Here is a 51,912-nt window from a genome sequence, read left to right on the forward strand (position 1 = left end):
ACCGCATTTTGAGGGCAGGTAATATTCCGTCTCTGGCAAGTATTATTCGCGATCGCTCTTCTGTTAGTTCCTTTGGTTGGTCTTGGCAATTATAATCATTGCCTACCCCATCATATTGAGTGGATACCAGGAAAAGAACTCTGGAAAATGCTACTGCCAAGGTTAATATGCCGTTTGATTCGACTAATGCTCCAGAGATTAGCGATCGCCTAAGTTTTAAAAGATACGATCGGGGGTTCTATACAGTCCATTGAATAGCGCCTTCAAACAAATTCTGTTATTTATACACAGCAAGTTTTCTTTGTTCTCCGACCCCTGACTCTTGCTCAACGTTTCTAGATTTTTTTTGGAGATGTTTATTTTACCCATTCACTGCCGATGGTTGATCGTCAATAGGAATTCTAGGAAAGCTAGGTAAATCTATTGCTCCTAGTGACAGGTGCTGTTTTTGTGGTACTTCTGATACCACATCTTCTTCAAGAACTTCAGGTTCAAATACAAGTGGTTCCCAAGTTGGTAGATGTAACTTACTACTTGGTGGGGGTGTCTGTTCTTGATATTGCTCCACATCCTCTGATACTTCAAAAAAGCCTTCTGCATCTATGTCTTTTTCTGGCTCTTCTTGATACTCACTAACATTCCACTTTCCTGTAGCTATATTCCATGATATGCGTTCGCTTTTAACTGTTGTTATTGCTTCATATTCAGAAGTATCACCTTCTAGATATTCCTCTACTATTATGTTATTTTCTGCCAATTTTTCTACTTCCTGAGATGAATTTCTATATTCATCTAAATAGTTTTCCTCCATAACTACATATTCTTCTGACTCGATATCTTCTAATGCCATTGCTGGTGATTTTTCATCTATCAATTCATAATTTGGGTCTTCACCTATTCTACTAAACGAGGGTAAACTAGGATTTAATTGACTTGTACTGACCTCTTGAGATAACTCGTTTTGATAAATATTTTTGTCTGATAATGCTACCTGTTCAGGTTCTGCTAAAGCTTGTGGTAAATCTATTTTCTTGCCCAGGCTAATTTTGGCAATATTTTTTTCTTTATTGCTAAAAAGAGCTTCTTGTTGCTGTTGATTTTTTGGCTGTGGCGACCAAGGTTTAACTGGTTCGGAATTTAATGAGGGTGGTTTTTTAGTGTTAGAGTTGACAAAGAGATGTTCTTGTTTTTGAGGTTCAGATAAAGAATGCACCTGAGATGCTATTACCGGAGATTCTTCTGTAGATATTTCTGTTGGTATATCTACTGTATCTATATTTATTCTCCCTGGCATTTCTAAGCATCTTTCTAATGCTGCTTTAAACTGTAGAGTTTGCTGCTGCTGGCGGTATAGTCTTGCCCGCAATTCTTTGCAACTATTTTCTAATTCTTTGAGATGATAAACTTGTTGGCTATAAGATTGTTTAGTTAAGGCACATTCTCGTTCCATTTGCGCCTGTTGTTGCTGACTCACATCCCACTTATCTGTTAGAGACTCTACTAAAACTTCCTGACGTTGAATAATTTGATTACATAGTTCCAACTTGTAGAATAGGCGAGTTACCTGTTGTTGAGTTGCTGCTAATTCTTTAGTTCTTTCTTCTAGCAACTTTTCTTGATTTTCTAGAGTTTCTTGACATTCTTCTAAGGCTGTTTCTAGGTCTGTAACTCGATTTACCAGTTCGCGGTTACAATCATGTAGAGCTTCCATAAGATTTGTAGATTCTAGCTCTTCAATGGAGTCTTTTGTTGGGCCTACTTTAATTTCTGAAGTTTCCTGGGACTTTTTTGGAGGTTGATTTTGATTGGTTGGTACTAAATTTTCTGCTTCTGCTGAAGCTGTTCCTACTACTGGAATTGAATCTACACTAATGACACCAGGAAAATTAACTGTTTCCCACTCATCATCCTCTGGGACAGATGTGTGTATTTCTGATTCAAGAGCTGGTTTGATCTGGTCTACATTATCATTATTATAGCCCAGTTTTTGATTACTTACTGGATTATTTGTTTCTGGTAAGTGTTGGTTTCCAGGAAGTTCCGCTTCTGGCATTGCTTTCACCTAGGATTTAGAGATTGCCTTCTGATTATTATATTAATGTTATCATCTCTCACCGTCAACCATCTTATTATGTTTATATATATTAGTAATACGGCGAGTAATACAGTTAGAGAAAAAATATATTTTATTTAAGGGTAGATAATTATTAGCTTAAGTATCTATAATAAAATTCATTTAACATTTTATTTTATTAGTTTAGTATAGACAAAAATTAAACTTCCTGTCTTACGGCAGTTTTTTGAATTTATTAAGAAATAATTCAATTCTCAATTCTCTAGGACTAGCGGATGTAGCTTTTATAGCAGAAGGAAGAAGGAAGAAAGCTTTAGTTATCTAGGGGATTCATTATCTAGGGGATTCATTATCTACAACAGAAGGAAGAAGGAAAAATCTGGCGTTGTCTGAGTTTTAAGCTTTTGGTGTGTTAGCGCCCTTTCCTTGGACTACATCATTACCGGAGTATAAATTGTTTTGAGAATCCCACTAAACATTAAAATATTAGAGTTGTGAGGAAATAAAAACTAAAACTGCTCAAAAGCTTACTGTATAAGCCTTTCAATTTAGGTAAATAAACAAAGACTAAAACCTTTAACATATAAGAGTTTTAGCTACTCTTTGAGCTTATTTTGCAACAAGTTTATTAATTAGTGGTAGGTCAGCTCATCTATATAACTACGCAAATAGGGCGCGGACATCTATGAAAATGCAAAATGCTCAAAGTTAGTGAGGGATTATTTGTGACTTCTGACTTCTGATTTAAGGCCATCTTTGTGATTGATCGCTAGTTGTGAAATATAATGAAAATCTATAGAAATAATTAAAAAGCGTTTCGGTCCAGAATGCTCCGCAAACAGTCGATTGGCCTTTAGTAGTCAGCTTTGCGCTAAGGGGGTTTAAACCTAAACTTTTAGCCCACTACAAAGCTGAGTGCTGTTTGCATAGCATTCCGGTACGGAAAATGCTGATAGCTAGTTAACGATTGATTTAGCCTAATTTCCAGAGGACTTTTTCCATGGCTTTGAATTTTAGATTTGCTATTGCTAGTGATTTACATATTGCAGTTCCTAATACTATTGCGGAACAAGCGCATCGTTTTCATTTGGTAGAAGTTAGTATTCCTGCTTTTGAAGTAGTATTAGAAAATTTAAGTAAGCTAGATATTGATTTTTTACTATTACCTGGAGATTTAACTCAAGATGGTGAGCTTGAAAATCATACCTGGTTAAGTAAAAAATTAGCTACACTTCCTTATCCAGTTTATGTAGTGCCCGGTAATCACGATGTACCGACAAAATTTACCAATGATTATTCTATTGGTTTGGCAGATTTTCCTAGTTATTATCACCATTGTGGATTTGATTACGAGGAACGATTATATTACACTAAACAAATTTTTCCTGGAGTGCGAATAATTGGGCTTAATTCTAATCAGTTTGATGGCTCGGGTAAACAAGAATATACAGGTGGTTTAGAAGCAGAACAATTAGATTGGTTGAAACAGGTTTTAACTACTACAAAAGAGGAATTAGTGATGGTGATGTTACATCATAATGTGATTGAACATTTACCAGATCAATCTCATAATTCTCTTGGTCGTCGTTATATGTTAGAAAATAGGTTTGCATTGTTAGATATTCTTCAATCTGCTGGGGTTAAGCTGATATTTACTGGTCATCTTCATGTTCAGGATATTGCTGAATATCAAGGAATTTATGAAATTACAACTGGTTCTTTAGTTACTTATCCTCATCCTTATCGTATCATTAATTTTACTACCGACTCTAGTGGTCAGCAGTCTTTAAAAATTGAAAGTCATCGAGTTAATTCTTTGCCTAATTTTCCCACTCTTAGTGATGTTTCTAGGAACTGGCTTGGCGATCGATCCTTTCGTTTTATGTTTAAACTTTTGACTAATCCTCCTGTAAATTTATCACCAGAAATAGCAGAAAAACTTGCTCCTAGTCTACGTTATTTTTGGGCAGATATTGCGGGTGGTGATGCTGTGTTTAACTTCCCTGAATTTCCGCCTCATGCTAGACAATATTTTGAAAGTTTTAGCGCCACTAATAGTATTGATAATAATGCTACGTTACTGTTGCAATAATCAGCTCTCCTGAAAAAAAATCATAACTTTTATCTTTTAAATAATTAAAAGTAGTCAAGTCAAAAGTTACTATTTTTTACTTTTGACTAATTATCTTTTTCTTTTGGTTTAATACCAACTTGAAAAAAGAATGGTATATTTAAGTAACACTTTAATCATTAAATAATTAACATAGATTGAATATTTTTTTTGACAGTTATTAGTCATTTATTGTTAATTATTCTTATGTTTACTTCGGGCTTGCTGATTAAATATCAAAGCATTGACTGATATTGATTGTAGCATTATTTTTGTCTAAAAAAGTGTCAGCTTTTCGGTGGATACGAGCTGCATAAAGCTAGTATTTTGGGACGATTATGGCAGAAAAATCACTCTTACAATTTTTCCGACTACCTCCTCTATAATTCCCATTCCTCCTGACTCCCCCTCCTGGGAGGAGCGCGGGGGTGAGTTGACTCCTGAGGACTGACTCCTACCTCTACCAAAAGACTTTCCATACGCAAACCCTACTTCGACGTAGGAATGCTGCATGCAACGTCCCTACCCACTCCCCTACTGCCACACAATGCGAAAATGTAGCAAATATTTATCAAATTGGTATAATACCCCGCCGTCTACAGGGTGTTGACAATTGGTTGAGGTTTGAGTCCCCATCCACTTCCTTCTTCCTTCTTCAAAAAGGTTGACGACAAATACCAAATACAGATGTATAACCATGTAAAAATGTACTACCACCCACCGGACCAATTTCACCATTACAGAAAAAGCCACTGATAGGGATATTCAAATAACTACTAAATAATCTAGAATCAAAGTTAGGTTTACCATATAGTCCTTCTCCTCGTCCCAAACAAGAAAACATTAAAGCCGTAGCATTATTTGTAGATTTAGTCTCAAAAGAAACTTCTCTTTGATAGCGCTCTAGTAAAATTTCTAAATCTTCTGCTGAGGTATTAGCATCTCGTAAATGAAATTGAATTCGTTGGCCCGCCCTTACCTTATCACCAATGGCGATCGCTCCTGCTTTAGGGTCAACTCCAATTAAATTACGAATTAGAAAATCTCCCTGTTTTAAGTTTTGCTGAAATTCGTCTCTTACTATACCGACAAAGAGAGAATTTTCTGCTAGCTTCCTGTCTTGTTCGTTGAGATTTTGTACTAAGCCTTGTAATGCTTCTAGTGGAGATTGTTTAATACCACCTACCATTTGGTCAGAACTAACGACTTCTTCAAGTTCTAGAACTATATTACGTTCTCCTTCTGTAACACGATATGGTTTACCAATAGGCCGACAGCCTTGTGCTACTATTGTTTCTAAAATAATCTTGCCAGATAGAGAGACTCCTACAGCTCCTTCTTCACAAAGGCGGTCTTCACAAAAAAGTCCTGCACTGTTGCCAGTAGGGCCACTACTAGCTAATCCTCCTACTTTAGCTGAATTAGGATAAGCATAATCTAGCCCTTGAAGCAGGTCATTTATTTTGGCAGAAAATGGGTCAGCGAGTATAATAAATTGAGGATTGTCTGTAGTAGGTACTCCGATGAGATTACACCAGTCATCGGGAGAACTGTCTAAGTCTGGTAGTTGTTCTGCACAGATGTGAAAAGCTGTTACTGTGACTTCTGGCAAATGTGCCAAACTGAGACTAATGGCTGGTTGGTGTTCTAATTCTTGTGGTTTTCCATCATCATTCATACCAACTATACCACCACCTCCACAACCGACGAGTACTGTTTCTGGTAAATATTCTTTTAGTAGAGGCATGAGTCGTGAATATTCACTGGTAAAGGCTGAGGAGATAAATACCAGTCCTAAATCTGCTGTAGTTCCTAATGATTCTAAACTTTTTTGTGCTACTTCTTTAACTGCTGCTTCTAATGAGGGACGGGTTGATAGAGAGTTTGACCACTGCATCTATATGGAGGCTCCTTGTGAATATATTTTTAATATTAATATTTCAGTATAGTTGGGATTATCGGTCATCAGGTATTAGTTATCAGTTAACTGTTAAGATTTTTAACAGGTTCATAATTGACCTCCACTATTCTGTTACTAGTTAGCCTCTTTCGGAATAACTGCGTTAATAGTCATCAATTAACTCTTTCTAATTCTAGTTGATGGCAAAAATTGAACCGGGACTCAATTAATATCATGTTTGGTTGAAAAGTTTAAAGAATTGGCGTTGCTGAATAATATCAAATCCGGTTAAACAGTTATAGATTGGTCGTCTTTAGGAGTCAGGAGTCAGAAGGAGAGGAAATCACAAAGACTTAGTAATTATGATGATTGGATATTTTTTTTATACCAAATTCATATAAAGTTGCATAGAACAATATTTTAATCAGGCGTTGCCTGTGCATTAAAGAAAGACTTGTTAATAAATTTCATAATTATGTGCCACCGCGCCACCTACCACCTAACAAATAATTCTATGCAGCCTCACATAAAATTGGTATTATGTCCAATTCCCCCAGATTTGATATAACAGTATGATTTTTAGTAGTTTGGAGTCAGTAAGGGATATAGATACAAACTTCTGCTTGCTTTATATAAGAATAGACTAGACAGATAATACGATGCAAAGGGCACGGACAACTCAACAGCTTAAAACTTAGACAAAGTAAGATTTTTCCTTCTTCCTTTGAATAATTTAATAGTTATAAAAGGTCTGGTGAAAGTCTAAAGATTAATTTTAACTCTTGGTTAGTGCCAATTGTTGATTTTAATTACCTGTGTTTCTGTGGAAAAGACAGTAATTAATATGATTTTTGTAGTCGCATAACTTGATAATAATCAATTATTTTTGGTACATTTAATATCATTATTTGTTAGAGACGAATTTTGATTAAGTTTATTTAACTTTGCCAGATAATTATTAGGAAGTTTTATATAAAACTGCTAAATCTTTGCTTAAAATAGACTATTGGTAATATTAAAACCTTTGTAAAAGTAAAAATCCAGTATTTGTATTATCCTTTATTTTCCCTATTTCTAACAATCAAATTTTTGTACAATTACTCACTCTAATTGGTATAGCGCTACTTAAATTATTATCATAATATTTTTAATTTAATTTCATAAATGTTACTTATAAAACAGGTTATCGTTATCTGTTATGTTAATATATTAAGTATTGTTTAGCAAGCTGGACATTTAGTACAGTTTGAAAGTTTGATTTTTTTGTCAATGAATATTAAAATATCAAGATCATTTGGTAGGGAATCTCTCGTAGCATATATAAATGATAAAGAGGTTAAATTTTAATTTGTCTCTTTACCTGACCTATTTTTCAATTTCTAACCCTTAATTTTATATTTAGGAATTGTGTACCAAAAATCGTAGGTAGTAAGTTAAGTTAAGTTAAGTTAAGAATAAAAAAACTATGACTAATAACAACATTCAGGAAAAAATTGAACAAGAGCGCGAAGAAGCTCGTGCTATTTGTGATGCTTCTGGTGCTAATTCCAAGGAATGTGCAGTAGCTTGGGATTCGGTAGAAGAGCTTCAAGCTGAGTCTGCTCATCAAAAGCAAAACAAGTCTCAAAGTTCCTTGGAAAATTATTGCGATGATAATCCTGAGGCTGTTGAGTGTCGAGTATATGACAACTAGAGCCAATTTATTGATTTAATAAGCTATTCAGCCGTAGTTTATTAAATTAAACATATTAATTTAATGCTTGCCTGGTAAGCAACTGAAATATTGTTGAACTTATTAATTCAGTTGCTTATCATTAGAAAAAAATATACCAGAAATAACTTTTTAAAGTTAATTACGATTATAGTTAAATTTTTATAAGTTACTATTTTTATAAGTTACTAATTATGTTAAATTTTTTACCCATAGCCATCACATCTGGATTGGAGATTTGGGTCTGGATGGACTATAGGCTAGCGGTATTATTTACTGTGGTACTACCCCTGTTTATTTTAATTTGGGCTTTTGTCAAAAAATCTGAATCTATTCAACGTTTGTTGATTACTTATTGGCGAGTTTCTAGTTTATTGGCAATCACAGTTTACTTAATGATTGCAGCAGTACCTATCAGTTTTTTAACATCATTAATAGCTAGAATTTTAATTCCTATATCTTTGTGGTTTTGGGTAGATTTGAATGAGGAAATTAGAGAATTACGAAATTCTCCTCTGAAGGCTAGTTTAACTTCTTGGCGTTGGGCTACTACATTTTATAATTTAATCGGAGCATTATTCCAAATTCCTCTTTTGGGGTGTGCTTTTAAATCCCGAAATGATTTACTCGAAGATTCATTTTGTAATGTTTGGCTAGACCCCCCATGGTTATTTAAACAAATTTTCCATCCAGACTGGCCTCAAGAATTTATTGGTTTCTTGGGTTTTACCGGATTAATAATCTATACAATTTTTCTCTGTTATTTTGTTTTGGTTAAGTTACAGAAGCAAGGGCGATCGGCAACAGGCAATTAATATAATTAATAATTAATAATTAATAATTAATAATTACCTCTCCTTGAAAATCCTTTGAGTAAAAATGAATTTGCTATAAGGAGAATAAAGCAAATTTTATCGAATAATTAAGGTTGAAAGGCTTTTATTTAAAGAATAAATAAAGAAAAAAATACTGGCTAATCCTATGCTTTTTAAGGAGAGTAAATAATTAATAATTAATTGTTTAACTATCTACTGAAAGTTATTCAGTGATCTTATATAGAGTGCTTTATCAATCAATAAAGAAATGAATAGCATTTCTCATCGTTTGGAACAATACACAATTAAAAAACCGAATCAAGTATTAATAGTTAAAGTTGAAATTGATGGAGAACCAGATGAAATAGCTATTTTTAAAGGTTTTTCTAGTTCCCTAATCAAACCTACAGCTTTCGACCCAGATATACCTGTATTACCAGAAACAGCTAAAATTATTAGTATCGATTTGGTTGCTAGTCCCTACAATCCAGAATCACCTACTTATCTTAAACAGGGACTGACTAGGGAACAAATGCAGTCCCTGCTACTAGAAGTAGGAGTTTAGTTTAGTTAGCCCCACCAGAAGCTTGCAGACGCGCTCTAGCTCGCTTTAAAGCTTGTTTGGCCTTTATTTTTGCTTGAAGGTCGCCGTTTTCAGCTTTTTCCAGACTAGATTCAGCCTCATTGTAAGCTATACGAGCTGCTTGTTTGTCAATAGTGTCTCCTTTTTCCGCACCATTAACAAGTATCGTCACTTCATCTGCTTCTACTTGAGCAAAACCACCCATCAGGGCGATCGCTACCCAATCTTTTTGAGGACGAACTCGCATTACTCCTGCATCAAGGGCAGTTAACATCGGAGCGTGTCCACTTAAAATTCCTAATTGACCTGTTGTACTTGGTAGGATTACTTCTTGAGCTTCCGAGTCCCAAACTGTCTTGTCGGGAGATATTACACGCACAGTTAATGTCATTTGTCAATCATTTTTTGTTTATTTTTATTTGCGTTAGTTACTGAGTTGTCAGTTGACTAGTAGATCTCAGCATCGATAACCAACAAGCCAACTGTCAACATTTTTTCGCTAACTAACGATCAACATAGCTACTAAGACTATGCTTCTGCCTTCATTTTTTCAGCTTTGGCAATGACTTGGTCAATACCTCCCACCATGTAGAAAGCTTGTTCTGGTAACTCATCAAGTTCACCAGATAAAATCATTTTGAAGCCTTTCATTGTATCATCGAGCTTCACATATTGACCAGGAGAACCTGTAAATACTTCAGCTACAAAGAAAGGTTGTGATAGGAAACGCTCTATTTTACGAGCGCGAGCTACTGTTAGACGGTCATCTTCAGATAATTCGTCCAAACCTAAGATAGCGATAATATCCTGAAGTTCTTTGTACCTTTGTAGAGTAGATTGTACTGAACGAGCTACAGCATAATGCTCGTCACCTACTACACTTGGTTGCAACATAGTAGATGTAGAGTTTAAGGGGTCAACTGCTGGGTAAATACCTTTAGAAGCAAGTCCCCTTGACAATACTGTAGTTGCGTCTAGGTGAGCGAAGGTAGTAGCAGGTGCAGGGTCTGTCAAGTCATCCGCAGGTACATATACTGCTTGAATAGAAGTAATAGAACCTTCTTTTGTGGATGTAATTCTTTCTTGCAATTCACCCATCTCTGTACCCAGGGTAGGTTGATATCCTACCGCAGATGGCATTCTTCCCAGAAGTGCAGATACTTCAGAACCTGCTTGTACAAACCGGAAAATGTTGTCAATGAAAAGTAGCACGTCTTGCTTACTAACATCCCGGAAATATTCTGCCATTGTTAGAGCAGATAGACCCACACGCATTCTTGCTCCTGGTGGTTCGTTCATCTGACCGTAAACCAAGGCCACTTTAGAGTCGGGGAGGTTGTCTGGGTTAATTACTCCAGACTCAATCATTTCATTGTAAAGGTCATTACCTTCACGAGTCCGCTCTCCCACGCCACCAAACACGGATACTCCACCGTGAGCTTTAGCGATGTTATTAATTAATTCCATAATGATAACGGTTTTACCTACACCCGCACCACCAAATAATCCAATTTTTCCACCACGACGATAGGGAGCTAGTAGGTCTACAACTTTAATACCTGTTTCAAAAACGGAAGGCTTAGTTTCTAGCTCTACAAATTTAGGAGATTCACGGTGAATAGCAGATTTCTCCTCAGTTCCCACTGGGCCAAGTTCGTCTACTGGTTCGCCGATCACGTTAAATATTCTACCTAGAGTAGCAGTGCCTACAGGTACACTAATTGCAGCCCCAGTGTCTACTACTTCCATACCACGTACAAGGCCATCCGTGCCACTCATAGCCACAGCTCTAACTTGGTTGTCGCCTAGAAGTTGTTGCACTTCACAGGTGACAGAAACATCTTGTCCAGCTTCGTTTTGACCTGTAATTGTTAGGGCATTGTAGATTTCTGGAAGACTTCCACTAGGGAATTTAGCATCTACAACTGGACCGATAATTTGAGTAATTTGTCCTACGTTTGTTTTTTCTGCGGTGCTTACCATTCTATCTATTCTATATGCTTATTTAGCTATCCAAATTAATATACCCGACACTGACACTGCTATGGCATGAAAGCTTGCTGTTGCTTTTAGTGTGGGCTTCTTGTTCGATTAATCTTCCTCTATATCTGCAATTTTCAGAATATAGGTCTGACCAAATATCTGAAGGTTTTGCTTAAGTGTGAAAAATAATATATCGCACTTACTTCCAGTAGTAGTCGCTGATTGACATACTCCACTCACTTCAGGAAGTGGATTTTCCCAGACTGACGTCAGTGGGATTACTGGTTCTTCCAGACTGCTTAACTAGCTACGCTCTGGCAACAGTTAGTATTATGTGGGGCTGTCCCCAGTTGTTCAGGTAATTGGCCTTAGTTTTTGGATGCCCGACCATACTATCGATGGACTATTTATTTTTTAGTAACTGACCCTCTGCTACTCAGATATATCTCTTCGATAAAAAGGATAATTCTGTTGTAGTTTCATGGGTAAAGTTTGAGAAGGGATTGGTGACCATTCTCATGTGTTTCTCCATTTGTATCTAGGGAAGGCATTTTAACCCACAGAGATTCTTGAATATATTAGGTTGGCCTCAACCCCATGCTCTACATCAATCATCCGGGCTTTTTACTTTGGCCTTTCGACTGAACAAATTGCACTGTCATTTTTTAGAGTATCACTGAAGGGTTCATCAAAGGAGATATTAATTATTTTGCTGAGGACTTTTTTATCTGATTACTGTCAATATCATTTTGTGTGATTATTGTCAAGTTTGAAAAACGAATGATATGTGTTTTAATCGGAAAATATTTGTCAAATTGATTTAAGAAATTAGCGATCGCTCGAAATTTTTGCCAAAAACCTGGGTCTAAAGCTTCCCCCTTCTGGTGCTCGATCTATAATATTTGGGCATCTCATAGTTTTATCTGCAAAAATATGTCATCAAATCATACTAGAGCATTGACTTAATCAACGAATAACGATATAATACGTAAAAAAGCATACCATTAGACAGGATGCGCTCAATCTCCATGAAATCCATGACTAACCAAACTCAAATTAAATAATAAACAAAAAACTCTGATGGCACAACACGCGGGCTACTCTCGATGGTGCTACAACTGGGGTTTAAGTTTATGGAATACTGCTTACACAGATGGTTACAAGCCCAACCCTCGTAAACTCAGAGAGGTTTTTACCTTACACACCAAACCCCTCTACCCCTGGATGAAAAACTTGTCGTCTAAAGTTTATCAGTATGCTTTTCCTACGGAATGCTGCGCAAACATCAACTTGGGTGAAGCATTTAAGAGGTTCTTTCAAGGGTTGGGTAAACGCCCAAGGTTTAAGAAAAAAGGTAAACATGATTCTTTCACAATTGATAGTTGTGGAAAGCCAATAGAATTAAACGGATGGAGTCACAAATTACCTTTTATTGGTATTGTTAAAACTTATGAACCGATTGAAGCAACAACTCAAAAAATAACTATCAGCAGACAAGCTGGTGATTGGTATCTTAGCTGTAGTTATGAATTTACTCCGACTGCAACTTCAAAAACTACTGAAGTTGTAGGTGTAGATTTAGGCATTAAAACATTAGCAACATTAAGTAATGGTGAAGTCTTCAAGAGTGTTTTGCCTTACCGTCAAGCCCAAAACAAACTAGCTAAGTTACAACGACAACTGAGTAGGAAAGTTAAGCATTCAAGCAATTGGTACAAAGCTGTAGTCAGGCTAGCCAAACAAGATAGGCGAGTAGCTAACATCCGCAAAGATGCGCTTCATAAACTGACAACATATCTAGCCAAGAACCACGGCATTGTTGTGATAGAAGACCTAAATGTATCTGGAATGTTAGCTAATCATAAACTAGCTAAATCAGTTAGCAGATAGTGGTTTTATGAATTCCGTAGGCAGTTAAAATATAAAACTCAGTGGTATGGCTCTGAACTAGCTATAGTTGACAGATTTTTTCCGTCTTCAAAAACTTGTTATAACTGCGGTCATGTTCAAGATATGCCATTGCATCTGAGGACTTTTGATTGCTCTGAGTGTGGCATATCTATAGACAGAGATTTGAATGCAAGTATAAATTTGAAAAATGCGGTCGGCTTGACCGTCAATGCTTGTGGATGAGTTACCGCCGACGGCCTCAGTGGAAGCAAGAAGTAAACATTAAAATATCACTAATTATGACGTTTTATATCGGTTTTATGAAGCAGAAATCAAAGAAATAGTAATCTTAGTAACTAGACAGTGCGAAGTTCTTGGAATAACTATTAATAGCTAAGGCTTTCAGCGATCTAAAGGTTAAAAACTCTTTATTGAGAGTTGTAGGTACTGTCTCAATCAAATAATTACCACAAAGCAATAATTAGACTAGAAAAATGTCATTTGAAGGTAACTAGACAGCTTAAAGACTGGGCTATTATAGCAGTTTTCCTGCACGGTAGACCACAGTAGAGACGTTCCATGAAACCTCCTTACAGGGCGCGTGATTATGACAATGTGGTTCATCAATTGTTTCGGTAAATCCTAATTTCACTTCTACTGATTGTTCTAATTGTGGGCATAGAGTTAAAAAGTATTTATCAACTCGTACTCATATTTGTCCTCATATTGTCATATAGAAATATGCCGTGATACTAATGCAGCACACAATATATTGAATCGTGGATTAGAAATAGTAGGTATCTTGACATCCTCCCGACCCTGCTCTATGAGACAGCGCGGGATTCCCTAGCATCACTGTTAGAGACTTTCTGTTTCTTAGCACCCGCCTTCCGGGATTTATTCCCCTCGGGTCTAAAAGCGCGCTCCACAGACAAGCCAGCGCCGCCAAAGGGGGTCTCCCCCATGAGCGACTGGCGCTGACACTGCTCCTCCCGCAGCCTTCGAGGGTGGGCGTTCCCTCTCTTGGTCAGCATTCCCTCTCTTGGTCGGCGTTCCCTTGCGACTAGCGTCGTCGCGGGTTCCGACCGCTTGCGCCTGTCGGCGGCGCGGGGTCTGACCGCTTGCGGTCAGACGCCGACGCGGGTTCCCATCCGCAAAATGTTTATACTGGCGTTGATGTCCCTGTCATGGTGAGCTGCACACTCTGGACAATCCTACTCTCTAATGTTTAGAGGTAATTTCTCCACTACATGACCACAATTAGAGCAACGCTTAGAACTAGGAAAGTATCGGTCAATCTTGATTAATTCCCGTCCATACCATTCAGCTTTGTACTCTAATTGCCTGACTAACTCGGACCAGTTGGCATCACTTATCGCCCTAGTGCCGCTACGCGGAAGTCAGAACTCAGAACTCAGAAGTCAGAAGTATTGATTGGTAAGGCTTTTAGGATTTTGTAACTGGTCAGTTATTTCCGCCGTTCTGCACTAGCTAATTTATGGTCTCTTGGTGCGCGTTCCGCAAGCGAGCTGGGGTCGTCGCGGGGTCGCACCGCTTTTTAACCATGTTTTTTACCGCTAAATCTTCCACTACAATCAATTGGTTTTCTTTGATTAGCTGAGTGGTTAGCTTATGGGTATAGTCTAGTCTTGAATCTTTAATTTTTGCGTGTATCCTAGCTACTTTCAGCCTAGCTTTTTGATAGTTATTTGACCCAAAGGTTTTCCTAGTAGAAATTGAATCAGGGAGATCATCAAAAAAGAGGAAAAGAAAAAGCAGCTCCCTTTTGTCTTTGACCATAGGATAGAGAAGCCAGTGCGCCCTTGCGGGTCTCCCAACAGTCATGCAACTGGCGTGGTGTTGTAGTGCCTCCTTTCCTAGGTCATGCTGCGCAAACGGAGGAGCTACGCTAACACGAGCGTCAGGGTAACACCTGCGATCCGAAGGATATGTCATATTTGACTATATCTTTATGAACTATTGAGTGGAATAACAGTAACGTAGGGCATACAGGAACTGCCGATTTAGCCTCCTACAGAGGAGTTTTCCTGTCGGAATGCTGCGCAAACGCTAAGGGAAACCCTTGGGGAAATAACAATCTCTACTGATGATGGGCAACCTGATTCAGGAAGTTACGTCCTTGTTGGCATAGTCTTGCGGAAGGCAAACCAAGAATCACCACTGGGTAAGAATCCCCGTGCGTTTACACCGGGGAGTATGTCAACCCATGAGAATAATTTTATGTTTTAAAAGTAATTACAATCAGAAAAAATGTCAAATATCTTTGGAAATATCATCGGCATCTTTAGAAAAAATGGTCGATTCGGAGTAGATAATTTATATTTTTTTAAGCAATTTTTTCAGTAATATTAATTATAGATTAAAGGATTAATTAATACTTTAGGGCAGTCATAATGTGTTATATCATTTTGATAAATATTTGGTATAAATAGTTAAGTTATTGCTAGTAGTTCAGAAAGTTTAATTTTTAGTCAAAAGGACATTATTGGTAAAGTCTAGAAATCACTCAAATTATGCGCAACATTCTTTTTTCACCCATGGTATTAGACCCATGATATCATGTCCGTTTATATCGTTTGTGTAAACCCAAGGGTGAATATCTGCAGGAAATAATGGTTTTTTTCTTGCGAGGGTAGCCTTTCTTCCTCTTCTCTCTTCCCTCTTCCTTCTTCCCTCTTCCTTCTTCCTTACCTTTGCTATACAAGACCGATGCTGCCGGACATGATATGATTTTTCTATAACAAAATTATTTGTATATTTACTGTAATGAGAAAACAATGACCCAGTTCATTAATGGATAATGGATAATTACCTCTCCCTTTTAGGGAAAGGATTGACCGATTAGGAAAAAATTTATTCTCTTGGTCGATTGGATATGGCTCCGAAACCTCGCCATCCCATCCTAACGGACTGCTCCGCAAACGACCGCTTTTTTCCCCTTTAAAGGGGGGGCTTTAAGGCGTGAATTATTTAATTATTTAATTATTTAATTATTAATTATTCGGTAATTAGTGATTTCATTGATTCACTAAAACTTAAGTCTCAAAAGTCAGTTGAAAAATCTGAAAATTAAGCTTAAGAGGAAAATAGTTTATCTGCTAGCTGTTTTCCTATAACCGTTAAATCACAGATGATAACGGGAGTCCCCAACAGCTATTTTCAGATGGGGTCTATTTTATTTTGCCTGTTTCCTACTTCAAGCAAATATTGAATTAATTTTTTACAGATACTTAACTGAGATTATTTAACTATTGTGAATATCTGACCTGGCTTTAATACGTCTAATAGGCAAATTTGCCACTAATGCTGTAGCTCTTTGATTATTTTCTAACAAAAATTCTGAATCGTTGTCATCTATTTCAACATAGCGAGATACTACTTCCATAATTTCTTTTCTCATAGCCTCTATTATTTCGGGATTGATATCGGCACGGTCATGAGCGATAACCAGCTTCAAACGACGCTTAACTTCATTACGACTACTAGGAGTATTTCTAGAAAAAAGTTTTTCTATAATTTCATTTAACATTAGCTTATTGTTAATTCAATAGTTGATTTATTCAGTAAATTGTAATTTTTTCCATCTTAAACAATTTTAGATGATAATAATTTACGCAACCAAGTAAAGAAATTTTCTTGTGGGGGGTTTAGGTCAATAAAATCTACTTTTTCTCCATCTAAACGACGAGCAATATTAACAAATTCTGAGCCTGCGAGAGAAATATTTTCTGCTAATACTAAAGGTTCGCCTCGGTTAGTAGATACAATTACTTTCTCATCATCTGGAATAATTCCCATCAGTGGGATAGCAAGAATTTCTTCTACGTCTTGTACTGACATCATTTCATCAGCTTGGACCATTTGAGGTCTAATCCGATTAACTATCAGATGGATATTCTTAACATTGTTGGCTTCTAAAAGGCCAATTACTCTATCCGCGTCACGGACGGCAGATATTTCTGGGGTTGTAACAATTATAGCTTCTTGGGCCGGGGCGATCGCGTTCTGGAAACCTTGTTCAATTCCAGCAGGAGAGTCAATCAGAATATAGTCATATTTTGGTATTAACATATTGACTAACTCTTGCATTTGTTGGGGAGTAACTACTTCTTTCATTCGATTTTGAGCAGCAGGTAAAAGTGCCAACCGAGGTTGTCTTTTATCCCTAACTACTGCTTGTTCGAGGCGGCATTCTCCTGCTAAAACCTCTACTGCCGTATAAACAATTCTGTTTTCTAAACCTAGTAGTAAGTCCAAATTTCTTAATCCGAAATCTGCATCAACTACGGCTACTCGGCGACCCTTTTGAGCTAAAGCCATGCCCAAGTTTGCTGTGCAAGTAGTTTTTCCCACTCCACCTTTACCAGAAGTAATAACAATAATTTTGCTCATAAGCTATTAGAAATTAAGAAATAAAGAATTGTATATAGTCAAAACTTAGAGATTATTTTGGTATTTTAGATTAAGTTTAGAGTTTCTAACGGCATAATAATTATTTCATTACCCAATTTTTTAGATATGTAAACTCCAAAAAATCTGCTACTTCAAAGTTAACTTCAGAAATATCAGCTTATTCTTATTACATCAAAACTGTGATTTTGTCAAGGAAAATTGATTTTGTAAAGACACTAGAGAATGAGGTTGGGGTGAAAAATTGTCGTTATGATTTGCTAGGTGCCACAGGAGAACAAGTTTTTGAGTGAATTTACTTTTCGTTACAAACTGATTTTTTTTGTGCCCTCTTAATATATTGCACGTTAATTTAAAGACGTAGTGTTGTCTAGTTCCTAATTCCAATAAATTTTCTACAGGAGCATTTTCTGGGTTCTACCGACTACCAACTACTGACTACTGACTACTTCTTCAACGCCGTATCTTAACAAAGTCTACCATCCGACTAATACGAATCCCTTGATCTGTCACATAAGCAACTTCAGGATAAAATTGAGTTGGTAGTTTTTCTGGCCCTCTAGCTACTTGCCCTGCAATTCTGATAATAGTTGGTTCCATCTGTAAAGTCATAATTACACTTTGAGAATTTCCTTTAGCACCAGCGTGGACTATTCCTCGTAAACGACCCCACACTAGAATATCTCCATCAGCAATGACAGAACCACCAGGATTAACATCTCCTACAATAACTACCGTACCGGGGTGCCGAATTTCTACTCCGGAACGAATGGTCATCTGTAAATATAAAGGTTCAAACATAGGTTGAACTTTTTCTGTAGGAGCTTGGTTGAGAGTAATAATGTCAGATTTTTGTTCTACAGAATAGCCAACTGTGACTGCTGCTACAGCAGTTTGGCGACGTGAAGTTTGAACTGTTGTTAATTCTAGCTCTACTTCTAAAAGAGCTTCAGATATTTCTTGTAATTGACGAGTATCTAATAAGCGGTCAAAAGCAATGAGCTGTACCTCTGTTTTTGGCTGCCAAAATCTTTCTCCTGCGTTGAGGCGTTGCTTGAACTGTTGCCAAATTTCTGTCCAGGTCATAGCAGTTGGACTTTCTATCTCACCATTATTAAATTCTGGTGGCAAGAGTAATAACAGTTTTCCTTCCTCTGTTTTGAATCTGACTTGTAAGTTGGTACTTACTTCTGGTGTAGAGGCAGGAGTTGTTGAGATAGAATCATCGGAGGACATAGAGTATGGAATTTAATTTTTAATCTTTTTTTTTGGCCAGACTATTTTATCATATCAGTTATTAATTAAGATTTGTGTGCTAGTACACCATTTATACTAGAAGGAAGAGGGAAGAAGGAAGAAGGGCGATTAGTTATTTAGAACAGAAGAAAGGACAGAAAGAGCGAAAAATCTGGTGTTGTCTGAGTTTTAATACCAAATCTCAAAAAGTTTGCTATGTATCTATGGTATAGGCTTTTGATATGTCCGCGCCCTTTCCCTCAAAATAAACAAGGGACAAGAGAGATATTTGCTGTTGAAGCGAGAAGATAGTTTTCTAACCTTGTCAACTTCCCTTTTCTCCTGTTGAAGAATGAATTGGTTAAAAAACTATAGTGCTATATAAATAAATTGGGTAATTATGAGCATCAAAATATTAACACCCCGCCCCTATAGAGGTGAGATAGATTTAGAGGCGATCGCTCAATTGCTAAATAGTAGTGAATCAGCTCATCAATTCCATGAATGGCCGTCTCCGGCAGAAATGCTCATGCAATTGGAAACTCCGTCTGTAGACAAGCAGCGCGATATTTGTTTATGGGAAGATAGCAACAGTCAAGTTATGGCTATTGCGGGATTGATGATTCCAGAAATAGGGGAAGATATTGCAGGTATTTTGTGGTTTCGAGTTGACCCTCAGACTAAAGGCAATAATTTAGAAGCTCAAATTCTGGAGTGGGGAGAGAAACGGATGGGGGAAGTCGGTCGGGAAAGAAATGTCAAAGTTAAACTGCTGTCTGGAGGACATAGTGATAATGTTGAACGTATAGCTTTATTAGAAAGTTGTGGTTTTAAAATAGGGCGGTATTTTTTAATGATGGAGCGATCGCTTACCGATCCTATTCCAGAAGCTGAGTTTCCAGAAGGTTTTACCCTAAAACATATAGACAGTGAAGCAGATGCAGCAGTTTGGGCAGAAATGTTTAATCAAACTTTTATTGACCATTGGAATCATCAAGATATTACTGTTGAATCTGTGAAGGATAAACTCAATGACCCTAAATATCAATCAGAATTAAGTTTAGTTGCAGTTGCGCCTGATGGTACTTTTGCTGCTTTTTGTGATTGTCAGATTCACTCAGAAAATAATGAATTAAACAGACGTAAAGATGGTTTAATTTATATGCTGGGTACTCGCCGTGGTTTCAGGAAGCGGGGGTTAGGGAGTGCTATTTTGTTGTCGGCGTTGAAATTGTTGAAAGGGAAGGGGATGGAAACAGCGATGTTGTATGTTGATGCAGATAACCTTTCAGGGGCAACAAGACTTTATGAGTCGGTGGGTTTCCAGAGGGTTAATACTCAAATAGCTTATATTAAGGAAGTTTAGGTAATTTCAGTTATCAGTACCCCTACAATCAGGAGGTTTGAAATATAGAATATTCTATTTTCTCTTGGTCTGATGGATATGGCGAGGAGACCTTGCCTTAAAGTTGAATTAAGCAAGGCTATAGTCTATATTTCAGCCGTTATTCACCATGACGATACAGGACTACCAAAAATTTTTCTCTACCCCCTTGACAATATTGTAATATTTTATGTAGTATATATTTATGCCAGTTATGGGAATGCCTCTAAATCTGGAAAATCAAACCTTGTATTGTAATATAAGGTAGTGATGATTTTGGGAAGATTGGCGATCGCGTAATGCCGTATTACAAATTTTAATTTTCCGTAGAAAAAGGAGGAGTAAATGTTATATAAAAAGAGAAATTTAAAAGATTAGAATACACTGCTATGCAATGCGAACTGTGTGAAAGGGAAATGGAAAAATTAACCGTCCATCACTTAATTCCTAAACAAAACACCAAACGCAAAAAAATTGACCCAGGTCCCACTATTGAGATTTGTTCGGCCTGTCATCGGCAAATTCATGCCTTCTTTGATAACAAGCGTTTAGCTCAAGAGTTAAATACTGTTGAGCAACTGAAAAATGAACCAAAAATGCAAAATTTTCTGTTGTGGGTAAGCAAGCAAAACTCAAATAAAAGGATACAAGTACACCGTCAAAGGTAAGAAATTTTATTATGAGCGATCGGGAAAATAATTTAAAAAACTGGTAGTAGCATTTGTCAGTACAGATAAATAAAATTAGCCAAAATAATGATGATTTTTCTGCACATCCTAACCCCTGTAGCCCAACAGGAAGAGGCGCTAAACTTAGAATCTAGATGTTGCTGGTGCCTCCTGGGGAGGAACTGCGTTTTCGATTCCAGTCAGGGGTATTGGTGGCACGCGGAGATGAAGCAAGAGTGGCTTATTAGGTTCATAACCTAAAAATCAGTGAGTGCAACTCTCACCTCCGCCACCAAACGCAGGTGTGATGTAACTAGCAACATGAGATTCTTGTAAAGTTTTCTTGTGAGTACAAATCTCACCACCTGCTTGCGATATCCAAATGGTTTCGCGATTATTTGATAATAATGTATTTCCTTTTTTTCCTTACAGTCAAGCAGAAAAAAAATTTTCCTAAACCCTTGAAATTTATGTAGTATTTTATGTGGTATAAAATTATAAGGCGGAATAAAAACAGGAAAAATACTTGTTTTTATTACAAATTAAGAACCTCGAAAACTAAATATATATGTAGTATAAAAACAATAATGACATTGTTCAATACTAATAAGTAGTTCTTACTAAAGTAGGAAAAAGCATGAGGGTGTAGCTCAGTTGGTCTAGAGTGCCTGTCTGTCTAACAGGAAGTCGCGGGTTCAAATCCCGTCACCCTCGCTGATAGCCTCGTGGGCAAACAGATAAGTCGCTCTGGTTTTCACCCAGGGAGAAGCGGGTGCAAATCCCGTCGAGGCTTTGATAGGGGAGAATGTAGGAAACAGAAAATTTTAACACTCCCTATCACCTACATCTCCCTTTCAATTGTGAAAAACATTGGGTCGCTAACTCAATGGTTAGAGTAGCCGCCTTTTGACATACTCCCGACATTACGCTTAAGCGACACTGCGGGATTCTTCAACTCCCACAGGTCGTTGCTGTTTATACAGAGGTGATGCCCTCCCCCTTTGTTTTTATTATAGCATGGGTTGCTATCATCTCGATTTTCCCTTACTCAAGTTCGTGCAACTCGCTGTTTCTTTTAAGCGGAAGGTTCAGATTTCAAGTCTCTGGCGACCCACTAAAAAAGGACCTTGCTGAATACTGGGATGATTGAGGCCGACACGGGGACACGGAGACACGGGAATTATAGTTGATCCTCTCTGATCAAATCATCTCACAATTATGCAATGCCCTCAAAAAAGGGTTGTTAGCTCAGTAGGTAGAGCAGCCGCCTCTTAAGCGGAAGTGGGTAGGTTCAAGTCCTACACAGCCCATCAAATAAGCGGATGTAGTGTAATTAGGCAGCATCAGAGTCTTCCAAACTCCAGGTATGGGTTCGATCCCCATTATCCGCTCTGAAGTATGCGAGTGTGATGTAGTCGGTAGCATTTGAGTGCGCCATGCTCAATGGGTGAGTTCAAATCTCGCCAGGAGTATTATGCTTCCATAGCTCAATGGATAGAGCAACACTCTTCTAAAGTGAAGGTTCCAGGTTCAAGTCCTGGTGGAGGCGTTGAACAAATTAATGTTCAAACTGTACAACTAAAAAAGGAGGTTATTTTCATTGACTATATTTAAGGTTTCCTTGACTGAAGAATCCCGTGTTGTCGCCTAAGCGCAACATTGGGAGTATGTCAAAACTCACCCGTGCAATTGTTCCTAGCGTGACCCAACATTTAGAGCATACATACTTAGTACGAGAGGAAGAGTAACACTATAAAAACAGTGGGCGCGTGAGAACGGGGAGTGCGAAGAACCCGATAGGTTGGCTTCAAAGTAGCAATCCTTTAAAGAGTGTGTGGTAACTCATCGGCGGAGTTCCCTTAGTAACTGAGAAAGCGCAGCTCTGATAACTTGCACGCTAGGCAATTTGCAATATACATTTGGAGGAGTCAGTCCTCAGGAGTCAGGAGTCAGAAGGAAAAAAGAAGGAAGAGGAGAAGAAAGTTTTTGATCGCTAATTAAACGGACATGATATTAGAACGGGAGCAAGATGCTCCCACTAGCTATACCATTACAATGCACCACTACCCTAATTGTTGATTATGCCTATTTATTTTTATGGTGTTCGTACAAAAATTTATGGTTGCTTTTCTAACTTTTCCCGACATGGTTTTGAACTAGATGGGTTTTGGTGGCCGACGAACGAACATTATTTTCAAGCTCAGAAGTTTGCTACTACAGATCGCCTGTGGTTTGATAAGATTCGGGAAGTTAAAACCCCAAAAGAAGCAGCTAGAATGGGGCGCAGTAGAAAATATCCTCTACGGCCAGATTGGGAAAAGGTCAAGGATGAAATTATGGAAGGGGGTGTATTAAAGAAATTTGAAACTCATGCTGATATTCGGGAAATTCTGATTTCTACAGGTGATGAGTTGATTGTAGAGAATTCACCTAGTGATTATTATTGGGGTTGTGGTAAAGATGGGACGGGCAAAAATAAATTAGGACTGATTTTAATGGCGGTTCGGGAAAAATTGCGCGATCGCAACTCAAATTAAACAATTATCAACTTAATAAAAGGGGACTTGGTGTAATGGGAGCATACGATTCTTGCACAGTCGTGGCAGGGGTTCAAATCCCCTAGTTTCCATCTGGTGTCTGAGGTTGAAGTGGTCGAAACGTCGGTTTGTGACACCGAAGAAAGCGAGTACTCTTCGAGAACGCTTCGCGAACAAGTCTCGTCAGACACCCTAATAAATATAATTTCTACAGGACTTACGCAAAGGCACTATCTATAGAGTCCAATAACTATTGCCCAATAGTTTTGAGCGCTATATATACCGTATCTGCATAAGTCCTATTCTAATCTAATTGTAATCGTTGCAGTTCATTACAAGCATGATGTAGAGAAGCAGGAGTATTTTCATCAAGTCCTTGAGGACAAATATCTAATGCTAATTTTTCTGCTGAAGTTTTAGCTAATGTAATTCTTTCTGTGGTATTTAGAGTTTTATTTTTGTAGTCATCTTCTTCATTAACATCTTTACCATTAATATAAGAAAACCAAGTTTCTATATTTCTGGCAGGTACAAAAATAGCTATTTTTTCATTAGGTAAACGCATATCTTTGTTCCGCTCCCCTTCATCTTTATTTACAGCAATATTCAGAGAACGAATTCTTTCATCTATAGTTTTATCGTCAGCATCAATCATTACTATTACTGCAATATCTTGAGATTTTTTTTTGATTCTGTAACTTTTTAAAATTTTGGGATAATGCTTTAAGATAGAAGCATTATTATTTTCAACTTTCAAACCTTTAGTATTGGGAAATGGGATAATATTTCTGTCTAAAAAGCCTCGGCAGATTAAATATTGTCTAATAAATCTTTCTTGGTCAATATCTTCACATAAAATTGTTACTTTAGTCATTTTTAGTAATGATACTTTAGGAGTCAAGAGTCAGAATCAGGATAGAAGTTACTAAATTTATTTTCATAATATTCTGGCTTCTTCTTCAATCATCATAAATCCATCTAAGCTCTATTAGTTTAGCAATTGATAAACCTTCTTCATTTTCTTCAACAATTTTCTGTACCCGCACAGGTTGATTCTCTTGTCTTTCAAACCAATAACCTGAATTACTCGCTAAATAGTTAATTAAAGATGGGTGATGGGAAATTAATAATGCTTGTTTTTGATTCGACTGACAATAGTCAAAAAGTTTCATCAGCCAAGGTTGTATTTCTGGTAATGCTAGAAAATTTTCTGGTTCATCAATACATAAAGTACAATCGGTTTCTGGGGTGCAAAATAGTAAGGTATATAGGGCTATTAATGTTTTTTGACCTTCTGATAATTCGTTGAGTTTATAAGATGTTTTATCAGGAAGATTAAAAATTGCCGACAGAGTTCTGATTTCTCCAGATTTTTGATTTTGGAAAGAATTAAAACCTTTGATTATTTCTTGCAATTCTTGTGTAAGTTGAATTATTTGATTCAGAAATTCTTGAGATAAATGACTATACCAAGCAGCATAGTTTGACATATTTCTCTTAGGATGTTTTTCCTCTTGACGACTTTCTGTCGTCATGGCAAAAGGATTTATTTGAACGATAAAAAAATTGGCAATTAGCTTTTTAAACGAAGTAAGCTTTTGATGTTTTAAGCTTTCAGAAATAAAACCTACTCCTGACCGTGAATGATCAAGATATTTAATGACATTTCCTCCACTGTTGGGATGTTCTTGATATATTGCTGTTCCAGGAACTCCTTGAATACCTTGGATATTAAACTCAAATAGATATTTCCCGTTAAATGTCAATTTTTCATAACGCATTCTGGGAAAAGAATTATCTTGATATTCAATTTCCAGAACATATAAATATGTGCCTCCATTTCCGGCAATTTCTAATTCAAATTTCTGGATAGGTAAGTTTTGCCATCTAGTTAAATCTTGCTGATGAAAAATTTCTGAGACTTGATAATATTTTCCGGTAGTTTCAAATTCTCCTAATATAAATTTTTGGAGTTTATGCAAAACTTCAAAAACTGTTGTTTTTCCCGAACCATTTGCTCCTAATAATAAATTTATATTTGAGAATTTAATTTCAAAGTTAACCAGGCATTTAAAGTTGTTAACATAAAGTTTTTTTAACATTGGCAGAGTTGATGATTTGGACAAAAACAGCTTGTTCACCAACTTCTCCCAGCCAGACTTGATGTTTACTCCAGCCTCCAGCTCCAACTCTACTTCATAATTGACTAGAAGAGGAACAAGCGGAAGTGTAACTTTTAGTTTGTGTCTTGCATCTAGATCAGGGTTTTCGAGGGCTTCAAAAGTAGTTGCTTGACCAGCAGGGAGAGAAGGAATACGTTCTTCAATAGCTGCTAACATTTTCTCTATTTCTGCTTGTGAGACTTGATTAGCTTCTACTGCTTCTAGTAATTTCTGGGTTAACATTAACTGTGTTTCGTCTAGTTGTTGTGCAATAGTAGCAATTATGGCTTTCTCCCCTGCATCATAGCGTTCTAAGAGGGCTTGGCGCATTTGATTGATATCTTGATAATATGACATACTTACTCAATTATTAATTTAATTTGTACGTTTTGCTAAGTGTTTTAAATCTCAAGTAGACCCAGATTTTTAACATAAATGATATTAATAATATTATTGTAGTATTGTATTAAAACAACCGTCAACATAAAAGCTATCAGCTACAAAAATTTGAAGCACAGGGGACAAATTAGTAGTGCTTCAAGGAAGTGTAGGATTAATAGATTAAGAATTTTTCCTAAATAGTTTATATACTTATGGAATGTCTTATTTGTAATCATCACAAAGTTTACAACCCTGAAAAAACTAGCAAAGATAGTCAAAGATACTACTGTCTATACTTGCCAAAAAACTTTCACTAAGACTTTTGATACTCTTTGATACTCTATGTGTAAAAATAATATGTTTGAGGCAAAAAAGTTATTTCTCTCAAACTATTTATCTTAACTTTTGAAGTTTGATTTTCGAGCTAATTTGATAGTCTTTAAAAAGATTCTTTGAATGGTCTTAAGTCAAGTTCGTGAGTCCATGCACTGGAATGTTGTTGATGAATTGCCCAATACGTTTCCGCGATCGCTTCAAGTTGTAATAAACCTTCCTTACCTTTTTGAGAAACAAAATTTGGGAACTTTGTGCGAGACTTTTCCCCATCAATAACACCATCAATAATGACATGAGCAACATGAATACCTTCAGGACCAAATTCTCGCGCCATCCCTTGAGCTAATGTTCTTAAACCTGCTTTTGCGACTCCGAATGCTGTAAAAGGTGGTTTTCCTCTTAATGAAGCAGTCGCTCCTGTAAAAATAAGAGTACCTTTTTGTCGCTTTTTCATGGTAGCGATCGCTTGTTTTCCAAATAAAAATCCACCAAAACAATTTTGTTGCCACAGGTTGATAAAGGTTTCGCTGTCTGTTTCTAATAAGGGTGCAGGAATATTTTTACCTGCGTTGTAGACGGCAAGATCGAGAGGATAACCTGCTTTTTCCACAACTGCAAATAGTTGTTTGACATCCTGTTCGACTGTTGCATCAGTGACAACAGCAGTTGCGGTACTCCCTTGTTGTGTGATTTTTTCCACAATTAACTGTAGTTTATCTCCGCTACGACCAGCAACAAAAACGTGCAAACCTTTTTTAGCAAAATATTTAGCAAGTGTCGCACCTAAACCTTCTTCTGAACCAACACCTATGACAACTGCTGCAAATTTTTCGCTCATCTTAATTCTCCCTAAAACTATTAGATATCTCCAATAAAATCATTATCCCACAGAAATCATTAATTCTTTTTCCCTACTTCCTGCTCTCTACGTCCCTACTCCCTCTTTTCTGATAAATTTAGATTTTAGATTTTATGACAATTTTTTGGACGAATATCTCCATTTAACTAACTAAAATATGTCTGTATCTATTGATATAGTTAGCTTTCAAGATCCTGAAAAAAAATTATCCTACCCCCTTGACACTTTATGTATTATTTATGTAGTATATAAATGTGGCGGTTAAAGGAGAAGTAAATAACCTCTAGACAAAAAAGCCATATCTGCACCTTGAAAACTAAATAATTAATCGGAATTTTCACCAATATCCATCAGGTATTACACGAAACCTGAGTTGCTTATGCTATTACTTTACACTCATGGAATTTTAGGTTGGTTTAAATCTGGTAAATTTCAAGATTATCAATTTTTTATCGACCAAAAGGAAGCAGAAAATCAACTAGAAAAATATTCTGCTTTCTCAAATCAAATAACAACATAAATTAGTAAAGTTCAAGAAGAATATAATCTAGAAAGACGATTCATGTTGTAACAGATAATATCAAAAAAATTAGGAGGTGCAGGTATGGTTCATATTAGATTTGAAGGACGTTCTTATGATGTTACAGAAAATCAATTAGGCATCAGAGAAAATATGACTGAAAATACTATTAAAGAACGCCTAGCTCAATATTTTGATGTGGGTAGAGAAAGCTTTAATTCTTACGTTTTAGACCATCGTCCCAGCGGGGATTTAATTGTTCGTCCCGAAGCTGTTTATGGTTGAATTAATTAGCTAATGTTCCGCACCCTAACTTGTAAAGCGTACATACATTTTGGTCTGCTAAACCAAAGGTTGTAGGTTCGAGTCCTACCATCCTCCCTTTTTGTTTATGGAGGGTGTAGCTCAACGGATAGAGCGTTAGTGTCAAGCGCTTTATTGACTTGTGCGGAGCATAATAATAGTGGTTAAAATTTCACTTCGTGCCCTAACTGAGAAAGCTTACATACTAGCTCATTGGTAGAGCATTTGTCTCAAGAACAAAGTGTAGCAGGTTCGAGTCCTGTGTATGAATCAACAGCTTTTTTGACTTGCACGAGGTGATTTTTAACTACTTGAATTAAGTAGAGCAAAGATTTTTTGGCGTTGCTGATTCTGGGTATAATTTTGCCCCCCTAGCCCCCCAATTTTGGGGGGAATAAAACTCTAAAAGTCCCCCAATTTTGGGGGATTTAGGGGGCGTAGACCAGAACCAAACAATCGCCCATTCATACTTCAATCCAGCAACAACAAGATTCTTTTAAACAGATGTATGGATAATTATATAGAAGTTGTCAGAAAAAAATATCAATTTTTTGAAATAACTATAATCTCTTAAAAATAGAATGTTAACTTTGTACCCTAACAAATAAAGCATACATACATTACCCCTGTTACGGGTCAATATTCGGGGAACCGAAATGACTGTATAAACTGCTTTTTTGACTTGTACAAAGTTATTATTGAACCAACTTAAAAAAGTCAAAAATCTACATTATTTTTTTGACAGAAAAAATAGTCTATTTAAAAAAATGCGTTACTTTTTAGAGATATATAAAATTTAGGGTAAATTTTACCAAAAAATGAAATCCAAAACCTCCTCTTTTAAGGGGATGAAAAAATATTTAGTTCAGTATTTCAAGCCTCCCACTAAAGCTGGAGGTACTGATAACTGATCACTGATAATTGATAACTGAAATGACTTCATACCGCAACTGATAAAGTATACATACATTTTCTAACGGTCCTAAGGTAGCGATGTTCGGGCGACCGAAATAGCGAAGCTTTTTAAGTCTCTCTGAGATAAAATTAGCGAGTTCACTGTCAGATCAAAAACTGATAAGAACGGCTTTAAACAATTAATAATTAATAATTAATAATTAATAATTAATAATTACCTCTTCTTTTCAATGAGAGGATTGACGCGGTAGGGAAAATTTTTTCTTCTCTTGAAGGAATAAATAAGTAAAAAAAATTTTAATTTTCACCATTTTAAATATTTATGAAAACGTTAGTAACTCGCTCCTATCAAGGTGAAACTGATCTAGAAGCGATCGCTGAATTTTTCCAAGTTTGTGAAGCAGTCGATCGCTTAGATGAATGGGTATCTGTTTCGGATCTGCGACAAGAATTTAACGATCCAGATGTAGATAAGGAGCGTGACATTCGTCTTTGGGAAGATGGAGAAGGTAAACTCATTGGTTTTGGGAAGTTATTAATACAAGAGTCAGTTGATGCTTTTCTCTTTTTTAGAGTTCATCCCACTGTTAGAGGTGAAAGTATAGAGCAAGAAATCATTAGCTGGGGTGAAGCACGAATGAAAGAAGTTGCTAGAGATAAGGGTGTATATGCCAAGTTTCGATCGCCTGTTCGCGATACTCAAACCGAACGTATCGCATTATTAGACAGTTGTGGTTTCACACCAAAGCGTTACTTTTTTGAGATGGAGCGATCGCTCACCGAACCTCTTCCCAAACCAGAGTTACCTGTAGGTTTTACATTGCAGTCTCACTCCTCTCCCCAGTTTTCTGGTAAGTTGGGACAGCGAAAATTTTTAGAAGCATGGGTGGAAGCGTATAATCAAACATTTATTGACCATTGGAACTTCCATGAGGTGAAAGTTGAGCAGGTGGAATATATAGTAAGCGATCCTAATTATCGACCAGACTTGACCTGGGTGGCGATCGCTCCTGATGGTAAATTTGCAGCTTTTTGTTACTGTTGTTTTTATCCAGAAGAAAATAAGTACAAGGGAAGAAAAGAAGGTTGGATAAATACTTTGGGTACTCGTCGTGGTTTTCGTCAGCGTGGTTTAGGAAAAGCTATGTTACTTTCTGGAATGGAGGGTTTACAAAGTGTTGGTCTGGATAAGGCGTTACTTGGTGTTGATGCTGAGAACCCGTCGGGAGCAACTCTACTTTATGAGTCTGTGGGTTTCAGCAAAGTTCATACTAATATTGTTTATGGCAAAGAACTTTAAGTATTTATGAAAACATTAGAAACTCGCTCCTATCAAGATGAAAATGATTTAGAAGCGATCGCTGAATTTTTCCAAGTTTGTGAAGCAGTTGATCGCCTGGATGAATGGGTATCTGTTTCGGATTAAGCAAAAATTAGAGGAATTAGGAGCAACAGTTTCTTTGAAATAATTTTTGTATGTGCAATAAAACTTTTTATTTCACCAGTAATGAATTAGAAAATATTGTTAGTGAATTTAATGATTGTACCTTGGCAAAAAGCAATTGGAATCATGCTGCACATTTAATTGTTGCCCTTTGGTATTTGACTAACTATTCCGAGTTAGAGGCAATAAATAATATTCGCGATCGCATCAAAAAATATAATGTTGCAGTAGGTACTAAAAATACTAAAAATAGTGGTTATCACGAAACAATTACGCTGTTTTGGGTGAAAATGATTCAGAAATATTTGGCTAAAAATTCAGCGAATAACTCTTTTGCAGAAAATGCTAATAATTTAGTCAACTTTTACGAAAATTCAGCTTTACCTTTTGAATATTACAGTAGAGAATTTCTGATGTCTGAGTCAGCTCGAAAAAATTGGGTAGAACCAGATTTAAAACCTTTGTAAAAAAGTTTGGTGGTGGTGCATTTTCAAGAATTTAGAATTGAGAATTTAGAATTACCTCTCCTTGAAAAGAAGAGGATAGACTCAAAGGAAAATTTTTATTTATTATCCCCTTAAAAGGGGAGGCTTTAAACCCAATTTTTTGGTAATTATTTTTGTTAGGAGAACAGTGGGAGCATCTTGCTCCCGTATTCGCCGACAGAATGCCCGCACTAGATATTGTTTGTTCCTATCTACCATTACGCCATCGGCACTACCAAAACTTTTAAAGCTGAAAGCTATAACAATTAGCAGTTATCGTCGCGCCCTAAACTAGAGAGGTTACTGAATAATTAATAATGAATAATGAATAATGAATAATTAAGAGTTGATAGTTAATAATTATTCATTCAAAAATTCACGCCTTGAAGCCTCCTCTTTTAAGGGGATACAAAAAAAATATTTTAGTCAATCCTCTTCTTTTAAGAATAGGTAATTATTAATTATTAATTGCTGAAATACACAATTTATTAGGGAACTTATAAGTGCAATTATCTCTGAAATTGCGCGGTGTATTTCATCATAAATATTAATACTCCGCAAAACTGCAAAAAAAAATTGCCTTTTTAAAGTAAAGTATAGTTTTTGTAATCAAATTAGTTAACAACGAATAATTATAGGTTATCAAATGTTTGACAATGCTTTATATTTAACATTAAAAACATGACATATTTTTTGATATTTTTGAGGCACTATATAGCAAGATAACCACACTACAAAAAATCAGTAGTTAATATTTGTACTTCATATATTTAGAATTTGCTGTAACTGATAACTGTTAACTGATAACTGAAATTTGGAGGTAGAAAAAAATGTCTAAAACTAAGATGAATAAAGATGAGTGCGACTTGCGTTTAGAAATGCTTAATAGTCTGCTCACTACACCACACCGTCAATTAGAAAAAGTAGCAGAAATTCATCAATTAATTGTTGAGTTAGACCCAATTTTTTACGGTCATTTAGCAGTATGGTATCAAAATAACGGTGATGTGCGCGATCATAAAGAAGTGTTCCTCGGAAACTTGTTAACAAGCAACCTCACAGAACACCGAGATGCTGGTTTTATCATGCTACAAAATTTCCCACCATACCAGGTGTCACGCATTGTAGACTTTATGAAACAGCAACGAAATAAAATGCCACGTTCCGCGCGTACTGCTGTTACACGTTATCTACGGAAGCGCGAACAAAAGCCAGATTTTTTTGACCGTGCAGCTCTCCGTAACCGCAAGGCAATGAAGCACCTATATGCGACTTTGCATATTAAACCTAACTCTCGCGCTGATGCTATCTTGTTTAAGGAAAGACCTCCAGAGGATAGTTTAGCTTTCATCCTCAAGCGGTTGGCAAAAGTAGAAACTCCAGCAGAACAAGCAGCATTAATAGTGGAACATAAAATTCCCTATACTGTAGCAGTGGGAGCGGTGAAACAGTTGACACCTACCGTGTTAGTGGCGCTGATCAACTCTATGTCTCCCCAGGAAATTATCAATAACCTGAAGTCTCTGACTGCTCGTGGAGCAATGGAACATCCAGAGGTCAAAGCGTTAGTTGATGAGAAACTGACTGAGGCGCAAAAGAGCGATCGCGTGTCTGCTTATAAAGCTAAGGTTGCTGCTGATGCTGCTCAGGTAGATGCGGAAACTGTTGCGAAACTGGAGCAAGTGACTAACGAACAAGTCAAAAAGCGCGGTAAGATTTCTTTGCCAACTGCTTTACTTGTAGATAAGTCTGGTTCTATGGAAAAGGCGATCGAAGTTGGTAAGCGTTTAGCTGCTTTAGTTTCTGGTATTACTGAAGCGGAACTATTTGTCTACGCTTTCGATACCATCCCTTATCCTGTGACTGCTCAAGGTACAGAATTGAGTGACTGGGAACGTGGTTTCCAACATATTTGTGCAGGTGGAGGTACAAGTTGCGGTTGTGCAGTAGAAGCAATGCGGCGTAAAAAGCAAGTTGTCGAACAGTTTATTCTGGTGACAGATGAAGGAGAAAATACTGCACCCTATTTTGCTGAAGCTTATACTGCTTATTGTCGAGACTTGGCGGTAATGCCAAATGTGGTTATCGTGCGTTTGGGTAACTATGCTTCTAATTATGTGGAAAGTCAACTGAAGCAGAAGCAAGCGCCAGTGGAAACCTTTACTTTTAAAGGTGACTACTATTCTTTGCCTAACTTAGTGCCAATGTTGTCTCGGAAATCGCGACTGGAGTTGTTGATGGAAATTATGGAGACTTCATTGCCAGTGCGTGATAATAAGGAAAGTCAAAAGTTAAAAGTCAAAAGTCAAAAGTAAGAAAAGATACAACTGAGGAAAGTTAAAAGTCAAAACTAAGAACAAATACAACTAAGGAAAGTCAAAAGTTAAAAGTCAAAACTAAGGAAAGTCAAAAGTCAAAAGTCAAAAGTAAGAAAAGATACAACTGAGGAAAGTTAAAAGTCAAAACTAAGAACAAATACAACTAAGGAAAGTCAAAAGTCAAAACTAAGAACAAATACAACTAAGGCAGAAACCGGGAAGGAAAGTCAAAAGTCAAAACTAAGAACAAATACAACTTTTGTCGATGAAATTTTGTGATTTGAAAATAATCAGGGCAATAAACCCGGTTTCTTTTTTGCTCAATTACAAAGTGCTGCTACTGCAACTGAGTTGGTAGTCCAGTTGTGCGTTGGTGCGATTAAAAGCACTACAGCAGAAGGAAGAAGGAAGAAAGAAGAAGGAAGAAGGAAAAACCTTGCGTTCTCTGAGTTTGAAGCTTTTTATCTGTCAAACACCTTTGCTTCGACTGCTATAAACTGCAACGTTATAGTTATGGAGAATAATTGTGACAACTGATAACTGAAATGACCAAGAGAAAATGGAATTCCGTATTTCAAGCTTCCTGTTTTCCTAGTTCATGCTGCGGTAGAAGGTACTGATAACTGATAACTGATAACTGATAACTGAAATGACTAGAAGATACAAGTCAAAAAAGCCTAATCTTCTTTATCAAAGATTAACAGAAGCATTAGAAAATGGTACTAAAGTCCGCATTGAAGCAGAGGAAACTTATTATGGTCTTCCCATTAGTGTAACGGAAGATTTTGTGGAAATTATGGTATTAGTGCCACCAGATGAATTTGATGAAGAAGATGATACTTTTAAACAGGTGACATGGTTGATTCGACTTGCCTCTATTTTTGCGATCGCAGATCCTACAGAATATTGGTCAAGTGCAAGATTAGAAAGACTATTGGAAATAGGTGTTACCGAATAATTAATAATTAATAATGGCTTTGTTGGACAAAAGACGATCTGGTAAGCTATTTTTTTGCTAGTCCCTTACTCAAGCGATCGCTCAGTTTACCGAGATTACAGCGGTTTTCATTTGGGTAGACCACAGTAAGGACGTTCCATGGAACGTCCCTACAGGATTTTGCTTGTGAAGATGTGGTTCATCAATTTGAAAAGCGCTGTAATGTTTGATTTATCTATTGTCCAATAGTTATCTTGAGTTGAGATACAGTCATAGTCAAGCAAACGCTAACTTTAGCGAGATAGGTATTTGATTTACTATTGTCCAATAGTTATCTTGATTTTAGATACAGTCATAGGAAAGCGATCGCTAACTTTAGCGAGATAGATATTTGATTTACTATTGTTCAATAGTTATCTTGATTTTAGATACAGTCATAGGAAGAGCGATCGCTAACTTGAGCGAGATAGATATTTGATTTACTATTGTCCAATAGTTATCTTGATTTTAGATACAGTCATAGGAAGAGCGATCGCTAACTTTAGCGAGATAGATATTTGATTTACTATTGTCCAATAGTTATCTTGATTTTAGATACAGTCATAGGAAGAGCGATCGCTCACTTTAGCGAGATAGATATTTGATTTACTATTGTCCAATAGTTATCCTGATTTTAGATACAGTCATAGGAAGAGCGATCGCTAACTTGAGCGAGATAGATATTTGATTTACTATTGTCCAATAGTTATCTTGATTTTAGATACTCTCACACGAAAGCGATCGCTAACTTGAGCGAGATAGATATTTGAGTTACTATTGTCCAATAGTTATCTTGATTTTAGATACTCTCACACGAAAGCGATCGCTAACTTGAGCGAGATAGATATTTGATTTACTATTGTCCAATAGTTATCTTGATTTTAGATACTCTCACACGAAAGCGATCGCTAACTTGAGCGAGATTAATATTTGATTTACTATTGTCCAATAGTTATCTTGATTTTAGATACTCTCACACGAAAGCAAAGGCTAACTTGAGCGAGATTAATATTTGATTTACTATTGTCCAATAGTTATCTTGATTTTAGATACAGTCATTTCAGTTATCAGTTATCAGTTATCAGTTATCAGTACCTCTCTCTGCCTGTTTGCGCAGCATTCCGCAGGAAAGTCAGAGGCTTGAAATATTGAAACTGATTTTCTCTTGGTCGATTGGATATGGCGAGGGGACCCGCTCTTGACAGAGCCGCTCCGCTAACGCCATCCCTCGACCGCTTTTTCATCCCCTTGAAAGGGGAGGCTTGAGACCCTCTTTTTTGGTCAGAGTCAAGCGATCGCTAACTTGAGCGAGATAGATATTTGATTTACTATTGTCCAATAGTTATCTTGATTTTAGATACTCTCACACGAAAGCAAACGCTAACTTTAGCGAGATTAATATTTGATTTACTATTGTCCAATAGTTATCTTGATTTTAGATACTCTCACACGAAAGCAAGCGCTAACTTTAGCGAGATTAATATTTGATTTACTATTGTCCAATAGTTATCTTGATTTTAGATACTCTCACACGAAAGCAAAGGCTAACTTTAGCGAGATTAATGTTTGATTTATCAGTTATCTTGATTTTAGATACTCTCACACGAAAGCAAAGGCTAACTTGAGCGAGATAGATATTTGATTTACTATTGTCCAATAGTTATCTTGATTTTAGATACTCTCACACGAAAGCAAAGGCTAACTTGAGCGAGATAGATATTTGATTTACTATTGTCCAATAGTTATCTTGATTTTAGATACTCTCACACGAAAGCAAAGGCTAACTTGAGCGAGATAGATATTTGATTTACTATTGTCCAATAGTTATCTTGATTTTAGATACAGTCATAGTTAAGCGATCGCTAACTTTAGCGAGATAGATATTTGATTTATCTATTGTCCAATAGTTATCTTGATTTTAGATACAGTCATAGTCAGAGCGATCGCTAACTTGAGCGAGATAGATATTTGATTTACTATTGTCCAATAGTTATCTTGATTTTAGATACAGTCATAGTTAAGCGATCGCTAACTTGAGCGAGATTGATATTTGATTTATCTATTGTCCAATAGTTACAGCAGTTTCTGCGCATTATGAAGTACATCTCGGGAGTCTAGTCGCAGCTATATACTTTCATGCAACAAAGCCATTAATAATTAATAAGGGGGAAATCAGTAGTTATCGTGCGTTTGGGTAGTTAGACTTCTAAATTATGTGGAAAGTCAACTGAAGCAGAAGCAAGCACCAGTGAAAACTTTTACTTTCAAAGGTGACTACTATTCTTTGTCTAACTTAGCGCCAATATTGTCTCACCGTTCTTAGAAACCTACGATTATCTATATAAATCTATGATGATCTCTAGATAGTCTGTTCTATTCCTGTTTCTATCTGGCAACGTCGGCGTTATCCAGTCCACAGGCTGTCACGGTCGAACTGACCGCCATAGCTAAATTTAACGCTGCATTCAAGTCTCGATCGCAGCTAAAATTGCACTGTTCGCAATTGAAAACACGCTCTGATAACAACAAAGACTCTTTGACTGTTCCACAGATGGATCGACAATTACTTTATAGATAGGACAATACTTTTAGCGAGGGTAACATTTATGGTTACACAACCCCAGAAATTGCCAGACTACATTATAAATACAGCATTGCGCTTATTTTACAACGCTGATGAAAATCACCCTCACAAAGAAGTTTACCTAGATTCAATGGAAACAATATATAGTTGTATCCGGGACAACGATTTTTTATCTCTATATTTTCTCCTACGGTTACTGTATGTAACTGACAAAAGTCGTGCTAGCAAACAAAAAGTTTATCCTTTACTAGAAGCTAATTTAGAAAAATTAGAAAAATCATTACTGCCATTATTACAGCATCCGTCAGTCAGGAAACTACCAAATGCTTTGGCCGCTGCTCCTATTCCAGAGCAAGGAGAGGCAATGGCAGCATTGTTTTTGAATTTAGGTAACCTAATTAACGACTTTCCCAAAGCAAACCGACCTACTAATAAATCTCAACAGACTATCTCACTTGCTCCAGAGCAAGGAGAAGCAATGGCAGCATTGTTTTTGAATTTAGGTAAGCTAATTAACGACTTTCCTAAAGCAAAACGAGCTACTAATATAGAAATTGCTATTCAATGTCAAGAAATAGCTTTGACACGATTTACTCGTCAATCCTTTCCTGAATACTGGGCTAACTGCAACAACGATTTAGGAATATCATATCTTTTCCGTATCCAGGGAGAAAAAGGGGAAAATATAGAAAAGGCCATCCATTTTTTCCAAAACGCTTTAGAAGTACACACCGTTCTACTAAACTTACCCAAACTTACTCATGAATGATTGCATGAGCTTTGGAGCTAGCTTCCTGTTTCACAGAAGACCACTGACCGCAGTCTGTAACTTATCTTCAAGAGCAGGCTTAAATTCGCTTGGAACTCAAGCTACTGATACACATAGTTTTTCAGGTTGATAGCAGCATTCAAATCTCTATCACCTTCAAAACCGCATTCACTACATTTGCTAACGCAAAGCTGCGCTAACATAAGTTTTCAAGTGTAACGGCATTTTCTGTTGATGACCACAGTTTGAACATATTTGAGAACTTGGGTAAAATCTATCCGCTATGACTAATTTACTGCCGTACCATTCACATTTGTATGTAAGCTGACGTTTAAATTCATAAAAACCACAGTCTGCTATGGCACTTGCCAGTTTATGATTTTTAAGCATTCCAGTTACGTTCAAGTCCTCAATTACTATGGTGCTGTGGTTTTTAGCTAACCATGAAGTGAGTTTATGTAGTGCGTCTGCTCTGATATCGGCTACTTTCTTGTGAACCTTTGCTAGTTTTTTTACTGCTTTGCGTCGGTTTTTGGAACCAATAACTTTTTTGCTGACTGCACGTTGATGACGAACTAATTGTTTTTTTGCTTGTCTGTAGGCTTTGACATTAGCAAATTTACTGCCATCAGAACAGGTTGCTAATGTATTTATGCCTATGTCTACACCAATAGTTTCTCCTACTTTTTCTGTTGGGTATGCTTCAAAGTCGTACTTGAAACTGATGTACCAACTATCTGCACGTTTTGATATTCTCACATTTTTTACTCTGCAAGAAGGTAAGATTTCATAAGTTTTTACTGCTCCTATTCTTGGTAGTTGTATGTAGTTTCCTTGAATGATTTTGATACTTCCTTCTAAGTAAAAGCTGTCTTTTCTACCTTTTTTCTTAAAGACCGGAAATCCACGGTTCGGAATAGTTAGAAAGTTTTTAAATGCCCTCTCTAAATCTCTTAATGCTTGCCCTTGGTGCACATTTAGACACCTCATAATACCAAGGATTAACTGATTTGACTTCAGCTACTAAACGTTTGTGCAGGGTGATGGCGCTTGGGCGTTTTTTAGTTTCTTCGTACTCTTTTATACAAGTTGCTAACCCCCAGTTATAAGCATGACGAGCAACACCTGCGTGTTTGGCAAGTATAGTTTTTTGGTAATTGTTAACTTTTAATTTGGTCTTAATTGATTGCATTTGAACACGCACACCATGAAAAAAGTATTTGACAATTTTAGTATATAAATTAATCTATGATAGCAAATCATCAGGGTATTTTCAAGATTTATTAATATTTGTCTAATGCGTGTCCAATTATTCGACTTCAGTAGTTAGCCCCAATAGTGGTGATGAGAAAGTTACTATATAGAAGTGCTAAATCCAAATAAAGTCCATAGGTTTCTATTTGGGAAAAAGACAGATTTTTCATGTCATTAGTCATTTTTGGGCTAAACATTCCCAAAGACCCAAATCTCGTCAATGACAACTATGTACGGATTTCCGGGCAATTGAGATGCGGTTAAGCGACAAGGGAGTTAAAAACTTGCCTAGTCAAGTTAAAATTCAAGCAGATACAATTAACTTTAGTCAGTTGCAAAATGCGGCGACTGCTAACGAGTTAATGGCGAAGTTGTACATGGGTGCTGTTAAAAGCGCTAAACTGCAACATCAGACTTAGGGAGAATAATTGTGGCCAAAAAACAAAAATCAAAAAAGTCTAATCTTCTTTATCAAAGATTAACAGAAGCATTAGAAAATGGTAGTAAAGTCCGCATTGAAGCTGAGGAAACTTATTATGGTCTCCCCGTTACTGTAACTAAAGATTTTGTAGAAATTATGGTCTTAGTTCCACCGGATGAATTTGATGAGGAAGATGATACTTTTAAGCAGGTGACATGGTTGGTTCGACTTTCGTCTATTTTTGCGATCGCCTATCCCACGGAATACTGGTCAACGGCAAGATTGGAAAAATTACTGGAAGTAGGTTCAAATCAAGCCTAAGTTTTTTTAGTTATAGCGCTGTGCGCGGCTCATCTGGCAACAGGCAACAGCGGTGCTACCCCGTGTCGGCGTCAGACGCAAGCGGTCAGATCCCGCGTCGGCGTCAGATCGCAAGCGGTCAGACCCCGCGACGACGCCAGCTCGCTTGCGGAATGCTGACCAAGAGAGGGAATGCTGACCAAGAGAGGGAATGCGCACTCCTGTGAGGCAACAGGGGGAATAAAAAACCGATAATATAGGACTTTTAGCTATTGGACAGTTCTTGTAACTTGTAAATATGCCACCGCACATTGCTATATTTTTTAGTTAAAACAATTTAAAAAAGGACGTTGTTGAAGCGCGTGTATGATATCAATCTTAATTCTTTAGAAGTCAACCCACCCCTGACCCCTCCTGGGAGGCGAATTCAGGAAGACCGAGCCAGGAGGGAAGAAATAAGAAGAAAGAGTAGTAGAAGAGAAAGTTTTTTGTTCGCGCTCTTATCTGGACATGATATCATACCTCAAATCACCAACGCCATTCTTTCCCCCTACTGCCTACAGCAAAGCTGCCTACTGCATCTTTTCTGGAGATGCCTAATAGCGACTTCTATAGTTGTTTGAATTTAAAGACGATTTCTAAAATATAAATGATATAAATCATAACGTGGTGTTGCTTGGTTTTCTTGGAAATTGACTAATCCTATACTGTGTAATTTTAACCCTTGCATTGTTTCTAATTGTACTGGTTGATTAGAATTCATTACTGTTTTAGCTGCTTGTGCTAACTCTGGAGATTGTTGTAAATGCCACCAATGTCGCTGTAAATGATCTGCATAACATCCTACATCTGTTGCTGCTGTTTTTAATAGATCATCAATGCTAGTATTGTTTTGATAAATTTCATATAGAGCTAATTTGATTAAGTAAGGATTTCCACCAACAATTGCCATTAATTTTTCTATTTCAGAGATATTTAATTGCAATTGATAATAGCTAGCTAAATTTTTGATTTGGGCTGCATTCAACTCTGGTAAATCAATTGGTAAGCCAACATTAAAAGGTGATTGATTAATATCTATAGGCACATAACTTTCTGTTGAATGTACAACTACTAACCGCATATTTTTCCAAAGATCGCGATTTTTTGCATCTTCATGCCAAGCTCGTAACAAACTAAAAAAATCCACAGTAATTTCTGGATATTGAAAAATGTTATCTACTTCATCTAATACTAATACTATAGGAGTATCAATACTTTTCAAAATATGTCTTTCAAAATAAGATTTACAAGATATTTTACTACCAAAAATTTCGTTCCAATAATTATCTAAATTAGCAGCTAAATTTAATTCTGAAGCTACCTCGGCACTAAACCATCGTAAGAATATATCTAAATTGTCAAAAATTTGATGTTCAACTAATTGAAAATTTAATACTGCTGTTTGATATCCTAATTTTTCAACATCTAGTAAAACTCTTGCCATTAAAGATGTTTTTCCCATCTGTCTCGGTGCCTTAATTCTAATCAAAGCACCAGGTTTAGTAATTTCTTGATAACAATTTTCTTCAAGAGGAGAGCGCTTAATATAAAAATTATGATGGTAATCATCTTGATTTTTGGGGAACTTTGGTAGTGAGGATGGCAAAGGTTTTTTATTATACTCATTTATATTCAGAGAATTATTTAATATTAATCTTGATTTTGTTTCAGGAATTGAGGGAGATAATTTATTTCCGATTAAGAGCATAATTTCAGCAACTAAGTCTTGAATATTTTCTTCACTTTTTAATTCCCATTGTGGCATTTCATTCAAGTAAGTATAGAGATTATAATCCCAAGTTAAATCAACAGAAGTATCAATTAAAACAGGTAGAATCCAAGGTTTATTATTTGGATGAATGTTTTGAAATACTCTTGCTCGTCTCACCGTTTCTGTTACCATTTCACAGGTTTTTGATTGAGAATCCAATAACAAAATCAAGTAATCAGATTGGTTGAGTTTTATTTCTAATTCTGGCAAACATTCTGCTTTTTTAACGTTATATTTTGCTATAAAATATTCATATTTATTTGCTTCTATTTGTTCAATAAAAAGAGTAGCAAATAAATTTATTTTATAGCTTTTGTTTGAAAATATAAATATTTTTGGCATGGTAAAACTAGGTGATTTAGCAACTGTTTGAAGCAAGTAATAGGTTGTAGGTTTTAGGTTCAATAGCGTAGCAACTATAAAATTAAACAATATTATATCTAGTATAGTTGAGTAATTCCAAATATAGCAGTCGAAGCAAAGGCTAGGACATATCAAAAGCTTAAAACTCAGACAGCAGCATATTTTTCCTTCTTTCTTCTGCTATATCTCAAGGTGAGTTGAATAAAAAGATTAATCTCTTCACTAATAATCTTACCTATACTATTTTTAACATTATTTGCTCTCAAAAGTATTAATTATGACAAAAAAAATTAGGTCTCAAGCCTCCCATTGTAGGAGGTACTGATAACTGATAATTGAATTGACATGAGCTAAATATTCTGTTGATCTACAAGGCATGATTCCTGACTATAATAATGTCTAAGTTTAAAAGTTAACGGTATTATTTAATTAGCTATAAATAAAAATCCACAGTATAAAATCAATTACTGAAATAAATATTACACATCAAATAGAATTCCCCGATTAGACATCTCCAGAAAAGAGGCAGTAGGCAGCTTTGCTGTAGGCAGTAGGGAGAAATAATTGATAATTTATGGATAAAAATTGATTTTATTTTGGATTTTTGGAGATGTCTATTAGTTATATTTATTCCTAAATTTACTTCTTGCCTACAGCTACCTACTTAATTATAGGTGTTTTTCCCTGAATGATGACAAAAATTTATCTAGTCTACATGATTGTGACAGTGGAAACCATGACGAATTTTTGGTATAATGTAGTAATGCTCTTTCAATTGTATAAAAAATATTCTGGGAAAAAGCAACAGAGGGTAAGAGTTTAAAACTGTTTATCAATTTTGGAATTTTTTACAAATTATGTACGGATTACTATAAAAATTAAATGAAAAAAATAATTGATCGGCAAAACAAGAAAAAAATAAAAAAATCAATATATTTTAAAATAATCAACTAAGTTATTACCCGTACAAAATATGAGTTATTGCTACAATCCTACTTGTCAAAAACCTCAAAACCCAGACAAAAATAGATTTTGCCAAAGTTGCGGTGCAAAACTAATCCTTAGAGAACATTACCGCCTCCTAAAACCAATCGGAATAGGTACATTTAGCCGGACATTCTTGGCAGTTGATCAAGACATCCCTTCAAAACCAATATGTGTAATTAAACAATTTTTACCTGTAGGCATTCCTGGCAAAAATGCAGCACAAAATATTAGTGAAATAGAAAAAGCATCAGCCTCATTTAGCCGAGAAGCATTACAACTAGACAAACTAGGAAAACATCCACAAATTCCTAGTTTATTAGCCTATTTTGTTGTCTCATCTTATAGATATTTAGTACAAGAATATATAGAAGGAAAAAATTTAGCTCAAGAATTAAAAGAACAAGGAACATTTAACGAACAAAAAATTAGAAAATTTTTGAGAGAAATACTGCCAGTTTTGCAGTTTATCCACAAAAACCAAGTAATTCATCGGGATATTAAACCAGAAAATATTATCCGTCGTGGTGCTAATGAGAGTGAATATGACTGGGGAAGAAATTTATATTTAGTAGGTTTCGGCGCTGCCAAAGCTATTTCTACTAATCCCGCAGTCAAAAGTGGTACGATTATCGGTTCTCCAGAATATACTGCACCAGAACAGTTAATTGGTCAAGCAGTATTTGCTAGCGATATCTATAGTTTAGGTGTTGTCTGCATTCAATTAATGACTCTACTCAACCCCTTTGATCTACGCCATGGTGAAGAATGGTTATGGCAGCAACATTTACCCAGACCTGTAAGCACATCTTTGAATAATATTATCGACCGGATGTTACAACCATCGCTTCAACAACGCTATCATTCAGTAGAAGAAGTACTGAATGATTTAATGCAGACTACAAAGAGTTCTTGGGAAGGTTCGGAAAGTTTAGAAAGTCACGGCGATAAAGTCAGAACAGTAGCATTTAGTATTGACGGTCAGACTTTGGTGAGTGGGGGTGAGGATAATAGCATTAAAGTCTGGACTCTGAAGACTGGTGGCGAACCCCGTAATTTGGGGGGATGGATGTTTAGTCATTCGGGATGGGTGCAGGAGATCGCTTTTAGTTCAGATGGTCAGACTTTGGTCAGTGGTAGTAATGACGGCACTGTAAAAGTTTGGAACTTGGGCACTGGTAAGTTAGTGCGAACTCTAGGCGGTTGGTTGGGTCAAGACTGGGGTCCTGTACAGGCGATCGCTATTAGTCAAGATGGTCAGATATTGGCAAGCGGTCATGGTGACAAGACGGTGAAGGTTTGGTATCTCAACAGTGGGAAAATGCGAGGATATTTGAAAGGTCACACTGCATGGGTGGAGTCAGTTGCTATTAGTCCTGACGGTCAGATATTAGCGAGTGGGAGTGGAGATAAGACGATTAAGTTGTGGGATGTAGGGACAGGGAGGTTATTGTTGACCTTGACTGGTCATAGTGATGTGGTGCGGAGTGTGGCGATCGCTCCTGACGGTCAGATATTAGCGAGTGGGAGTAGTGACAATACTATTAAGTTGTGGCAGTTAGCTACCGGAGAGCTATTGGGAACATTGCAGCATCCTGATGGAGTGAATGCAGTTGCTATTAGTCCCGATGGTTTGATTTTAGCAAGTGGATGTCGAGATGGGAATATGTATTTATGGAACCCTTATACGATGGAGGAGTTAGGAGTATTGAGTCAGGAAGCAGTAGTTAATGCAGTAACGTTTAGTGTAGATGGTCAGATGTTGGCAGCAGGTTGTGGTGATGGAAGTGTGGGTATTTGGCGGAGGTTGAATTAGAGTGAGGGAGTATAGTGCAAGTTAAAAGTCAAAACTCAGAAGTCAAAACTCACAAGTCATCCCTGACTAACTTTGAGCATTTATAGAACCCATTTGATATCTATATAATTATGGTAGTCAAGTCTTTTCGCGCATCAATTTTGAGGAAAAATCATATGAAGGAGTATTGAATTTTTTGTATGATCTCTCCCCACATCTTCCCTCCTGTCTCCTGTCTCCTGTCTCCTGTCTCCTAGCTAAAAAAACTTGATATTTATGAAGATACGATCGGGGGTTCTATATACTAAATTGTCAAAGACTTTTTTTCATGGTGTGCGTGTTCAAATGCAATCAATTAAGACCAAATTAAAAGTTAACAATTACCAAAAAACCATACTTGCCAAACACGCAGGTGTTGCTTGCTGGCGCAAAGCTTTCCTATCGGAATGCTACCGCAAACGCTAACGTCATGCTTATAACTGGGGGTTGGCAACTTGTATAAAAGAGTACGAAGAAACTAAAAAACGCCCAAGCGCCATCACCCTGTATAAACGTTTAGTAGCTGAAGTCAAATCAGTTAATCCTTGGTATTATGAGGTGTCTAAATGTGCACCAAGGGCAAGCATTACAGTGCTTTTCAAATTGATGAACCACATCTTCACAAGCAAAACTTTGTAGGGACGTTCCATGGAACGTCCCTACTGTGGTCTACCCAAATGAAAACTGCTGTAAGAGATTTAGACAGAGCATTTAAAAACTTTCTAACTATTCCGAACCGTGGATTTCCGGTCTTTAAGAAAAAAGGTAGAAAAGACAGCTTTTACTTAGAAGGAAGTATCAAAATTATTCAAGGAAACTACATACAACTACCAAGAATAGGAGTAGTAAAAACTTACTGTATCTTACCGAATTGCAGAGTAAAAAATGTGAGAATAGCCTCTTTCAGAGGAGCTTTCCTATCGGAATGCTGCGCAAACGCTAACAAAACGTGCAGATAGTTGGTACATAAGTTTTAAATATGATTTTGAATCTTATCCAACAGAAAAAGTTGGAGAAACTATAGGTGTAGATATAGGCATAAATACATTAGCAACCTGTTCTGATGGCAGTCAATTTGCTAATGTCAAAGCCTGCAGGCAAGCAAAAAAACGATTAGTTCGTCATCAACGTGCAGTCAGTAAAAAAGTTATTGGTTTCCTGCGGAATGCTACGCAAACCAAAAACAGACGCAAAGCAGTAAAAAAATTAGCAAAAATTCACAAAAAAGTAGCCGATATCAGAGCAGATGCACTACATAAACTCACAACATGGTTGGCTAAAAACCACAGCACCATAGTAATTGAGGACTTGAACGTAAGTGGAATGCTCAAAAAGCGGTGCGACCCCGCGACGACGTCAGCTCGCTTGCGGAACGCGCACCAAGAGATCACAAACTAGTAAGTGCCATAGCAGACTGTGGTTTTTATGAGTTTAAACGTCAACTTACATACAAATGTGAATGGTACGGCAGTGAATTAGTCATAGCAGATAGGTTTTATCCAAGTTCTCAAATATGTTCAAACTGTGGGCACCAACAGAAAATGCCGTTAAACTTGAGAACTTATGTTAGCGCAGCTTTGCGGAGCGCAAATGTAGTCAATGCGGTTTTGAAACTGACAGAGATTTTAACGCTGCTATCAACCTGAAAAACTATGTGAATCAGTAGCTTGAGTTCCAAGCGAATTTAAGCCTGCTCTTGAAGATAAGTTGCAGACTGCGGTCAGTGGTCTTCTGTGTTTGCGCAGCATTGCGTCAGCAAAGCAGGAAGCTAGCTCCAAAGCTCATGCAACCATGTATGGGTAAGTTTGGGTAAGTTTAGTAGAACGGAATGCTTAATTATATCATGTCCGTTGGTATCGTTTGTGTAAAAGTTAGCGTGGATATCTACAGGAAATTTAAGTTTTTTTCTTGCCTGTTGCCTTCCGGAGCAGATGAGCTGTTGCCTATTTACTATACAAGACCGATGCTACCGGACATGATATTACTTGTACTTCATATCAAGAAAGCTTCCTGGAATTGACTTCCGTGCATATTGCATCAATATCCTACCTACTAACGCGCTGACCAGACTTTAATAGTTTTGTCATCACTACTACTAACAATAGTTTGCCCGTCGGAACTGATGGCAATAGAAGTCACTACCCACGTATGACCAGTGAGAGTATTTTTGAGACTACCCGTTGCTAAATCCCAAATTTTGATAGTTGTGTCCTCGCTACCACTAACAATAGTCTGACCATCGGGACTAATAGCTAAAGACCAAACTTCGTTGCTATGACCAGTGAGAGTATTTTTGAGACTACCCGTTGCCAAATCCCAGATTTTGATAGTCCTGTCCGCACTACCACTTACAACAGTCTGTCCATCGGGACTGATGGCTACAGAAAAAACGCGATCGCTATGACCAGGGAGAGTATTGATAAGACTACCCGTTGCCAAATCCCAGATTTTGATAGTCCCATCCGCACTACCACTGACAATAATCCGTTTTTCAGAGTTGATGGCGACAGAATAAACTGCTTTGCTATGACCAGTGAGAGTAGCTTTCATACTTTCTGTAGCCAAATCCCAAATTTTGATAGTGCCATCAGCGCTACCACTAATAACAGTTTGTCCGTCGCGACTGATGGCAATAGAATAAACCCCTTTGCTATGACCAGTGAGAGTAGCTTTCATACTTTCTGTAGCCAAATCCCAAATTTTAATAGTGCCGTCAGCACCACCACTAATAACAGTCTGTCCATCGGGGGTAATAGCGACTGCAAAAATCTTGTCACTCTGAGCAGCAAGAGTCTCTTGGAGACTACCATTTACCCAATCCCAAACTTTTATAGTTTTGTCCCAGCTGCCACTAACAACAGTCCGTCCGTCGGGACTAATGGCAACAGTACGAATCCAGTCGTTATGATCCCTGAGGGTGCGAACTTCAGAAATATTAGTGGCGTAGGAGATGAGGTTGGGAGTTGAAGTTTTAACTGATGCTCCCTCATTTTGACTATTTCTAGTAAGTGAGGATGAGAATTTTTCCTGTTCTCTAGAAATATTATTAATAATAATAGAAGCAATAATAATACTGAAAGCAATACCAATACCTACACCTATTTTGACTAAAGTTTGAGCAGAAGTTGATGATGAGGAAGTGGGAGGAACAGTAGTTTTTGGCTGACTATTATGCTGATTACTATTTATTAAAACTGTATGTTGCTTTGATATTTCTTGTTGTGATTGGTAATTGACATTATTATTAATATTAGATAATTCAATTATTACTTCATCAATACTTTGATAACGATTTTTCCAGTAATCTGACACCATCTTATCTAGAATAAAGACTAATTTATCGCTAATATTAACTGTGTTTTTCCAGACAATTTCACCTGTTGAGTTGTCTTTAACTAATCGATTTGCTTGTATGCCAGTTAATGCTTCAATACCAATCATTCCCACAGCATAAATATCACTACAAAATCTAGGCTGACCCGCTGCTTGTTCGCTAGGCATATATCCAGGAGTTCCCACTGCTATTGTCATAGTTGTATGACCCCCAGTTGTAATTGCTAACCCCTTAATTTCTTTCACTGCCCCAAAATCGATTAACACAATTTTTTCATCAGATTTTCTACGCATAATATTTTGCAGTTTTAAGTCACGATGAATCACATTTTGCTGGTGTACATATTTTAAAACTTCCAAGATTTCATTTAAGAGTTGAATAGTCTGATTTTCACTAAAACTTTTCCCTGGATAAATTTCCTTTGTTAAATCATTTCCTTCTATGAACTCTTGAACTAAATAAAATTGCCCACCTTCTTCAAAGTAGGCAAATAATCTGGGAATTTGATTGTGTTCCCCGAGACGTTGTAAAGTTATTGCTTCTTTTTCAAATAAAGTTTTAGCAACTTGAAAAACTTCTGGTCGTGGGTCAGATGGGGCTAGTTGTTTCACCACACATTGAGGATGATTGGGAAGGTCTAAATCTAGTGCTAAATAAGTAGTTCCGAAACCACCTTTACCTAACTCTGATATAATTTTATAGCGATGTCTAAGTATTTTGTTAGTCATTATTTTTTTTGAGAAATTTATAGCTTGTTTTAGGAGTCAGGAATCAGAAAATAGTTAGAGTAGTTTAATCTTTTAAATATTGTCAAGCCAATTTATTAATCAAAGTAATCTTTGGGCTATAACATTTATGGGTCAATTTAATCTTTGAACTTTTTTTTACTAGGTAATATAGCTACGCTAGGCTACGCCAACATAATCTTGATCGCTGAATTTTATAGTTAGTAATTGGGATTGACTCATAATTGCTTTATTGAAAAAATGATTACTTTAAATTATAGTATAGTAATAATCAAATTCAACTAATTGATTAAACGTAAGCATTTCCTGCGGAATGCTGCACAAACAGCTATTAGCTGTCAGTTCTCAGCTCTCATAAGGGGGTTTAAATAAATATAGACTTTAAAGCCAGTTTTTGTAGTAAGTATAAATTATAACTTAATTAGTAAAGCTTTTATCTAAAACTAAAAGCAATAGCTTATGACTGATAGCTGACGGCTGTTTGCGCAGCATTCCGGAGGAAATGCTTACGATTAAACAGTTTTTTTTGTGACAAAAATATGGTCACATATTACTACACAAATAAATATATGCTAACTAATATTAATATTGACGAAAAACTCCTTGAGGAAGCCCTAGCTTTGAGCGACTATTCCACAGTAAATCTATTGATAGAAGCAGCTTTGCATGAATATATTCAACGTCGCAAACAATTGAAAGTATTAGAATTATTTGGTACTATCGACTATAAGGAAAATTATGATTATAAGCAACAAAGAAAAAAAATATGAATGTTGTAGTTGACACTTCTTTTTGGTCTCTTGCATTGCGACGCAATAGACCAAATGATGTAATTTATATCATTAATAAATTGCGAAATTTGATTACAGATGGACGAGTCATTTTACTAGGAGTAATTCGTCAGGAAGTGCTATCAGGAATTCGCTATCAGGAACAATTTATTCGATTACGAGAATACCTGCGTGCTTTTTCTGACTTACAATTAACAACTGAAGATTATGAACTAGCAGCAGAATTTTTTAATACCTGTCGTAGTCATGGTATTCAAGGTTCAAATACTAATTTTTTAATTTGTGCAGTGGCTCATCATGGTGGTTACAGTATTTTTACCGAAAAATTGTGCTTTAAAGCCTCCCCTTTTAAGGGGATAATAAGCGGTCGGGGGATGGCGAGGTCTCCTCGCCATATCCAATGGACTCCTGTGAAGAAAAATTTTCATCTCTTTGTCAATCCTCTTCTTTCAAGGAGAGGTAATTATTCATTATTCATTATTCATTATTCATTATTGAATACCGATAAATATTTTGATTATTTTCGGTCGTATATTCCAGTTATTTTGTATTAGATATTTCTGCAAATTAAAGATTTTTTTTCAAATATTTGTAGAGAGGTTGGATGCAACATTCCTGCATTAGTGTATAGTAATAATCAAATTTAACTAATTATATTGATGATGTTAAATTCTGAACTGTTTGTTCAACTTAAACAATTATCCCGTGGAGATAAATTTCAAATCATCCAATTTTTAATTGCTGATTTTGCACAAAAAGAAGGGTTAAAACTATTAGATAATAATCAGGTTGATCGTACTTTGTATCCTCATAATTATTCTGATGCAGCCGATAAATTAATGAGTTTATTAGAACAAAAAGAAGGGAAATAAAATGCAGAATGCTAAAAGATTTTCCTTTTCTGTCTTAAATTGAAATAAAGTTGAAATTGTCAGCATGATAGGCTCTTAATGAACTTAAACAACTAATAGAGGCATAGACAAAAAATATGAGCATGATATCTTTTCAGGAAATTATAGATTCTATTGAAAAACTTTCTATTGATGAGCAAGATTCTTTCCCACTAGCTGAAACCAGAGGCACATTACTGGGTAGAGGTTGTATTTGTGGAGAATTCCTATTACGAATTAATATTCTTAGAATTTAACTCCCCAAACCATCCTACTTTTGCAGCTTTTCGCATAATTTTATATGTTTCCCGCTCTGCCTTTTGCCACTCTCCTGCTTCCAAAAAAATCTCGCAACTCACGATAGTTAACCCCACTAGCTGAAACCAGAAGCAGTCGCCATTACTGTATTTGACATATCAAAAGCTTAAAACTCAGACAACGCCAGATTTTTCCTTCTCTGGTAAATAACTAAACGCCTTCTACCTTCTGCTATACCATGTTGTCCTCACCATTCCTATTGAACAAATGTGTCTATATGTCCAAATAAGTGATTGATGATTTCTGCATCTGTATATGGATTGAGCAAAACTGCCCGCAGCCAGCAATGCTCACGATATATTGGAAGTGATAAAAAAGTATTACCCTTTTGCAACAAATACACTTGTAAGTCTGAGTTCCATTTATCCCAATCGTTATCAGAAATCCAAGAAGGTATACCACGAAAGCAAACAAGATTTGTTTCTGGCTCACCAGTTGTTTCCAAAAAAGGGCGTTTTCTGACTTGCTGCATAAAGTAGTCGGTCAGTAAGTAACTCTCCTCAATAAGTTGATTGTAACCACTCTTACCAATATGCTGAAGTGATAGCCAGAACTTCAAAACTTCGGCATGGCGAGTACCTTGAACGCTTACTTCACCTAAATTAATAAAGTCTCCAGAGTCACGCATATAGGGTGCTGGAATTTGAAAAGCTTTTGTGAGAGTTGCCATATCCCTAAACAAAACCATTGCACAGGTCTTTGCCACATATAACCACTTTTGCGGATTGAATGTAATTGAGTCGCTCTGTTCAATACCTGTTAATCGTTGACGTTGATTTTCCGACAAAATCAATGCACCCCCACTAAGCATAACTCCACCTGCTTGTTTACCTAAACCAAACAGAGTTGCAAATTCTTTGAGTAAATGAGACTCTAAACGTGATAACAATGGGGACATTTCCAAACTTAACATATTATTATTCAGTGCTGCTGTGACCATCTCGCCCATGAAAGAAAGAGTAGTTGGTATGGAGTCCATGTGCCCAATGAAAGCTGGATGTGCGGTGTTCATTGAGCTGACTAAAATGCTTTCTAGTTGTGCCAGCAACTTGCTTTCTGATATGGCAGTATCTGGGATGGCAACTACTTCTGGAAGTTCCGTTATCTGTGGTAAAGGGGAATAATTACAAGCATTTTGGAGGTGAGTGAAAACAATCTCTAAAACTTGTTGAGCAACTTGCTCAACTTCAGCTTTGTTTTTCCCACGAGGGTCAATAAAAGCTGATAAAGGAATTTGTGATTGGTTCATAGGATATTGCTGATGAGACTATTTGGGAAAACACTTGGTAAATTTCAATAGTAAACGCATTTAGAAGATCCAGCCGTTGGTTTATTTTGTCTTTCTCTGAGAACTCTGACAGTAATATCAAATCCGTTTAATTCGGCACGTAAAAAATGTTCCATCTTCAACCATTACCAAATATTTCTCTCACTCCCCATCTCCCCATCTCCCCATCTCCCCATCTCCCCATCTCCCCATCTCCCCATCT

Annotated in this window: 42 protein-coding genes, 8 tRNA genes and 4 pseudogenes; 34 read left to right on the forward strand and 20 right to left on the reverse strand. The window is 36.7% G+C overall.

The features are described 5' to 3' along the window. Positions 1-119: 119 nt before the first annotated feature. Positions 120-254 carry a hypothetical protein gene (locus F6K23_RS31100; RefSeq protein ID WP_293163203.1) on the forward strand — a complete coding sequence of 45 codons (135 nt, stop codon included), beginning with the start codon at positions 120-122 and terminating at the stop codon, positions 252-254. 107 nt (positions 255-361) lie between these two features. Here F6K23_RS31100 and F6K23_RS31105 read toward each other — a convergent pair whose 3' ends face one another. After that, positions 362-2,053 carry a hypothetical protein gene (locus F6K23_RS31105; RefSeq protein ID WP_293163206.1) on the reverse strand — a complete coding sequence of 564 codons (1,692 nt, stop codon included), beginning with the start codon at positions 2,051-2,053 and terminating at the stop codon, positions 362-364. 1,021 nt (positions 2,054-3,074) lie between these two features. Between F6K23_RS31105 and F6K23_RS31110 the strand changes: the two genes are divergently transcribed. Beyond that, positions 3,075-4,166, forward strand: a complete 1,092-nt coding sequence (locus F6K23_RS31110) for a metallophosphoesterase (protein ID WP_293163209.1) — start codon at positions 3,075-3,077, stop codon at positions 4,164-4,166. A gap of 673 nt (positions 4,167-4,839) precedes the next feature. Here the strand turns inward: F6K23_RS31110 and F6K23_RS31115 are convergent. After that, positions 4,840-6,081 (reverse strand): FIST N-terminal domain-containing protein, encoded by a 1,242-nt coding sequence (locus F6K23_RS31115; RefSeq protein ID WP_293163212.1) that lies wholly within the window; start codon positions 6,079-6,081, stop codon positions 4,840-4,842. Between the two features lie 1,468 nt (positions 6,082-7,549). On the opposite strand from F6K23_RS31115, the gene F6K23_RS31120 reads away from it, so the two are divergent. From F6K23_RS31120 to F6K23_RS31130, 3 genes are all read left to right on the forward strand, one after another. Beyond that, complete coding sequence (locus F6K23_RS31120) at positions 7,550-7,777, forward strand: Calvin cycle protein CP12 (RefSeq protein WP_293163215.1); 228 nt, start codon at positions 7,550-7,552, stop codon at positions 7,775-7,777. A 212-nt stretch (positions 7,778-7,989) separates the two neighbouring features. Then, the gene (locus tag F6K23_RS31125) at positions 7,990-8,610 is read left to right on the forward strand and encodes a DUF3177 family protein (protein WP_293163218.1); all 621 of its coding nucleotides are present in this window, start codon (positions 7,990-7,992) and stop codon (positions 8,608-8,610) included. Positions 8,611-8,878: 268 nt separating this feature from the next. Next, the gene (locus tag F6K23_RS31130) at positions 8,879-9,175 is read left to right on the forward strand and encodes a hypothetical protein (protein ID WP_293163221.1); all 297 of its coding nucleotides are present in this window, start codon (positions 8,879-8,881) and stop codon (positions 9,173-9,175) included. Between the two features lies 1 nt (position 9,176). Here the strand turns inward: F6K23_RS31130 and atpC are convergent, their stop codons facing one another. Both atpC and atpD read right to left on the reverse strand, forming a co-directional pair. Then, complete coding sequence (atpC, locus tag F6K23_RS31135; RefSeq protein ID WP_293163224.1) at positions 9,177-9,584, reverse strand: ATP synthase F1 subunit epsilon; 408 nt, start codon at positions 9,582-9,584, stop codon at positions 9,177-9,179. 137 nt (positions 9,585-9,721) lie between these two features. Continuing rightward, on the reverse strand, positions 9,722-11,176 hold the full coding sequence (gene atpD / locus F6K23_RS31140; protein WP_293163227.1) for a F0F1 ATP synthase subunit beta: 1,455 nt from the start codon (positions 11,174-11,176) through the stop codon (positions 9,722-9,724). 1,044 nt (positions 11,177-12,220) lie between these two features. On the opposite strand from atpD, the pseudogene F6K23_RS31145 reads away from it, so the two are divergent. Both F6K23_RS31145 and F6K23_RS31150 read left to right on the forward strand, forming a co-directional pair. Then, positions 12,221-13,309, forward strand: a pseudogene (locus F6K23_RS31145) (RNA-guided endonuclease InsQ/TnpB family protein); the annotation flags it as partial. 383 nt (positions 13,310-13,692) lie between these two features. Beyond that, complete coding sequence (locus F6K23_RS31150) at positions 13,693-13,803, forward strand: zinc ribbon domain-containing protein (protein WP_293163303.1); 111 nt, start codon at positions 13,693-13,695, stop codon at positions 13,801-13,803. A 477-nt stretch (positions 13,804-14,280) separates the two neighbouring features. Here F6K23_RS31150 and F6K23_RS31155 read toward each other — a convergent pair whose 3' ends face one another. The 5 genes and pseudogenes from F6K23_RS31155 to minC all read right to left on the reverse strand — a co-directional run bounded on the left by F6K23_RS31155 (position 14,281) and on the right by minC (position 18,733). Next, complete coding sequence (locus tag F6K23_RS31155; RefSeq protein ID WP_375340805.1) at positions 14,281-14,442, reverse strand: zinc ribbon domain-containing protein; 162 nt, start codon at positions 14,440-14,442, stop codon at positions 14,281-14,283. Between the two features lie 181 nt (positions 14,443-14,623). Next, positions 14,624-14,797 (reverse strand): annotated as a pseudogene (locus F6K23_RS31160) (transposase); the annotation flags it as partial. Between the two features lie 1,534 nt (positions 14,798-16,331). Next, positions 16,332-16,616, reverse strand: coding sequence for a cell division topological specificity factor MinE (gene minE, locus F6K23_RS31165; RefSeq protein ID WP_293163230.1), 285 nt, complete (start codon positions 16,614-16,616; stop codon positions 16,332-16,334). A 56-nt stretch (positions 16,617-16,672) separates the two neighbouring features. Continuing rightward, positions 16,673-17,479, reverse strand: coding sequence for a septum site-determining protein MinD (minD, locus tag F6K23_RS31170; RefSeq protein ID WP_293163233.1), 807 nt, complete (start codon positions 17,477-17,479; stop codon positions 16,673-16,675). A 471-nt stretch (positions 17,480-17,950) separates the two neighbouring features. Continuing rightward, on the reverse strand, positions 17,951-18,733 hold the full coding sequence (gene minC, locus F6K23_RS31175) for a septum site-determining protein MinC (protein WP_293163236.1): 783 nt from the start codon (positions 18,731-18,733) through the stop codon (positions 17,951-17,953). Between the two features lie 400 nt (positions 18,734-19,133). On the opposite strand from minC, the gene F6K23_RS31180 reads away from it, so the two are divergent. The 10 genes from F6K23_RS31180 to F6K23_RS31225 all read left to right on the forward strand — a co-directional run bounded on the left by F6K23_RS31180 (position 19,134) and on the right by F6K23_RS31225 (position 23,414). Next, positions 19,134-20,099: a GNAT family N-acetyltransferase gene (locus F6K23_RS31180; RefSeq protein WP_293163239.1), complete on the forward strand. Its 966-nt coding sequence runs from the start codon at positions 19,134-19,136 to the stop codon at positions 20,097-20,099. Between the two features lie 407 nt (positions 20,100-20,506). Continuing rightward, positions 20,507-20,785 (forward strand): HNH endonuclease, encoded by a 279-nt coding sequence (locus tag F6K23_RS31185; protein WP_293163242.1) that lies wholly within the window; start codon positions 20,507-20,509, stop codon positions 20,783-20,785. Positions 20,786-20,896: 111 nt separating this feature from the next. Continuing rightward, positions 20,897-20,994, forward strand: a tRNA-Leu gene (locus F6K23_RS31190). A gap of 10 nt (positions 20,995-21,004) precedes the next feature. Next, positions 21,005-21,080: transfer RNA gene (locus tag F6K23_RS31195), tRNA-Met, on the forward strand. Positions 21,081-21,424: 344 nt separating this feature from the next. Beyond that, a tRNA-Asp gene (locus tag F6K23_RS31200) sits at positions 21,425-21,499 on the forward strand. A 523-nt stretch (positions 21,500-22,022) separates the two neighbouring features. Then, positions 22,023-22,095, forward strand: a tRNA-Lys gene (locus F6K23_RS31205). Positions 22,096-22,103: 8 nt separating this feature from the next. Then, positions 22,104-22,176: transfer RNA gene (locus F6K23_RS31210), tRNA-Gly, on the forward strand. An 85-nt stretch (positions 22,177-22,261) separates the two neighbouring features. Continuing rightward, positions 22,262-22,334 (forward strand) — tRNA-Arg (locus F6K23_RS31215). Positions 22,335-22,866: 532 nt separating this feature from the next. After that, on the forward strand, positions 22,867-23,322 hold the full coding sequence (locus F6K23_RS31220) for an NADAR family protein (RefSeq protein WP_293163245.1): 456 nt from the start codon (positions 22,867-22,869) through the stop codon (positions 23,320-23,322). Between the two features lie 21 nt (positions 23,323-23,343). Next, a tRNA-Ala gene (locus tag F6K23_RS31225) sits at positions 23,344-23,414 on the forward strand. A 212-nt stretch (positions 23,415-23,626) separates the two neighbouring features. On the opposite strand, the gene F6K23_RS31230 is transcribed toward F6K23_RS31225, so the two are convergent. From F6K23_RS31230 to F6K23_RS31240, 3 genes are all read right to left on the reverse strand, one after another. After that, positions 23,627-24,196: a hypothetical protein gene (locus F6K23_RS31230; RefSeq protein ID WP_293163248.1), complete on the reverse strand. Its 570-nt coding sequence runs from the start codon at positions 24,194-24,196 to the stop codon at positions 23,627-23,629. 85 nt (positions 24,197-24,281) lie between these two features. Next, positions 24,282-25,841, reverse strand: a complete 1,560-nt coding sequence (locus F6K23_RS31235; protein WP_293163251.1) for an AAA family ATPase — start codon at positions 25,839-25,841, stop codon at positions 24,282-24,284. Between the two features lie 463 nt (positions 25,842-26,304). Then, a complete protein-coding gene (locus tag F6K23_RS31240) occupies positions 26,305-27,039 on the reverse strand; it encodes an SDR family NAD(P)-dependent oxidoreductase (RefSeq protein ID WP_293163254.1) in 735 nt (244 codons plus the stop codon). A gap of 400 nt (positions 27,040-27,439) precedes the next feature. Between F6K23_RS31240 and F6K23_RS31245 the strand changes: the two genes are divergently transcribed. The 7 genes from F6K23_RS31245 (at position 27,440) to F6K23_RS31275 (ending at position 34,003) form a co-directional block, all read left to right on the forward strand. Then, positions 27,440-27,580, forward strand: coding sequence for a hypothetical protein (locus F6K23_RS31245; RefSeq protein ID WP_293163257.1), 141 nt, complete (start codon positions 27,440-27,442; stop codon positions 27,578-27,580). 84 nt (positions 27,581-27,664) lie between these two features. Beyond that, complete coding sequence (locus F6K23_RS31250; RefSeq protein WP_293163260.1) at positions 27,665-27,865, forward strand: hypothetical protein; 201 nt, start codon at positions 27,665-27,667, stop codon at positions 27,863-27,865. A 217-nt stretch (positions 27,866-28,082) separates the two neighbouring features. After that, a tRNA-Leu gene (locus F6K23_RS31255) sits at positions 28,083-28,151 on the forward strand. Positions 28,152-29,120: 969 nt separating this feature from the next. Then, positions 29,121-30,098 carry a GNAT family N-acetyltransferase gene (locus tag F6K23_RS31260; RefSeq protein WP_293163263.1) on the forward strand — a complete coding sequence of 326 codons (978 nt, stop codon included), beginning with the start codon at positions 29,121-29,123 and terminating at the stop codon, positions 30,096-30,098. A gap of 176 nt (positions 30,099-30,274) precedes the next feature. Then, positions 30,275-30,709, forward strand: coding sequence for a hypothetical protein (locus tag F6K23_RS31265; RefSeq protein WP_293163266.1), 435 nt, complete (start codon positions 30,275-30,277; stop codon positions 30,707-30,709). A gap of 863 nt (positions 30,710-31,572) precedes the next feature. Beyond that, the gene (locus F6K23_RS31270) at positions 31,573-33,042 is read left to right on the forward strand and encodes a hypothetical protein (protein ID WP_293163306.1); all 1,470 of its coding nucleotides are present in this window, start codon (positions 31,573-31,575) and stop codon (positions 33,040-33,042) included. A 652-nt stretch (positions 33,043-33,694) separates the two neighbouring features. Continuing rightward, positions 33,695-34,003: a hypothetical protein gene (locus F6K23_RS31275; RefSeq protein ID WP_293163269.1), complete on the forward strand. Its 309-nt coding sequence runs from the start codon at positions 33,695-33,697 to the stop codon at positions 34,001-34,003. 2,403 nt (positions 34,004-36,406) lie between these two features. On the opposite strand, the gene F6K23_RS31280 is transcribed toward F6K23_RS31275, so the two are convergent. Beyond that, entirely contained in the window at positions 36,407-36,574 is a 168-nt protein-coding gene (locus F6K23_RS31280) for a zinc ribbon domain-containing protein (protein ID WP_293163309.1), read from the reverse strand. A 53-nt stretch (positions 36,575-36,627) separates the two neighbouring features. Here F6K23_RS31280 and F6K23_RS31285 point away from each other — a divergent pair, with 53 nt between their 5' ends. Continuing rightward, a complete protein-coding gene (locus F6K23_RS31285) occupies positions 36,628-37,374 on the forward strand; it encodes a hypothetical protein (protein WP_293163272.1) in 747 nt (248 codons plus the stop codon). A gap of 101 nt (positions 37,375-37,475) precedes the next feature. Here F6K23_RS31285 and F6K23_RS42295 read toward each other — a convergent pair whose 3' ends face one another. Genes F6K23_RS42295 through F6K23_RS42300 form a run of 3 tightly spaced genes read right to left on the reverse strand, consistent with a single transcriptional unit; the run spans position 37,476 to position 38,566 of the window. Continuing rightward, the gene (locus F6K23_RS42295; RefSeq protein WP_367267872.1) at positions 37,476-37,577 is read right to left on the reverse strand and encodes a zinc ribbon domain-containing protein; all 102 of its coding nucleotides are present in this window, start codon (positions 37,575-37,577) and stop codon (positions 37,476-37,478) included. Then, complete coding sequence (locus tag F6K23_RS31290) at positions 37,555-38,349, reverse strand: RNA-guided endonuclease InsQ/TnpB family protein (protein WP_367267873.1); 795 nt, start codon at positions 38,347-38,349, stop codon at positions 37,555-37,557. Before F6K23_RS31290 ends, F6K23_RS42295 begins: the two co-directional genes overlap by 23 nt. Next, on the reverse strand, positions 38,306-38,566 hold the full coding sequence (locus tag F6K23_RS42300; protein WP_367267874.1) for a helix-turn-helix domain-containing protein: 261 nt from the start codon (positions 38,564-38,566) through the stop codon (positions 38,306-38,308). Before F6K23_RS42300 ends, F6K23_RS31290 begins: the two co-directional genes overlap by 44 nt. Positions 38,567-38,882: 316 nt before the next feature. On the opposite strand from F6K23_RS42300, the gene F6K23_RS31295 reads away from it, so the two are divergent. Together F6K23_RS31295 and F6K23_RS31300 are read left to right on the forward strand one after the other, a co-directional pair. Beyond that, positions 38,883-39,047 carry a hypothetical protein gene (locus F6K23_RS31295; protein ID WP_293163275.1) on the forward strand — a complete coding sequence of 55 codons (165 nt, stop codon included), beginning with the start codon at positions 38,883-38,885 and terminating at the stop codon, positions 39,045-39,047. 11 nt (positions 39,048-39,058) lie between these two features. Continuing rightward, on the forward strand, positions 39,059-39,370 hold the full coding sequence (locus F6K23_RS31300; RefSeq protein WP_293120028.1) for a hypothetical protein: 312 nt from the start codon (positions 39,059-39,061) through the stop codon (positions 39,368-39,370). 604 nt (positions 39,371-39,974) lie between these two features. Here the strand turns inward: F6K23_RS31300 and F6K23_RS31305 are convergent. After that, a complete protein-coding gene (locus F6K23_RS31305; RefSeq protein ID WP_293163278.1) occupies positions 39,975-41,567 on the reverse strand; it encodes an AAA-like domain-containing protein in 1,593 nt (530 codons plus the stop codon). A 931-nt stretch (positions 41,568-42,498) separates the two neighbouring features. Here F6K23_RS31305 and F6K23_RS31310 point away from each other — a divergent pair. The 4 genes and pseudogenes from F6K23_RS31310 to F6K23_RS42310 all read left to right on the forward strand — a co-directional run. Further along, positions 42,499-44,325, forward strand: a complete 1,827-nt coding sequence (locus F6K23_RS31310; RefSeq protein ID WP_293163281.1) for a serine/threonine-protein kinase — start codon at positions 42,499-42,501, stop codon at positions 44,323-44,325. Positions 44,326-45,309: 984 nt separating this feature from the next. Then, positions 45,310-45,741, forward strand: a complete 432-nt coding sequence (locus F6K23_RS31315; protein WP_293163312.1) for a transposase — start codon at positions 45,310-45,312, stop codon at positions 45,739-45,741. Continuing rightward, a pseudogene (locus F6K23_RS31320) lies at positions 45,681-45,845 on the forward strand (hypothetical protein); the annotation flags it as partial. The gene F6K23_RS31315 and the pseudogene F6K23_RS31320, both read left to right, overlap by 61 nt. Positions 45,846-45,958: 113 nt before the next feature. Next, positions 45,959-46,009, forward strand: a pseudogene (locus F6K23_RS42310) (hypothetical protein); the annotation flags it as partial. A 386-nt stretch (positions 46,010-46,395) separates the two neighbouring features. Here F6K23_RS42310 and F6K23_RS31325 read toward each other — a convergent pair. Continuing rightward, positions 46,396-48,405, reverse strand: coding sequence for a serine/threonine-protein kinase (locus tag F6K23_RS31325; RefSeq protein WP_293163287.1), 2,010 nt, complete (start codon positions 48,403-48,405; stop codon positions 46,396-46,398). Between the two features lie 587 nt (positions 48,406-48,992). Here F6K23_RS31325 and F6K23_RS31330 point away from each other — a divergent pair. From F6K23_RS31330 to F6K23_RS31340, 3 genes are all read left to right on the forward strand, one after another. Then, on the forward strand, positions 48,993-49,193 hold the full coding sequence (locus tag F6K23_RS31330; RefSeq protein ID WP_293163290.1) for a type II toxin-antitoxin system VapB family antitoxin: 201 nt from the start codon (positions 48,993-48,995) through the stop codon (positions 49,191-49,193). Beyond that, positions 49,190-49,768, forward strand: coding sequence for a PIN domain-containing protein (locus tag F6K23_RS31335; RefSeq protein WP_293163293.1), 579 nt, complete (start codon positions 49,190-49,192; stop codon positions 49,766-49,768). Before F6K23_RS31330 ends, F6K23_RS31335 begins: the two co-directional genes overlap by 4 nt. A gap of 105 nt (positions 49,769-49,873) precedes the next feature. After that, on the forward strand, positions 49,874-50,086 hold the full coding sequence (locus tag F6K23_RS31340; protein WP_293163296.1) for a hypothetical protein: 213 nt from the start codon (positions 49,874-49,876) through the stop codon (positions 50,084-50,086). A gap of 248 nt (positions 50,087-50,334) precedes the next feature. On the opposite strand, the gene F6K23_RS31345 is transcribed toward F6K23_RS31340, so the two are convergent. Continuing rightward, on the reverse strand, positions 50,335-50,463 hold the full coding sequence (locus F6K23_RS31345) for a hypothetical protein (protein ID WP_293163298.1): 129 nt from the start codon (positions 50,461-50,463) through the stop codon (positions 50,335-50,337). A 155-nt stretch (positions 50,464-50,618) separates the two neighbouring features. Next, positions 50,619-51,671 (reverse strand): pyridoxal-dependent decarboxylase, encoded by a 1,053-nt coding sequence (locus tag F6K23_RS31350; RefSeq protein ID WP_293163300.1) that lies wholly within the window; start codon positions 51,669-51,671, stop codon positions 50,619-50,621. Positions 51,672-51,912: the final 241 nt, after the last annotated feature.

This window comes from Okeania sp. SIO2C9, from assembly GCF_010672455.1.
Classification (GTDB): domain Bacteria; phylum Cyanobacteriota; class Cyanobacteriia; order Cyanobacteriales; family Microcoleaceae; genus Okeania.

Coding starts and splice junctions, on each gene's coding strand:
- F6K23_RS31335 (WP_293163293.1), top strand. CDS start 49,190: ATGAATGTTGTAGTTGACACTTCTTTTTGGTCTCTTGCATTGCGACGC.
- F6K23_RS31105 (WP_293163206.1), bottom strand. CDS start 2,053: ATGCCAGAAGCGGAACTTCCTGGAAACCAACACTTACCAGAAACAAAT.
- F6K23_RS31295 (WP_293163275.1), top strand. CDS start 38,883: ATGCGGTTAAGCGACAAGGGAGTTAAAAACTTGCCTAGTCAAGTTAAA.
- F6K23_RS31130 (WP_293163221.1), top strand. CDS start 8,879: ATGAATAGCATTTCTCATCGTTTGGAACAATACACAATTAAAAAACCG.
- F6K23_RS42295 (WP_367267872.1), bottom strand. CDS start 37,577: ATGTTAGCGCAGCTTTGCGTTAGCAAATGTAGTGAATGCGGTTTTGAA.
- F6K23_RS31340 (WP_293163296.1), top strand. CDS start 49,874: ATGATGTTAAATTCTGAACTGTTTGTTCAACTTAAACAATTATCCCGT.
- F6K23_RS42300 (WP_367267874.1), bottom strand. CDS start 38,566: ATGCAATCAATTAAGACCAAATTAAAAGTTAACAATTACCAAAAAACT.
- F6K23_RS31240 (WP_293163254.1), bottom strand. CDS start 27,039: ATGAGCGAAAAATTTGCAGCAGTTGTCATAGGTGTTGGTTCAGAAGAA.
- atpD (WP_293163227.1), bottom strand. CDS start 11,176: ATGGTAAGCACCGCAGAAAAAACAAACGTAGGACAAATTACTCAAATT.
- minC (WP_293163236.1), bottom strand. CDS start 18,733: ATGTCCTCCGATGATTCTATCTCAACAACTCCTGCCTCTACACCAGAA.
- F6K23_RS31310 (WP_293163281.1), top strand. CDS start 42,499: ATGAGTTATTGCTACAATCCTACTTGTCAAAAACCTCAAAACCCAGAC.
- F6K23_RS31235 (WP_293163251.1), bottom strand. CDS start 25,841: ATGTCATATTATCAAGATATCAATCAAATGCGCCAAGCCCTCTTAGAA.
- F6K23_RS31260 (WP_293163263.1), top strand. CDS start 29,121: ATGAAAACGTTAGTAACTCGCTCCTATCAAGGTGAAACTGATCTAGAA.
- minE (WP_293163230.1), bottom strand. CDS start 16,616: ATGTTAAATGAAATTATAGAAAAACTTTTTTCTAGAAATACTCCTAGT.
- F6K23_RS31110 (WP_293163209.1), top strand. CDS start 3,075: ATGGCTTTGAATTTTAGATTTGCTATTGCTAGTGATTTACATATTGCA.
- F6K23_RS31350 (WP_293163300.1), bottom strand. CDS start 51,671: ATGAACCAATCACAAATTCCTTTATCAGCTTTTATTGACCCTCGTGGG.
- F6K23_RS31120 (WP_293163215.1), top strand. CDS start 7,550: ATGACTAATAACAACATTCAGGAAAAAATTGAACAAGAGCGCGAAGAA.
- F6K23_RS31265 (WP_293163266.1), top strand. CDS start 30,275: ATGTGCAATAAAACTTTTTATTTCACCAGTAATGAATTAGAAAATATT.
- F6K23_RS31185 (WP_293163242.1), top strand. CDS start 20,507: ATGCAATGCGAACTGTGTGAAAGGGAAATGGAAAAATTAACCGTCCAT.
- minD (WP_293163233.1), bottom strand. CDS start 17,479: ATGAGCAAAATTATTGTTATTACTTCTGGTAAAGGTGGAGTGGGAAAA.
- F6K23_RS31250 (WP_293163260.1), top strand. CDS start 27,665: ATGGTTCATATTAGATTTGAAGGACGTTCTTATGATGTTACAGAAAAT.
- F6K23_RS31285 (WP_293163272.1), top strand. CDS start 36,628: ATGGTTACACAACCCCAGAAATTGCCAGACTACATTATAAATACAGCA.
- F6K23_RS31220 (WP_293163245.1), top strand. CDS start 22,867: ATGCCTATTTATTTTTATGGTGTTCGTACAAAAATTTATGGTTGCTTT.
- F6K23_RS31180 (WP_293163239.1), top strand. CDS start 19,134: ATGAGCATCAAAATATTAACACCCCGCCCCTATAGAGGTGAGATAGAT.
- atpC (WP_293163224.1), bottom strand. CDS start 9,584: ATGACATTAACTGTGCGTGTAATATCTCCCGACAAGACAGTTTGGGAC.
- F6K23_RS31115 (WP_293163212.1), bottom strand. CDS start 6,081: ATGCAGTGGTCAAACTCTCTATCAACCCGTCCCTCATTAGAAGCAGCA.
- F6K23_RS31270 (WP_293163306.1), top strand. CDS start 31,573: ATGAATAAAGATGAGTGCGACTTGCGTTTAGAAATGCTTAATAGTCTG.
- F6K23_RS31245 (WP_293163257.1), top strand. CDS start 27,440: ATGCTATTACTTTACACTCATGGAATTTTAGGTTGGTTTAAATCTGGT.
- F6K23_RS31275 (WP_293163269.1), top strand. CDS start 33,695: ATGACTAGAAGATACAAGTCAAAAAAGCCTAATCTTCTTTATCAAAGA.
- F6K23_RS31125 (WP_293163218.1), top strand. CDS start 7,990: ATGTTAAATTTTTTACCCATAGCCATCACATCTGGATTGGAGATTTGG.
- F6K23_RS31325 (WP_293163287.1), bottom strand. CDS start 48,405: ATGACTAACAAAATACTTAGACATCGCTATAAAATTATATCAGAGTTA.
- F6K23_RS31230 (WP_293163248.1), bottom strand. CDS start 24,196: ATGACTAAAGTAACAATTTTATGTGAAGATATTGACCAAGAAAGATTT.
- F6K23_RS31330 (WP_293163290.1), top strand. CDS start 48,993: ATGCTAACTAATATTAATATTGACGAAAAACTCCTTGAGGAAGCCCTA.